A 48,576-nucleotide genomic window follows, 5' to 3' on the forward strand; every position below is an offset into this window, starting at 1 on the left:
GCGTTGCTGAACTTATGCAGGCAATCCTTGCGGCGGTTCGCAATTTTGGCGTGAATCGCCCGCACACGGGCCTTCTTGCCGGCGCGCTGGGCCGTGCCCAGGGCGCTCTCCAGATCCCGGTAGAACCTGCCGCTTTCAAGGCGATCACCGTCGCTGCAGGTGGCCGTGGTTTTCAGTCCGAGGTCGATACCCACCGCGTCCTGGCCTGGCGATAACTGGCGGTCGACCTCGACCACGACGTTGAAATACCAGCGTCCACGGCTGTCTTCGTTGAAGCTGCCGGATCTGAATTTAAAGCCCGCCAGGCCGTAGCTGTCCCAGACCTTGAAGTGCTGTTTGTTGAAGACGACCTGGCCGTTTTTCCAGACAGCAGCGCCGACCTTGAAGGGCACCCAGCCCAGGCTGCGCCGGGCGCCGCCCGAGCAGCGCCAGCGGAGCTGGCGCTTTTTGAACTGCTTGCGCCGTGTGACATATTCGTCGGCAACAGCCTGCACCGATTGGCTGTGCAGTCCCAGGTCTTTGCCGGCCCCGTTGGTGTACTTGTGAATGTCGAACGCCGACAGAAAACGACCACGCTCACGAATCGAGCGACGGCTCAACTCGTTTACGTAGTTCCACACAAAATTCACAGCACGAGAAGCTTCACGCAACTGCGCTGCATGCTTGTCTCGCACTCGAATCTTGAGGGTTTTGGTCGCTTTCATTTCAGTCATGAAACACAGGATGGGGCGGTTTTATGGATGTTAACCCCTATGACCGCTTCGCGGTGGCGCTTTCATCCCCCACCTGAAGGAAGGGGCTTTTCGCGCCAGCTTGGTAAACCCTGGCAACTCGCAGCTAACGCAAGTTGGTTTTCGCCAGCTCCAGCACCTCGCTGCCCCGCCCGCTCAGCACCGCCTTGAGCATGTACAGGCTAAAGCCCTTGGCCTGGGCCAGCTTGATCTTCGGCGGGATTGCCAGTTCCTGTTTGGCCACCACCACGTCGAGCAGCACCGGCCCAGGGTGATCGAAGGCCCGGCGCAAGGCGGCCGGCAGCTCGCTGGCGTTTTCTACGCGAATGCCGAGAATGCCCGCGCCCAGCGCGATGCCGGCGTAGTGCATCTCGCTGAAGTCGGTGCCAAACGGCACATACCCGCCGGCCTTCATCTCCATGTCAACGAAGCCCAGCGAACTGTTGTTGAACACGATCATCTTGATCGGCAGGTTCAACTGGCGCACGGTCAACAGGTCGCCGAGCAGCATCGACAATCCGCCATCGCCACACAGTGCCACTACCTGCCGCTCAGGAAACTCGACCTGGGCACCCAGCGCCTGGGGCATGGCGTTGGCCATCGAGCCGTGGCTGAACGAGCCGAGCAAACCGCGCTGGCCGTTCATGTGCAGGTAACGCGCCGCCCACAGGGTCGGGGTGCCGACATCGACGCTGAACACCGCATCGGGGTCGGCCAGTTGATCGACCATCCGGGTCAGGTACTGCGGGTGAATCGGCTCGCCCGCCGGGCTTGGGGTCGCCAGTTCATCCAGTTCGGCACGGGATTTGGCGTAGTGTTTGAGTGCCTTGTCGAGAAACCGTCGGTCACTGTGCGGCTTGAGGCGCGGCAACAGCGCATCGAGGGTCTCGCGGACGCCGCCCACCAGGCCGAGGTCCACCGGCACCCGGCGGCCGATCTGGGTCGGGTCCAGGTCGATTTGCACCACCTTGGCCTTTGGCGGATAAAAGTTGCGATAGGGAAAGCTGCTGCCGAGGATCACCAGCGTGTCGCAGCCCAGCATGGCGTGGTAACCGGAGCTGAAGCCGATTAGCCCGGTCATGCCCACGTCATAGGGGTTGTCGTATTCGATATGCTGCTTGCCGCGCAGCGCATGGACAATCGGCGCATTGAGCCGCTCGGCCAGCGCCAGCACCTGTTCATGGGCACCGGCACAACCGGCGCCGCACAGCAGAGTGACCGCCTTGCTGGCATCGAGACGATCAGCCAGGGCTTGCAGGCCGGCTTCGCCCGGCACGACATTGGCCTCGATAGGTTCGACCTTGCTCAACGGCGCTTCGGGGGCGTCCTGCAAGGCGATATCACCGGGCACCACGATCACCGCCACGCCCTTCTGGCTGACTGCCGCGCGCATGGCGCGTTCCAGCACCCGGGGGAACTGCTCGGCGCTGCTGACCAGTTCGACGAAGTGGCTGCACTCGCGAAACAGTTCTTGCGGGTGGGTTTCCTGGAAGTAGTCCAGGCCGATTTCCGAGGACGGGATATGCGCAGCTATCGCCAGCACCGGCACCCGGCTGCGATGGCAATCGTACAGGCCGTTGATCAGGTGCAGATTGCCCGGCCCGCAACTGCCGGCGCACACCGCCAAGCGGCCACTGGCCGCAGCCTGGGCACCGGCAGCAAAGGCTGCGGATTCTTCATGACGGGTGTGGCGCCAGTGGATTTTGCCCAACCGCCGCAGGCTGTCGGACAGGCCGTTGAGGCTGTCGCCGGAAACGCCCCAGATATCGGTGACACCGGAAGCGGCGAGACTGAGCGCAAGATGGTCGGCAATGGTCTTGGACATGCAGGGTTCCTTATCGAAACTGAAAGCTCGAAGCTGAAGGTCTGCTGTGGTCGACCGCTGCCCTGCACTGGCAGTTCAGAAAAACTGCCACACTCATTTCAGACTGCCGCAGGCTCGCTGCACGCTTCTCGCGCTTCAAGGATGCGCGGCAGGTTGAGCTCGATCCAGCTGGCCAGGCCATCGACCTGTGCGGCGACCTCCTCGCCCATCGGCGTCAAACGGTACTCGACATGGGGCGGCACCACCGGCAGCGAGCGGCGCTCGACGAAGCCGTCGTGCTCCAGATTCTGCAGGGTCTGCGACAGCATTTTTTCACTGACCCCGCCGATCTTGCGGCGCAATTCGCTGAAGCGGTGCATACCGCCACGCAACACCACCAACACCAGCACGCCCCAGCGGCTGCAGACATGAGTCAGCACCGAGCGTGACGGGCATTCGCTGGCCATCAATTCACCAGGGCGGGTAAAAACGGACTGGCTGAAGACCGAGGGAACAGCCGGAATATCTGACATGACACTAACCTTTTAGTACGTACTTACTAAAAGTTAGCACAAGGTTTAGGCTCGGTTCATCTTCAATCAGACGCAAGGAAATCATCATGATCGTCGTCACCGGTGCTACTGGCCAACTTGGCCGCCTGGTTATCGAACAACTGCTGGAAAAAATCCCTGCCGCACAGATTGTCGCTGCCGTACGCAGCCCGGAAAAAGCCAGCGACCTGAAGGCGCTGGGCGTGCAGGTGCGGCAGGCCGACTACAACCAGCCGGCTACCCTGGACAGCGCCCTGGCCGGGGCCGAAAAGGTACTGCTGGTATCATCCAGCGAAGTGGGTCAGCGTACCGCTCAGCATCGTGCCGTTATCGACGCCGCCCAGCGTGCCGGGGTCAAATTGCTTGCCTACACCAGCCTGTTGCGTGCCGACAGCACACCGCTGGCGCTGGGCACCGAGCATCACCAAACCGAAGCCTACCTGCGCAGCAGCGGCGTGCCGTTCGTGGTGCTGCGCAATGGCTGGTACACCGAGAACTACGTCTCCGCCATCGACAGTGCACTGCAGTTGGGCACCCTGTATGGCGCCGCCGGCGAAGGCCGGATCAGCTCGGCCAGCCGCGCCGACTATGCCGCTGCGGCGGTGGCGGTGTTGCTGGCCGCCAATGACCAGGCCGGCAAGGTCTATGAGCTGGCGGGCGACAGTAGCTACACGCTGGCCGAGTTTGCTGCCAAGGCTGCCGAGCTGGCCGGTCAGCCACTGCCCTACGTCAACCTGTCGCCAGCCGACTATCAGGCCGCGCTGCTCAAGGCCGGTCTGCCGCTGATCTATGCCGATCTGCTGTCTGACTCCGACAACGGTGCCGCGCAAGGCGGACTGTTCGAAGAGGGCAAGCAGTTGAGCCAGTTGATCGGGCGGCCGACCACTGCGTGGCAGCAAACCCTAGCGGATGGGCTCCTCTAAAAACTACCTGCGTTGTCATCGCTGCGTTGAAAACAGGCTCAGAATGCTCATTTACAACCCGTAAACTCCGCTTCCTCGCCTGTTTTCGCCTTGCGCTGACTGCCTCGCCTACGTTTTTAGAGGTACCCATATGCCTTGAAATAAGGCACGGGAAAATTCGCTGAATGATTTGCTCGCCGCTCTGTCCCATTAATCAGGCATGGCATACAGCCGCCACTTTGCTGATTGAATAGGGAGAGACGCATGAAAAGCACCTCATTGATCGCGGCCCTGGCCTTGGCCGGTGCCCTGTGCGGCACCAGCCTGGCGGTCAACGCACAACAACCCCAGCCGCAAACCGAAGCCAAGGGCGGTGTCCTGCATCCGTCACCGATCAAGGTAGGCGAAAAAGCGCCCGGTGATTCGGACCGCCCTGCCGCCGCCATCGACTGGAAGGCCAAAGGCCTGCCCGAGCCAGACAAGGAAAGCCAGTGGGTTCAGGTAGAAGACAAGTACCTGCGAGTGCAGATCACTAACAACCGGATCATGGAAATCGTCGACGTCAAAAAACGCTGAGGCCATGCGGGGGCGTGGCAGCCACGCCCCCGCATACGGCTCAGGCCAGTTGCTTGAGCAATACCTTGGCGACCTCTTCGGAACTGGCCGGGTTCTGCCCGGTAATCAGCTTGCCATCCTCGACCACATAAGGTGCCCAGTTCGGGCCTTTCTGGTACACGCCACCCAGGCGAATGAATTCATCCTCGATCAAAAACGGCACCACGTCGGTGAGCTGTACGTCAGCCTCTTCGCCGTTGGTGAAGCCGGTCACCCGACGGCCCTTGATCAATGGCTGGCCATCGGCAGTCTTGACGTGACGCAGCACACCCGGCGCATGGCAAACAAAGCCGACGGGCTTGCCGGCGCGCTCGAAGGCTTCGATCAGGGCAATCGAGTCTTTTGATTCGGCCAGGTCCCACAGCGGACCATGGCCGCCTGGGTAGAACACCGTATCGAAGTCGTCAGCCTTGACGCTATCAAGGCGCACGGTGTTGGCCAGCGCCTGTTGCGCGGCCGGGTCGGCATTGAACCGGTGGGTCAGTTCGGTCTGAAAATCAGCCTCTGCGCTTTTCGGGTCCAGCGGCGGCTGGCCGCCGGCCGGCGATGCCAGCACCACTTCGGCACCTGCGTCCTTGAAGGTGTAGTAAGGCGCGGCGAACTCCTCCAGCCAGAAACCGGTTTTGTTGCCTGTGTTGCCCAGTTGATTGTGAGAGGTCAGAACCATCAGGATTTTCATAGCATTCTCCATGTGAATAGGTATTCAGGCCTTGAGCAGGGCCACAAGTTCGTTATGTTTTTCACCATACGGCGCGCGCAGTCGAAGGTTCGAGGCGCCATCGGTGCTCTGCACCACCACCGCCTTGGCATGGGTAAAGCGCCGGAAACCATGCACCCCATGGTAGGCGCCCATTCCTGAAGCCCCGACCCCGCCGAACGGCAGTGTGTCGATGGCCGCATGGGTCATCACATCGTTGATCACTAGGGCGCCGGACGTGGTCCGCTGATTGAATTGAGCCTGGCGTGCCGGATCAGCACCGAAGTAGTAAGCCGCCAGTGGCCGGGGTTGAGCGTTGATGTAGCCGATGGCCTCATTGAGATCCTGAACCGCTTTGATTGGCAGCAACGGACCAAAGATTTCTTCCTGCATGATGGCCATGTCATCGGTGGCACCCAGCACCAGATGCGGCGCGATCTTGCGCGTGTCAGGGTCGTAGGCGAGCTCGCCATGGGGCGCCAGGCTCACCACCGTCGCGCCTTTGCTGACGGCGTCGTCCAACAGGCCAACCAGCCGCTGATAATGCCGCGGGCTGATGATCGCGGTGTAGTCCGGGTTGTCCTGCAGCGTGGCAAAGCTGCTGGCCATGAAGCCCTTGGCCGCGTCGACAAACGCCTGGGCTGCGGCTTCGGGCATCAAGACATAATCCGGCGACAGGCAGATCTGCCCGGCATTGAAGGTTTTGATGGTCAGCGTGCGCTGCACCGCTTGGGCAATGTCGGCATCGCTGTCGATCACCACCGGTGATTTGCCGCCCAGTTCCAGGGTGACCGGCACCAGATTCTCGGCCGCAGCGCGCATTACATGGCGACCGACGCTGGTACTACCGGTAAAGACCAGGTGATCGAAAGGCAGGGCACTGAAGGCCTGGCCGACACTGGCATCGCCGAGCACCACGGCCAGCTCGTTGGGGTCAAAGTAACGGGCGATCAGTTCGGCCAGTAACTGCGAGGTGGCCGGGGTCAGCTCCGAAGGCTTGAGCATGGCGGTATTGCCGGCAGCAAAGATACCGGCCAGCGGACCGAAGGCCAGATTGATCGGGAAATTCCACGGGCTGATCACCCCCACCACGCCCAGCGCCTGCTGCTCAATCCAGGCCTGCATGCCCGCTGCGGGAGTCGCGACGACCTCAGGCTGCATCCACTGCTCCAGTTGCTCGGCAGACTCTTCAAGCATCTTCACCGTGGTCAGCATGTCGACCACCAGCGATTGATAGTGGCTGCGATGACCGAAGTCTTCGCTCAATGCCTGACTCAGTGCCTGATGATTTTCACGAATCAGTCGCGCACTGCGCTGCAAACGATCCCGACGCAATTGGGCGCTTGCCGGCCCGGCCCGCAAGTGCGCCTGTTGCATGGCGCGCAGACGGCATTGCAGTTCGGCGGCGGTGGGTTGATCACACATGTCGGATCCCTCCGTAAGGGGTCAATTACTGTTGCCAACAGGTTACGGAGGCTGGCCTGAACGCGCTAACAAGGCTATTTTGCGACAGGCATAAATATATTTATGGGGTTTGGCGTGTCACTGGTTCGCTTACGTACTTTTATCGAGGTCTACCGCCAGGGTTCGATCAGCGGCGCAGCGCGGGCGCTCAACCTGACCCAGCCGGCGGTCTCGCAGCACATCGCCGGGCTGGAAGTCGCGGTCGGCCGACAGTTGTTCGAGCGGCTGAACAATGGCGTCCAGCCGACCAGCGCCGCTGATGACCTGGCCGCCGATGTCGGTGACCGGCTCGATGCCGCCGAGGCCGCGTTATCGGCGGCGCGGGCACGCTCGCAGGACGTTTCGGGGGTGCTGCAGATCATCGGCCATGCCGATTTTCTCGCCGAGGTGATCGTCGATCAGTTGCCGCCGTTGCTGCAGGCCGGCATCCGGGTGCACCTGCATACCGGCAGCGCTGACCTGATCACCCAGATGCTGCTCGAAGGTCACTGCGATCTGGGTATCTCGGCTTTTGGCGCTACCGACAAGCGCCTGAAAAGCGAGCTTATTCTGACCACCGACGTGCTGGCGGTGGCAGCGCCCAGCGTCGTACAGCGCCTGAACGCCGCCAGGCAACTGGCGGCGGCGCTGCTTGACCAACCGCTGCTGGCCTACAACCTGGAATTGCCGCTGATCAACCACTGGCTGGAGCGCAACCGCCTGCAACTGCCGACGCTGCGACCGGCGATGGTCGGCCAGGACCTGCGCACCCTGCGCAATGTGCTGGTCAAGGGGATGGGCTGGAGCGTCTTGCCGCAGTACCTGTGCCAGCACCAGATCGCCAGCGGCGAACTGATGGAGATTGCCGCCCCGCAGGGCCGCACGCAACTCAATTACTACCTGCTATGGACACCCAGTGCACTGCGCCAGCCACGGGTCGCCCATGCGCGGCAAGCGTTGTTGTGGCGGTTGCGCAACGACCCGGGCCAGTCTTGAAGCGCCCAATGGCATGGTATCGCGGCGCCAATCAGGCTACCCTGCCCGCTCTGGATAATCGGGTGGGTGGAGCACTGGACATGGACTGCGCAATCAAGCCTCAGCACACCGCCAGGCCCTTGTTCTGGCGCCACGCCGACCTGCCGTTCATCGAAGCCCGCTCGGTGGCCGATGGTCGTCAGGTGTGTTACGCCCCGCACTCCCATGAGGTGTTTTCCATCGGTGCGATCACCGCCGGTTGCAGTACCTACCTGCTGGAAAAATCCACCCTGCGCATCGCCACCGGGACCGTGGTGCTGATGAATCCCGGCCAGGTGCATGCCTGCAACCCCATCGATGACCAGCCCTGGTCGTACATCATGCTGTATGTCGACCCACAGTGGCTGGCCGCTATCTCGCATGACACTGCCACCGGCTTTGCGCCGCTGGCCCCGTCGCACAGCCATGACCCTCAGCTGTTTGCAGGTTTGCTGGGGTTGTACGCCACGTTGCTGGATAGCGACGCTTCGCTGCTGCACAAGCAATGCACGGCGGTGGCGTTTTTTGGCCTGATGCAGGATCTGCTCGGCGGTGCACGGCCGCTGGCGGGCAAGCCGGCACCACGGGTCGAACAGGCGGCTGACTACATCAACGCCCATTTCAAAGACGCCGTGCGCCTGGACGATATCTGTCGCGCTGTGGGGCTGTCGCCGTCTTACCTGATCCGCGCCTTTGAACAGCGCTACCACATGACCCCGCACGCCTACCTGCTCAACCGGCGCATTCAGCATGCGCACAGCCAGTTGCGCAGTGGCCGGTTGATCGCCGATGTGGCGTGTGAAACCGGCTTTGCCGACCAGGCGCACCTGCAGCGCGAATTCAAGAAACACCTGGCCGCGACGCCTGGGCAGTATCGGTTGCAGGAGCAAAGCTTGTGCGGCTAAGCCTTCGCGGCTAAAGCCCCTCCTACGGCATTACCTCCTACGGGACCAATAGATACACCGCACAGCCCACCAGCAGCGCGGCCATGGTTCGGTTGAACAGCCGCATTCTGGCGGCGCTGCCCAGGTAGTGGCTCAACCGTGCGCCCGCATAGGCCCAGAAGCCCAGCGACAGGTAGCAAATCACCAGGTAAAGCCCGGCAAACTGCCAGATCAGGCTGGCCTGGCCGTCGGCGACGAAGGCGCCCATGCCGGCAATGGACGCCAGCCAGGCCTTGGGGTTGAGCCATTGCATCATCGCTCCGTGCAGCAGGGTCGGCCGGGCCTGGGACTGCTCGACGCTGAATTCACCATTATCAGCAGCCAGTTTCCAGGCCATGTACAACAGAAAGGCGACCCCGCCCCACTGGATCATCCGGGTCAGGAACGGCCAGTGTTGCAGGGTTTCATGCAGGCCGAAGCCGATCAGCACCAGCAACAGGGTAAAGCCCAGGGTTGCCCCCAGCACATGCCGCATGCTGGCCGCAAAACCAAAGCGCACCCCGGCGCTGAGCGCAACGATATTGACCGGCCCAGGGGTAATGGACGATGCCAGCGCAAACGTCGCCATGGAAATCAGGACACTCATGCCTACCTCACACACAATCGAAATGACTGCGCCAAGGTAGTGACAGGTCCGTACAGCTGTATTGAAGGAAATTACCCTCACTCGCGGCCACAGCACAGAAATGCGCCTGCGCTCTTGCTTTTTTGCTGTTTAACTCTACAAATGCCAGTTATAAGGCAGCCCTTAGCCATTATCTTCATTTTTATCGAGTTCAGCCCATGTACAAAGCCATCGCTTGCGTCGTTGCCTTCAGTTTTTGCACAACCGCGCTGGCCGCCTGCCCCGCGCCGACGCCTACCGATACCGCACGCTGGATCTACACTCAGCACGCTGATTTCTACGTCAAGGGCAAGGGCGGGCCGCAGTACCTGTCGGCAACGTTACTGGAGTGGCTGAAGAAGGATTGGGCCTGCCAGGGCGGCGGGGATGTCTGCGCCATCACCGCCAACCCGTGGACTGACGCTCAGGACGGCGAAGTGCAACAGCCGGTCACCTGGAAGCAGGTGTCCAACAGTGACGGCCAGGTGGTCGTCGAGATGAGCTATTTGCTGGGTTACAAGAATGCCCCCGGACAGCAAGGTGTCGAACAGACCACCCGGCTGCTGATGGCGAAGAACCCGACCTCGCAGTGCTGGGTTCTGGACAACCTGCAGGGGCCGGGTGACCGTCCCCTGCTGGAGGCGCTGCAAGAGTTCCCGTACGACGGCGACTGATCAGGCTGACGCCTCAAGCCTGCGCCCACTCCACATTGGTAATCCCAAAATGTTCGGCGTAGGGTTTGGACACTCGCGCCACCTTCTCCAGACGGTACTTGGGAATGCGTGCCAGGCCTGCATCGACGCTTGCGTAATGCCAGGCCTCGGCATTGTCCATGTGCACAGATCGGATGTAGAAGCTTTTAAATGCACCGTTCAACAGGTAGTCGATCCGGTAGTGTTTTTCCTGAGCCATTAACGGCATTGCCTCCCTTGTCTGAATAATCCCCGTGCCCGGTGCGCAACGCTTTGCCTTGACACTGCAATAGCCTGGCAATAATCGGACACTGCGAATAAAGGGACACACACACCAAAGGAAAGATTCCGTGTTTTTTCCCAACGGTCGTATGGCGAGCCGTCTGTTCAGCGAATCCCCAGCCTTCTGGCCAGCCGACTGAGGTTGGCGCGGTCAACGTCCAGCTCGCGTGCCACCTGCGCCCATTTGCCGTCATGGCGCTGCAAAGCCTGCTCGATCAGCCGACGCTGGAAGCCGTCCACCGACGCTTTGAGTCCTGCCTGGGCAGGCAACAGTGGCTCGTCGTCCGGCACCTGGAGCAAATTGGCAGCGGCCAGCTCACTGTCGAGTCCGAGCATCGAGGCCTCGATGGTCAACACCCTGGGCCGCTCGGCATGTGCCGAGATCGCTTTGAGCACCGCCCGGCTGATCAGGTGCTCCAGCTCCCGGACATTGCCGGGCCAGTGCCAGGCCACCAGCAACTGCTGGGCATCGGTGTTCAGGCGCAGACTGCGCAGGCCCATGCGCACGCGGTTTTCTTCGAGAAAATAACCGGCCAGCAACAGCACGTCACGGCCGCGCTCACGCAGTGGCGGCACGTTCAGCGGGTAGACGCTCAAGCGGTGATAAAGGTCCGCCCGAAAATGCCCCAGGCGTACCTCTTGGGCCAGATCGCGGTTGGTCGCGGCGATGATGCGCACATCCACATGATGTTCCTGATCCGACCCCAGACGCTGCAATTGGCCACTCTGCAGCACCCGCAACAGCTTGGACTGCACCGGTAACGGCAATTCGCCGACCTCATCGAGAAACAGCGTGCCGCCATCGGCCAGTTCAAACTTGCCGCTGCGGCCGTTGAGTGCGCCGGAAAATGCACCTTTGACATGGCCGAACAGCTCACTCTCCACCAGGGTTTCCGGCAGTGCAGCGCAGTTGATGCTGATCAGCGGCTTGTGCGCCCTGGGTGAATGCAGATGGATCGACTCGGCGACCAATTCCTTGCCGACCCCGGTTTCACCGGTAATCAGCACCGTCAGCGGACTGTTGGCCACCAGCTGGATTTCCTGCCCCATGCGCTTGTGCGCCGGGCTTTGGCCAACCAGCTCGCGGGGCGCATGGCCGCCGGCAACGTGTTTGTAGACTTCAAGCAGTTGCCGCTGGTCCTCGAAGCCGCGCACCAGTTGCTTGATGCGCTCACTGGCCATGACCGTGGCCGCAGCCAGGCTGGCAAAGCCTTGCAAGGTGTCGAGATCGACACTGCCGAAGCTGGCCGGGTCCAGTGAATCAAGGGTAATCAGCCCCCACGGCGCGCCCTGGATAATCAATGGGCAGCCGAGGCAGTCGTGGACTTCCAGATGCCCATGACCATCAAGCAGGCCGTCGTAGGGATCGGGCAGTTCACAGTCCGAAGCAAAGCGCACTGGCTTGCCGCTGTACAAGAGGATTTCCAGCCGCGGATGCTCACTGACCCGAAAACGCCGCCCCAGGGTGTCCGGACTCAAACCATCCACCGCCAGCGGGACCAGCATGTCGTCTTCAAGCTTGAGCAAAGCCACCGCATCGCAGGGCAACAACTGACGCAGCGAATGCAGCAGGCGCCGATAACGTTCTTCGTCAGGCAGCTCACGCGACAAGTCGGCTACCAGCGGCAACAGCGAACGCAGAAAAGGATGAGGCATCAAGGCTCCACAGGCAGGCGGGCAGGTTGCGGTCATTATGACCGCAACCTGCCGCCTGATGAACCCTGGTTTTGTTACGGCGCCGGATTCGGCTGTTTGACGTGGATCGCCTCAATGCCGGCGATCACTTCGTCGGACAACACCAGATCAATGCTCGCCAGGTTGCTGGTCAGTTGTTCCAGGGTGGTTGCGCCGATGATGTTGCTGGTCACGAACGGCCGGCTGGTGACATAAGCCAGGGCCATCTGCGCAGGGTCCAGGCCATGTTCACGGGCCAGCGCCACGTACTGGGCGGTGGCACTGACCGCTTGCGGGTTGTTGTAGCGCTGGAAGCGATCGAACAGGGTCAGGCGGCCATCGGCCGGACGGGCGCCATTGAGGTATTTGCCGGCCAGTACCCCGAACGCCAGCGGCGAATAGGCCAGCAGGCCGATCTGCTCGCGAATGGCGATTTCGGCCAGCCCCACTTCAAAGGTTCGGTTGAGCAGGCTGTAGGGGTTCTGGATCGACACGGCGCGGGTCTGACCACGGGTCTGGGCCAGATTCAGGAAGCGCTGGGTGCCCCACGGGGTCTCGTTGGACAGGCCGACATGGCGCACCTTGCCCGCTTTGACCAGCTCATCGAGCACGTCCAGGGTTTCTTCAATGGCGGTGGACTGATCGTCAGCATCATGCTGGTAGCCCAACACGCCGAAGAAATTGGTTTTGCGGTCCGGCCAGTGCAACTGGTACAGGTCCAGGTAATCGGTGTTCAGGCGCTTGAGGCTGCCTTCCAGAGCGGCAGTGATGTTGCGCCGGTCCAGGCGCGGATTGCCGTCGCGGATGTGCTCCATACGGCCCGGCCCGGCCACCTTGCTGGCCAGTACCCAATCCTGACGATCACCGTACTGCTTGAAGTACTCGCCGATGATGCTTTCAGTGCGGGTGTAGGTCTCGCCACGTGGCGGGACCGGGTACATCTCGGCGGTGTCGATGAAGTTGACCGCCGCGTCCTTGGCCAGGCGAATCTGCTCGAAGGCCTGCGCTTGAGTGTTCTGCTCGCCCCAGGTCATGGTGCCCAGGCAGATGGCGCTGACCGAGATATCAGTCTTGCCGAGTGAACGAAATTGCATCGATGACTCCCTTTTATCGAGTGATGAATAGCAGTTCAGGGCACCTCTAAAAACTACCTGCGTTGCCATCGCTTACGTTTTTAGAGGTACCCTTCAGTTACGCTGCATGCAGCGCAGGTAGCGTTCATTGACCCGCTTGGCAAACCAGGCGGTGGTCAGTTTACGGGTGATCTTCGGGCTTTGCAGGGTGATACCCGGCAGTATGGCGCGGGGTAGCTGTTTACCGGCTGTCTGCTCGGCCAGTTCGAACACTTGACGGTACACCTTGGTGTCTTCGAAGTCCGGCCCGTCGGCCTTTTTCAACTGGTTGTAAATGGCCGGGTTATTCAGCCCCAGCCGCGGCCCCAGGCTGCGTACCGCACGCTCGGTGGCGCCGGTGGCCAGCGAGTCGTGGATGATCAGGTCGCCATCGAGGGCCAGCTCGATACCGGTCAGGCGGCTGAGCGCGCTTTGAAACGCCGCGTTGCGACTGGCGTACCAGCCGGCATTGAAATCGGCGAAGCGGTACAGCGGCTCGGGGTAGTCAGCCGGATAACCCAGCAGGTGCCTGGTGCCGAAGTACATGCCGCCACGGCGGCTGAAGACTTCGCGGCGAATGCTGCCATCCACGGCATAGGGGTAGCTGCCTGCATGCTGCTCGGCAAAGGCGATGCTGACCTGCATCGGGCCGCCGGTGTGCACTGGATTGAACCGCCCGAACAGGGTCTGGCCCAACGGCACCATGCCGGTGAAATCATCGAAGATCGCGCTCAGTTGCTTCTCGGTGCGCGCAGCCGCCAGGCGCTGTTTATAGGTTTTGCCATCTGGCGAACGAATCCCCAGCGCTGCATCCACCAGGCTGGCGGGCACCCGCAAGCGGGCCGCGCGGCGGTCAATCTCTTCGCGGGCAATGCGCGCCAGCCCCGGCACCGGCGGGTCGGCCTGAAAGGTTGACTCCTGTTCGGTTACCGCCAGTACCGCGCAGATGTTTTCAGGGGTCGCAGCGATGTCCTGGGTGGTCAACGCCGTCTGGATATCAGCAGCCCAGCCCTGGCGGTCGACGACACTGGCCGGCAACAGTGCCTGCACGCGCTCGCGGGCCTGCTCAGGGCTTAACGGTGGCGGCCCTGACGGGCGGCTGGCGCACCCCCCAAGCAGGAGGCTGGCCAGCAGCAGACTCGACAGCAGGGTTGAGTTCACCTTGATCTTGCTCCTTAAATGGGTAAGCGGATCAAGGCGAGGGTTAGAACACCGACCAGTCGATCCGCGCGCTCAATCGTTCCAGCGCCGCCATTCCGACCAGCGAATTGCCGGCCGCGTTCAATTCCGGGGACCATACGCACACCGAAAAACGTCCCGGCACCACAGCGATAATGCCCCCACCTACCCCGCTCTTGCCGGGCAATCCGACCCGATAGGCGAAGTTACCGGCCTCATCGTACAGCCCGCTGGTGGCCATGATCGAATTCAACTGAGTGGTCTGGCGGGCACTGAGAATCTGCTCGCCACTGTGGGTGCAGAACCCTTCGTTGGCCAGAAAACCAAAGGCCTTGGCCAGGTCGACACAGGTCATGCTCAGCGCACAGTGATGAAAATAGCTGCGCAGTACATCTTCGACTTCACCATTGAAGTTGCCGAATGACTTCATCAGCCAGGCCGCCGCCGCATTGCGTGAGCGGTGCTGATACTCGGACTCGGCGACCTTGGCATCGGAGACGATGGTGCGGTTGCCGCACAAGCGGCGCACGAAGTCGCGCATCGACAAGGCAGGCGCGGCAAAACGGCCCTGATTGATATCACAAATCACCAGGGCGCCGGCATTGATAAACGGGTTGCGTGGTTTGCCGCGCTCGAACTCAAGCTGCACCAGCGAGTTGAACGGCTGGCCGGATGGCTCATAACCGACCCGCTCCCAGATCGCCTCGCCCGAGTGACTGATGGCCTGCACCAGGCTGAACACCTTGGAGATGCTCTGCACCGAAAACGGTGTCATCGCATCGCCGGCCTGATAGATCTCGCCGCTGTTGGCGTACACCGCAATACCGAGTTGATCGGGCCGCACCAGCTCCAGTGCCGGGATGTAATTGGCAACCTTGCCCTGACCGATCAGCGGACGGACTTCTTCGAGGATTTCGTTCAACAGCTCTTGCATGCAGGGCGCCCCGTGTTTTTGGGAGCGCACACTACACCAAGGCGCGAAGTTAAAACACCGCTCAATGCTGGTAATCGGTGCCGTGACGATCCAGTTCACGAATCAGCGCTTTCCAGTGTCGCTGCACACCCGGTCCGTTACCGTCCTTGAACACCTTGGCCTGCTCCTCGACCTTGGCCACCACCTGGGGCGGCGGCAGGATCAACTCGTCATTGCCAGCCGATTGCGCGGCGATCTGAATGTTGCAGGCGTACTCCAGCCCCTGAAGTTGCTGAAAGGCGTGTTCGACACTGACCCCGGCGGTCAGCAGGCCGTGGTTACGCAGAATCATCACATCCTTGTCACCCAGGTCGGCGATCAACCGCCCGCGCTCGTCCAACTCCAGTGCCACGCCTTCATAGTCGTGGTAGGCCACACGCCCGGAGAAACCCAATGCATGTTGCGAGATCGGCAACAGGCCGCTCTTTTGCGCCGACACGGCAATGCCGTCGCGGGTGTGAGTGTGCAGCACAGCCTGCAGGTCCGGGCGTGCACCGTGGATCGCACTGTGGATTACATAGCCGGCGTAATTGATGCCCAGCCCGGTAGGGTCGTCGACGATGGTGCCGTCAATGTCGACCTTGACCAGGTTCGACGCGGTGATTTCATCGAATAGCAAGCCGAAGGCGTTGATCAGAAAATGTTCTTCAGGGCCCGGCACCCGCGCCGAGAAATGCGTGTAAATGTGGTCGGTCCAGCGCTTGAGTGCCGCGAGGCGGTAGGCAGCGGCCAGTTTGACCCGCACTTCCCACTCTTCGGCAGACACCCGCTCGCGCACGCTGCTTTCAGACGACGCGGAAGGTGGCTGAACCGGCAGGGCACTGACATTGCTCATGGTGAAACTCCTGAAATGGCTGCGTGAAGCACGTGCCACCCAGACTATGCGTATAACGCGATCTTTAAAAAGCACATTTTCTTCTAAGCTAATCATTAAAAAATAGAATATTAAAAATAATCTTTATGCTTAGATTCGCAGCGATACCGACCCCTTGCCAGGCGGAGGCCCTGATCCTGAGCTGCCTGGAGCCATTGATGAGCACACCCTTGCACCCCTCTGCCGACCTTGAACTGCAAACCGACGTGCTGATTATCGGCGGCGGCCTGGCCGGCACCTGGGCGGGCGTCGCGGCAGCACGCGAAGGTGCACGGGTGGTGTTGGTCGACAAGGGCTACTGCGGTACCAGCGGTGTAACGGCCACCGCTGGCCCCGGCCACTGGTGGGTGGCGCCGGATGCCGGGTTGCGTCAAGCGGCCATCGACAAGCGCCTGGCCACCGCGTTTGGCCTGGCTGATCCGCACTGGATGGCCCGCGCCATCGACACCACCTGGACCAGCCTGCCGGGCCTGCAGGGTTACTACCACTTCCCCACCGACGCCCAAGGCGTGACCCATTACCGAGGCCTGCGCGGCCCGGAATACATGCGCGGCATGCGCCGCCTGGCGCTGGATAGCGGCGTCACGGTCCTCGACCACAGCCCGGCCCTGGAACTGCTGCGCGATGCCCACGGCACCCTGTCCGGCGCGCGCGGCTGGCGGCGCCAGGCCGGCGGTCACTGGCAGGTGCAGGCGCCAGCGGTGGTACTGGCCAGCGGCGGCTGCGCGTTTCTGTCCAGCCTGCTGGGCAGTCACAACAATACCGGCGATGGCTACCTGATGGGCGCCGAAGCCGGTGCCGAACTGTCAGGCATGGAGTTCTCCAACTATTACTGCATCGCAGCGGCGGGCAGCAGCATGACCCGTTCGATGGTCTACAGCTTCGGCCAGTACTATGACGCCCATGACCGGGAACTGCCGATCAGCCAGGGACCGGGTTTTACCGAACAACTGGCCCGTGCGTTACTCAACGGCCCGGTGTACTGCCGCCTGCATCGGGTGCCACACGACATCCGCCAACAGTTGCCGACCATCCAGCCCAACCTGATGCTGCCCTTCGACCGTCGCGGCATCGACCCGTACCGCCAGCGCTTTGCGGTGACCCTGCATCCGGAAGGCACCATCCGTGGCGTGGGCGGTTTGCGCCTGATCAACGAGGATTGCCAGACCAGCGTGGCGGGCCTGTACGCCGCCGGAGACGCCGCCAGCCGTGAGCCGATTGCCGGGGCGACCTCCGGCGGCGGTGCGCAGAACTCGGCCTGGGCGCTGTCGACCGGACAATGGGCCGGCCGCGCCGCCGCCCGGCACGCCTTGCAGAAGGGCCGCACTGGCGGTGCGCTGCTGGGCTTTGCCGGCCTGGGCCTGAATGCGACCGTTCAGGACAGCCAGGCCGTGATCCGCGGTATTCAGGACGAAGTTCATCCGCTGGACAAGAACCTGTTTCGTAGCGGCGCACAGATTCAACGCTCCTTGCAGGCACTGGACAACGTCTGGGACCAGCTCCGCCATGCGACTGCCAGCCCGCTCGGCAACCCGCTGCGCGCCCGTGAGCTGGCCGCCATGGCGGCCACCGCACGCTGGTGCTACCGGGCCGCCGAACAACGCCAGGAAAGCCGTGGCATGCACCAGCGCAGCGATTGCCCTGCCCAACTGGCGCGCTTCGACGCGCACTTGCGCATCGGCGGCCTGGACCACAACTGGCATCGCTTCGATGCCCTGCAACCCCAGCCTGCGACACCGCACTGCGCGCAAGGAGCCCCGCATGATTGAACTGATCTTCAAAGACCTGTGCGACGGCTGCGGCACCTGCGTGCAGGTGTGCCCGACCAACGCCTTGACCCTGGACGCCGACGGCCTGCCAGCGATTGGCGACCAGTCGGCCTGCCAGACCTGCTTCATGTGTGAGTTGTACTGCACCCGCGATGCGCTGTACGTCGATCCCGATTGCAGCCAGCCACAAGTTCTGGACGCCGGGCAGATTCGCCACAGCGGCCTGCTCGGGCAGTACCGCCGTGATTCAGGCTGGCACGAATGGGCCGAAGACCCGCGCTACCAGAACCAGCACTGGCGCATGGACGCAATCTTCGCCCAGGCGCGCGCGACCCATGGCGGGCGGGATAAAGCCTGATGGCGAGAATGTTCAATTAGACTGGTGGGAGCAGCCGGCCGGCACTCCGGTTGCTGTGGTCCGGCCTCCCGGCGAAGACGGCGGTACATTCGCAGCAGATTTAGTGCTTTTACTGGCCTCTTCGCGAGCTAGCTCGCTCCCACAAAGGCATGCAGTGCTTATCTGAACAGTATTGGCTTTAGCTGCGACACCTCAGACGCGGTCGAAACGAGTGTTTCAATGCCCGTTATGGTCCCACAGCCAGTCCCAGATCCCCGGCAGGTGCACGCCCCGTCCATCATCAGGTACGGTGCGGGCGGTGGCGGCGCGCAGTAATTGGGCCTGGTCGTCGTAGAACGGCTTGGCCGCCAGCGGCAAGCCATCGGCCCTGGCGCTGTCGATCAGGATCTGCAAGTACTCATGGATATGCCGCGCCGTATAACGGTTGACGTCATGGAAAGTGACCACCACCGGAGTCGCGCCATCGACCGTGGGCAACTCGCCCCTGGCGATCCGCTCGCGCACTTGCGAGACTTGCAGCAGCAGGTTTGCGCGGCGGCGCGGGCTCATGTTGAAGCCGTAGATCTTGCCATCGTTGGCACTCAGGTCGGTGAGCAGCACTCGCAGCCCCTTCGCCCGGTAAGCCGCGAATGTACGATGGTCATAGTTCCAGAACGGCGGGCGCAGCAACGTGGCCTGCTGACCACTTTGCTCAGCGATGATCCGCAGCCCGTCGCGTAACGACTGCTCCAGTTGCTCAGGGCTCAACGAGCGGTGGTTGGTGTGTCGTGGCGTAGCACTGTGAAAACCGAGAATATGCAGCTCACGGCCTTCACGGCGCAGCAGTTCCCGGCCCGTGTCGCTGCCACCGCCACCGATTGCCCCGGTCTGGACAAAAAACACGGCCTTGATCCCGGGCATCACCGGGTTATCAGCCAGATCATCCAGGATTCGTGCGGTCGGGTTCCACCAGCCCGAGCCGCTGGGACCGTCATCGAAGGTCAGCACAAAGCGCACTGGCGCCTGCTGGCTCAACTGGGTGCGGGTCTGTTCGGTAAGCGGCACGGGCGGGCCGATGCAGCCCGCCAACAGGCAGACGGCCGACAGGCACAGGGCGTTCAAAACATTCATGAAGGGTCCGCGACAACCCCGCTCAAGACGGCTGAGCGGATGGCCGCACACACTAGCGACCCGGCCCCGCTAAAGCCAGTGTTTCATGCCCTGCCCGGACAGCTCGCGGCACCGTTGTTGAGGTTCTGCTTGACCACCTGATACTCCATGCTGGCTTTACCGTTGGTCCATTCCAGAGTCATGACCAATAGCGAGTCAAAGTCGGTACCCGTCCAGTCGTCGATCAGGTTCATCTTCTTGCCGGAGGCCTCTTCGGCGACCTTGTTGACCAGCTCCGGCAGATAACCGTGGGACCAGGCGGTATAAATCGTCGCGTCGTGGTATTTGACGTCCATCAGTTCATGAGCGAGGTCGCTGGTGTCATTGGCGCCAAAATCGATATTCACCGGCAGGCCCAGTTTGATAGCACTCGGGCCGATGGTCATCAACGGGCGCACGTAACTGTAGGAATGATCGCCCTCGCCCTCTTCCACATGCCGGCCAGGGTCAGCCGCAAAGATGAAATCGGCCTTGCCGAACTCATTGGGCAACAGCTCGGCCAGGTCCAGGGCGCGGTTCAGACCCTGGCAGTTCAGTTGCCCCAGGCCCATGGCAGGTTTTTCGGCGTGGCGCAGAAATACCAGGGTCTGGGTGCCATTCTTGGGTTCGGCCAGCACGCCGTCGCCGATGGAAAACCAGAAAATTGCCGAGGCCGTCAGAACGGCTGGCAGCGCCAGCCAGCGGCGCTGTCGCACGTTGGTCAGCAATGAGTTGAAACGGGTCATATTCTCTGAATCCGATACAGGTTAGTCGGGTGCAATCTGTCCAGTCACTGCGGCAAATTTGCCAGACCTGGCGGGTTCACGAGTCCGTTCGAAGGCCGGTGCGCGATCCCTCGCACAGCCTGTTACCAAGGCTAATCGGGAGATGTTGCACAATGAAGAATGAGCGGGGGCATGGGCAACATTGCCCCCGGACAGACTCGATAAGCCTCTATGGGAGTCGGAAAATGCCGTTGTGTTGCACAACGGACGAAAAAAACCAGCCCCAGTTGTCAGTAAATATGACTACCCATGCTGAATGCGGGCCGCTTACTTGAGGTTTTTGATCCGGTCCCAGATCTGATTGCGCAGCGCGTCAATCTCCGGATTGACCGGCTCGAGAACAAACATCCGGCTGATGGTCTCATCGTCGGGGTACACCGTCTTGTCAGACCATACCTCACGCACGATCAACGCATCGGCTTTCTCGTTGCCGTTGGCGTAATGCATCTGGTTGGTGATCGCGGCAATCACCTCCGGGCGCAACAGGTAGTTCATGTACGCGTAGGCCGCCTTTTCATTGGGCGCATCCACCGGCATGGCGACCATGTCGAACCACATCGGCGCCCCTTCCATAGGCACCGAATAGAGAATGTCCTTGTGCCCGGCCTTTTCCGCGATGTCCTGAGCCTGATCGATGTCGCCGGAGAAACCCACTGCCACACAGATTTTTCCAGCCGCGAGGTCGCGAATGTAATTGTTGAGATGAAAGTAGCGCACATAAGGTCGCACGCTGGTCAGCAAAGCCTCGGCCTTGGCGTAATCTGCCGGCACATCGCTGTGCGGCGGCAGGTTCAGGTAGTTCAGGGCAATCGGCAGCATTTCCGGCGCGTTGTCGATGATCGCCACGCCGCACTGGGCGACCTTCTTGAGGTACTCGGGCTTGAACAGCAGATCCCAGGAGTTCACCGGCGGATTCTCGCCCAGCACCGCAACGATCTGCTCACGATCATAGCCGATGCCGGTGCTGCCCCACAGGTAAGGGAAGCCGTGAGTGTTGCCCGGATCGTTGACCCGCAGAGCCTTGAGCAGCACCGGGTTGAGGTTCTTCCAGTTGGGCAACTGGCTGAGGTCGAGCTTCTTGAGCGCACCGGCGTTGATCTGCTGGGCCATGAAATGCACCGAGGGGAACACTACGTCGTACCCCGAGCCCTTGGCCAGCAACTTGCCGTTGAGTTCTTCGTTGCTTTCGAAGGTGGTGTAAATGGGCTTGATGCCGGTGCTGGCCTGGAAGTTCTTGAGGGTATCGTCGGCGATGTAGTCGGTCCAGTTGTGGACATTAACCGTCCCGGCTGCATGCGAGGCCGAGGCCGCCATCAGCAATCCCAGCATGGTGTACTTGAACATGGCGCACCCCTTCGACGTCATGCTGTCAGCTTGCCTTCTATCGACCTGCACAGCAACGAAAAAAGTACCGCCGCACAGAGCATCAACGCGGCCAGCGAACGGCGCAAACCGGACCGACGGTACGCAAGCCCACCCAAGCATGATTCACGTCAAAAAAATCGAACTTTTTGTAACCTCGGGATAAATATTTCGGCTTGTTTCATATGGCAGTGCTATCTTCATTATTCACCAAGACAAGCCTGACAATTGTGCCGGAAAATTCCGACAGCACCTCGGATAAGTGCTTGCTCAGCCACGTCTTGCCCTGCCACTCGCTGCATCGATGATGCGCGCATGATACAGGTGGGTCCCATGAACAAGGTCACGTTCCCCAACGCCTGCCAGCTCATGCGCTGGCATTTCCATCCGGTCGGTTTTGAAGCCACCATGGACGCGCCCAGCAGTATGATCGCCCGCCTGTTCGATCGCGCCAGCGGCCAGACCTTCGTGGCCATTGCCGGCCTGCCTTGCGCCACGGTCATGAACGCCCGTGACGTGGAAATCATCATCGAAGCCATCGAAGCAGAAATGGAGCTGTTCAGCCTGCCGGTCATGACCTCGCAGCTATCTTGAGCAACCGCCGGGCCTGATCACACTTTGCCCAGCCGCTGGTCGTCGAAGTACGCCTGGTCGGCGGCCACCCGGTCCGAGGCTTTCGGGCCGTTGCCTTGGTCCTGGCTATCGATAAACCAGTAGCACTGGCGTACCGCACGGGTAATCGCCACATACGCCAGCCGCAGCACCTCGTCCTGCTGGGCCTTGTCGTACGCCTGCGGTTCGCCCTTATCACCCAGTCCGGCAATCCGGTACAGCTGGTTTTTGGCCGGCGACTGGGTCAGGTGCTGGCAATCACCGAGCAAAAACACGGCATCAGCCTGCAAGCCCTTGGCACTGTGGTAAGTCAGGGTTTTGATCTGCCGCGTTTGCGCGGCATCGGCCTGCAGCAATGCCAGCAGTTGCTCCGACATCCGCTGACGCTCGCTGCCCTTGCGGTACAGCAGCAGGATGCTGTCGCCCTGCTGCTGGTGAGCCTGAACCCGTTCGAACAGAACCTGGTCATCGCGCTCGAGCACGACCACCGGCCACAGTGTTTGCTGGTTACCGCTGGCCTTGGCCTTTTTGCCGGCAATCGCCGGCGCGGCGCGGACGATGTGTTCGGCGGCATCAATGATGTGCTGATGGCTGCGGTAGTTTTCGCTGAGCATTACCCGAGTGCTGGCCGGCGATGAAAACTCCTCGTTGAACGCCATGAAGTAATGCGGTGAACTGCCGCGCCAGCCGTAGATCGACTGCCAGTCATCGCCGACACACAGCAGCGAGGCATGATGGGCCCGGCGCCCCACATGCATGGCCGGGCCACGCCGACGGATTTCACGCAAACTGGCACGCAGCCAGGAGACGATCTGCGGCGACACATCCTGGAACTCGTCGATCATCAGGTGCGACAGCGGGCGCAGCGCTTCGTCGTCCAGTTGCGCAAGATTCTCCGGCGCAGTTTCGCCGAACAGCGCGAACATTCGGTTGTAAGTCATCACCGGCGGGGTCTGGTCCAGCAACTGCGACTCGAAGCGTTTCCAGAACAGGCTCAGGGCCTCGAAGAAAAACCGGTCCGGGTCATGACTGGCAAAACTCATCTGCGCCACTGCCGCCGACACGTCAAGCCCGAGGTTTTCGATGAAACCGGCGACCAGCACAAAACAGTCGAGCAGCGGTGCGCTGGCCAGCTCACCCTTGACCTTGTACTCAAACCCCGGCCCGGCCAACGCGCTGCCAGTGAGGTTGTGCAATAACTGGCTGCCCGCCTGATAACTCTCGAGCCAGATCACCGGTTTGCTGCAAAACGCCTGAAACAGCGTGCGCTTGATCACTCCCTCGGCCCACAGCGGCAGCTTGGCACCGGGGCGTTTGAAGTCGCGATCTTCGCGCTCATCGCAACCGAGTATCACCCAGGCGTCCAGCTCGGCGGCGTAACCATGCACGTGAAAGGCATGGCCGTTGACCTGCAGGCTCTCGCGCTGCGGTGTGATCCCCGCAATCGGCCAGGCGCCGGCACGCCGCCATTGTGTCTCGACAGTGTCGCACCAGTCCTTGTCACGCTTGGCCGACAGCTCGGTCACTGCGGCGCGCTTCTGCACATCCGGGTGGTCACGGTCGATCTCTTTCAGTTGCCGGGCCTGGCGACACAACGGCGCGATGACCTCACGAAAGCGCGGCTCAGCGGCGTAGAGGTCGCGATAGCACAGGTTCAGTTGCTCGCGCTGGGCATCGTTGATGCGCAGATCAAACGGGTTGCTATCGATCTCTTCAACGCCAGAACTCTGGCTGCCCAGCGTCTCGAAGGCTTGCAGATGCTCGAAGCCTGGCAGGCTGCGCACCAGCGGCAGGATGCGTGAATGAAAGGTGCGGACCAGCTCGCGCGCCTGACGGGCAGTCAGCGCATGGCCCCAGAGCGCCATGACGTCGATCAGCCGCGTCATGAAGTCCTTGCGTGACTCACGGGTGAAGGTCACCACGGTCATGCTGTCCAGCTCAAAACCCAGGTAGTGGGTGAGCAGCACAATGCGCAGCACCAGTGAGGTCGACTTGCCTGCCCCGGCGCCGGCGATCACGCAAGTCGCCGGGGTATCGCTGAGGATCATCTTCCACTGGGCGGCACTGGGCTGGGCGTGGCTCGGCAGCTTTTGCGCCACGTCGGCCTTGATGCGCTTGATCAGCTCGGCGCTCAGCGGTAAGCGCCAATCTTCAAACAGGTGATCCTCGACCTGCGGGCCGCGATGCGCTTCAGGCCGGGTATCGCGGATCAACAGCATGCGCCGGCCCTTCTCGATCCCGTCCAGATGCCCCTCGGCGTAGCCTTCATTGACCCCTTCGCCGTGCCCGGCCAGGTAACCGTCGGTATGCCCCTGCGCCCAGGACGCCTGGTGTTGCGCACCCAGACCGTTCAGGCCACGGCCCAGGGCACGGGCCAAGACACGCTTGAGCCAGGGCAACCGCTCACAGGCTTGCAGGTCGATATCCAGTTGCGGGGGCATTGCAGAAGGCAGGTGGTCAGACACGCGGTTTTCCGTGGGGTGGCTAAAATGCCGCCTATGGTGGCTAAAAACACGCGCAAGCTCCAGCCTTGGCTGTGTGCCACTACTCAGTACGTTATGTGTCGCTCCTGAGATGGCAGGCTCAACGGTCCGGCGTCAGACTCGGCTCATCGAAGCATAGGAACCGACGCCATGCATGACTCTGAAATCCTGACCCACGCAGCAGCGCTCACATTCGCCATCAGCCGGCTGCTGACCGGCTATCAGGGCGAGCGGCATGCCGAGCAGATCAAGGCCAGCGGCCAGCTCACGGCCGATGCGCAACTGAGCCTGGCGCGCCGGCCTGTGCCTGAGCAGGAAGACCCTGGGGTCATTGAGCATTGGCTGGCCACCAGCCTGGCGCTGGCCAGGCACAACCCGGCAGTTGACCATCCGTTGCTGGACGCCCTGCAAGCGCTGCTGGCGCATGCCCGCTGGATCAAACGCAGCGCGGCGCATGGCGAAGACCCCGCGTTTGTCGAACGCCATCGTCATGCGCTGCTGCTGGGCAACGGCAGCCCGGTGGCGTGCCCGACCCTGACCCTGGGCCTGGCCGTCATGGCGCCCGAAACCCGCTACCCCTTTCATCAGCATCCGCCGCAGGAGTTCTACATCGTGCTGTCTGAAGGGCAATGGTATCGCCAGGGCGATGGCTGGTGGCAGCCCGGAATGGGCGGGATGCTATGGAATGCCCCGTCGGTGGTGCATTCGATGCAGTCGGAAGACGCACCGTTGCTGGCCTTGTGGGGGTTGATGCACTGAATGAATGTCTGGCGGGCGGCCCGGTATGGGCCGCACCGCCCGAACGTCACCTCATCGTACAGCGATGGCCTCGTCGACCAAGGCCTGGGCTTCGCCGACCAGACGCTGCAGGTGATCGTTACCGATGAAGCTTTCGGCGTAGATTTTGTAGATGTCTTCAGTGCCCGACGGGCGTGCCGCAAACCAGCCGTTGGCGGTCATGACCTTGAGGCCGCCGATGGCCTGGTTGTTGCCCGGCGCATGGCTGAGGACCTGCTGGATCGGCTCGCCGGCCAGCTCGGTCGACTTGACCTGCTCGGGTGCCAGCTTGCCCAGCGCGGCTTTTTGCTGCGGATTGGCCTTGGCGTCGACGCGGGTCGAGAACGGCTCACCCAGTTCGGCGGTGAGCGCCGCGTAACGCTGGCTCGGGTCCAGGCCGCTGCGGGCGGTCATTTCGGCGGCCAGCAAGGCCGGAATCAGACCATCCTTGTCGGTGCTCCAGACGCTGCCGTCACGGCGCAGGAACGACGCGCCGGCGCTCTCTTCGCCGCCAAAGCCCAGGCTGCCGTTGAACAGGCCGTCAGCGAAATACTTGAAGCCCACCGGCACTTCGTACAGTTGGCGGCCCAGACGTGCCGTCACCCGGTCGATCAGGCCGCTGCTGACCACCGTCTTGCCCACGGCGGCATCCGCGCGCCATTGCGGACGGTTCTGGTACAGGTAGTCGATGGCCACGGCCAGATAGCTGTTGGGGGTCATCAGGCCGCCCGTCGGGGTCACGATGCCGTGGCGGTCGTGGTCCGGGTCGCAGGCGAACGCGATCTGATAACGGTCCTTGAGGCCGATCAGGCTCTGCATCGCGTGGCTGGACGACGGGTCCATACGAATCTGGCCGTCCCAGTCGACGCTCATGAAACGGAAGGTCGCGTCCACATGCGGGTTGACCACGTCCAGATCAAGTTGGTAATGCTCGGCAATCGCCTGCCAGTAACGCACGCCAGCGCCGCCCAACGGGTCAACGCCCAGCTTCAGACCGGCATCGCGGATGGCTTGCAGGTCGATAACGCTGCTCAGGTCCGCCACATAGGTGTTGACGTAGTCATGGCGATGGGTCGTGTCGGCGCGCAGTGCCTGCTCATGGCTGATGCGCGACACCCCCACCACCCGCTCGGCGAGCAGTTCGTTGGCCTTGTTTTCGATCCACTTGGTCACGTCGCTGTCGGCCGGTCCGCCATTGGGCGGGTTGTACTTGAAGCCGCCGCTCTGCGGCGGGTTGTGCGACGGGGTGATGACGATGCCGTCAGCCAGGCCGCTGCTGCGCCCGCGGTTGTAGCAAAGAATCGCGTGGGACACCGCTGGCGTCGGGGTGTATTCGTCGTTGTGCGAGATCATCACCTGCACGCCGTTGGCGGCCAGCACTTCCAGCGCCGTGGCAGCGGCCGGGGTCGACAGTGCGTGGGTGTCAGCGCCAAGGAACAGCGGGCCGTCAATGCCCTTGCTCTGCCGGTACAGGCAGATCGCCTGGCTGATGGCCAGAACGTGCCATTCGTTGAAGCTCAGTTCAAAGGAGCTGCCGCGGTGCCCGGAGGTGCCGAAGGCCACGCGCTGGGTGGCTACCGAGGCATCTGGCTGGCCGGTGTAATAGGCCGTGACCAGCCGCGGGATATCGACCAGCAGGTGCTCGGGCGCCAGCTTGCCGGCGAGTGGACTGATACTCATGCAACCTCCAAAGGGTAGATATCTGCAATTTTGTAGGAGCGACTAGGGGATGTGTTTCATCTGCGAAGCCTTCCCGGCTAAAGCCGGTCCTACAAGGTGCCGCAGTAACAATAGCAAGCGGCAGTTTACTGGCACTTTGACTGGCTTGCTCGGTTTTGATTCACCAAACCGTTGAGTTAATTGAGCCGCCACCACTCCGGCAGTAACCGTTGCACGCGGGGCTCGGCAAAGCGGTCGTCGATCAGCATCACCACGCCGCGGTCGTCACGGGTGCGGATCACCCGCCCGGCCGCCTGCACAACCTTTTGCAGCCCCGGATACAGGTAGGTGTAATCGTAGCCCGCGCCGAACAAGGCAGCCATGCGCTGTTTGAACTGCTCGTTGACCGGGTTGAGCTGGGCCAGCCCCAAGGTGGCGATAAAGGCGCCAATCAGGCGTGCCCCTGGCAGGTCGATGCCTTCACCGAACGCGCCACCGAGCACGGCAAAACCGATGCCCTGGCTGTGCGGGGTGAAGCGTTGCACAAAAGCCTGGCGCTCGGCCTCGCTCATGCCCTTGGCCTGGCTCCACACCGGCAACTGCGGATGAAGCGTGCGCAGCAGCTCGAGCACCTGTTGCAGATAGTCGAAACTGCTGAAGAACGCCAGGTAATTGCCAGGCCGTGCCCGATACTGCTCGGCCAGCAGCTCGACGATCGGCGCCAGTGATGCCTGGCGATGGTTGTAGCGGGTGGAAATGCGGCTGACGATCTGCACCTGCAACTGGTCGGGGTCGAATGGCGACTCGACGTCGATCCACACCGTCCCGGTCGGCAAACCCAGCAGGTCGCTGTAGAACGACTGCGGCCTGAGGGTTGCAGAAAACATCACTGTGCTGCGCGGCGCCTGCAAGCGCGGGCCAATGAAGCGCGCCGGCACCACGTTACGCAAACTCAGTCGCGAGCGGCTGCGCTGGCGACCAATGTCACGGCGGGTGATATCGAACAGAAAGTGCTCATCGAACAGCTCGGCGATACGTGCAAAGCCAATCAGCTCCAGATAAAGGTTCTGTAACGTAGCGTCGACCGCCAGTTGCGGGTTGTCGTTGAAGTGCTCGCTCAGGGCGGTGATACAACCGGTCAGGCTGGTGAGAAACTTCACCGGGGGTTGCTCATAGGCCTGGTACGCGGCGAGCTGGTCCTTGTTCAAGGCATTCCATTGACGGTTGAGCCGTTGCAGGGCTTTTTTGACCTTGTCCGGCGCGCTCGACGTCACCTCGGCCAGCGTGTGTTGGTCCAGGCTGGCGCTGTACATGCCCCGGCTACGCTCGACCATGTTATGAGCTTCGTCCACCAGCACCGCCACCTGCCAGCCATTGAGCTGGGCCAGACCGAACAGCAGAGCATTGAGGTCGAACCAGTAGTTATAGTCGGCGATCACCGCATCGGCCCAGCGCGCCAGTTCCTGGCTCAGGTAATAGGGACAAACCTGATGCGCCAGCGCCACCGCCCTCACCCCGGCCTGATCCAGCCACGGCTGTTGCAGTGCGTCATGCCGCGCATCAGGCAGCCGGTCATAGAAGCCTTTGGCCAACGGGCAGGCCTCGCCATGGCAGGCTTTGTCCGGGTGCACGCAGGCTTTGTCGCGGGCCACCAGTTCCAGCACCCGCAGCGGTAACTGCGGCGTGTGCCGTTGCAAGGTATTGAGCGCGTCCAGCGCCAACTGCCGGCCGGGGGTCTTGGCGGTGAGGAACAACAGCTTGTCCAGCCCGCGTTTTTCAGTGCCGCAGCCGGGCATCGCCTTGAGCAGCGGGAACAGTGTGCCCAGCGTCTTGCCGATGCCGGTAGGCGCCTGGGCCATCAGGCAGCGGCCAGTGCTCACGGCTTTATAGACCGACTCGGCCAATACCCGCTGCCCGGCGCGAAACTCGGCATGAGGAAAGGTCAGCGCGGTCAGTGCCGCATTGCGGGTGGCCGTATGCCGGAGCTCCTGTTCGGCCCAGGCGATGAACAACTGGCACTGGTGCTCAAAGAACGCCTGCAGCTCTTTGCGCTTCAATACCTGACGGATCGGGGTTTCTTTTTCGCTGACCACGTTGAAGTACACCAGCACCACCGTGACCTGCTGCAGGTCGAGTTGCTGGCACAGCAGCCAGCCGTACACTTTGGCCTGGGCCCAGTGCAATTGCCGGTGGTTATCGGGCATGGCGGCGAGATCACCACGGTAGGTCTTGACCTCTTCGAGCTGACGCAGCACCGGGTCATAGCCATCGGCGCGGCCGCGTACTGTCAGCGCGCCGTAGTCGCCGCTCAGGCTCAGTTCGGTCTGATAGCGATCGCCGCGCCGGGCGGCTACTTTCTGATGGCCGACAATCCCTTCCTGGGCGGTGGGTGATGGTGTGAAGCGCAGGTCCAGGTCTCCGGTCTTGGCGGTGAATTCACACAAGGCACGTACCGCGACGCTGTAGCGGGTGCCGCTGACGGGAACAGGATCTGCTGGGGATACGGCGGAATTCAAGCGCGGCTACCAGAGTGCGGGGCGGTCAGGAGACACTGGATGGCTGCACAGTAACCAGCCGACAGGAGGCTGGCAAATGGAAATGGATCGATGGTTCAGGGAAAGCCCCTCGATCTGATTGTGCATGCCCCCCCAGCATTCCAAAGGCTTCGCAGCTAAAGCTGCTCCTACGGGGCCCTGTGTTTACTGCGCGACAGCGCGGCGCTGGGGCGACGGGTGATCTCCCGGCGAGCTGGCGTCGTAGCTGCTTTTTGAGCACGGCACACGTCCGCTGGAAAACCAGCGTTCAGAAATTCGCCGGCGTGTTGGCGCTGATGATTTCGGCCTCGTCCTGACCGATGTTGCGAAACCGATGGGGCAAGGTGGTCGGGATGTAGTAACCGTCACCGGGGCCGAGGGTGTGGATCTGGCCGTCAATGGTCAGCTCGATGGTGCCGCGGGTTACCAGGCCGCACTCTTCGCCTTCGGCATGCACGATCGGTTCGTCACCGGAGTCTGCGCCGGGCGCGTAGAGTTCGCGCAGCAGGCGCATTTGCCGCTCTGGCAGGGTGGCGCCGATCAACAGCAAACGCAGGCCGTCGCGGCCCAGGTCGGGCTGGTCACCGGCGCGGAACACATAACGCTCGTTGACCTGCCCCGGCGGCTGATCGAAGGTGAAGAACTCCGCCAGGCTCATGGGAATGCCTTCGAGCAGTTTTTTCAGTGAACTGACCGAGGGGCTGACGCGGTTCTGCTCGATCAGCGAGATGGTCGCGTTGGTCACGCCGCTGCGTCTGGCGAGCTCGCGTTGTGACAGTTTGTGGCTTTCGCGAACCAGCTTGAGTCGTGCGCCTGTGTCCATAACCGCCTTTTCTGGAAACAATTGATCAAAGCCGGGTATTAAATCACGAATCCCCGGCTGCACCGCATCCTCATACCAGATTGCTCACCACCCGCAGTGCCAGGCCTTCATAGGCATCCAGATTGATGGTGAACTCGCCCTGCTCGGTCAGGTCGCCTTCGACCCGCTCGTTGATGATGTCCACCACCGGCCCAGGAATGATATCTGCCGGCAGGTGCAGGGTTTCGGTGATCGGCTGGTTGCTGAAGTTCAGCGCCGTGATCTGGGTGCCCTTGGCGGCGGGCAGTTCGTGGACCATGACCAGCAAGCCGGGGTGTTCGACATCGGGAATCAGAATCTGCTTGCTGGCCGCAATGTCGTAGGCGCGGCGCACCGCGAGGATTTTTTTCAGTTGCGAAGCAAACGAGTCTGGCCGTTGCAATTGCTCGGCCAGGCTGCCGTACAAGGTCCGCGCCTTGGGCATCCCGCCCCGCGACTGCTCGGCCTGCGGGTCAAGGTCCACCAGGTCATAGGCGCCACGATGGATCCAGCGGGTATCACCATCGCGCATCAGGTGTTCGACCTGTTCGGCAGCCAGCGGCAGCGCGCCGACCAGGTCCCAGCCTGACAGCGCAAATACCCCGGGCTGCATGGCATTGAACATCACCAGCAGCAGATGGATGTGCTGGATCTGGCGAATATCGTCCTCGCTGATGGTTTCAAGATCCCGAATGCCCAGCGCCGCGGTGATGATGCTCGCCGTGGTGCAGGACACACCGTTGGTGACGAACTTGAGGTTGTACGGCGCATGCTCACCCGCCAGGCGCTCATACATCTCTTCACGGATGTGCTCACGCAGGATGTTGCCCGGAAAGGTCTGGCCCTGATAGTGGTAGGTGTCGTGGGCGTGCAGGGTCCAGAAATGCACCAGCTCCAGAGTCAGCTCATCGTGGTTTTGCAAGGCATGAATCAGCGAGGCCGGGTCGATGCCGAACGCATGCACCTGGCGCAGCATCAGACGCAGGAATTCGGTACTGCCGGTCAGCAAGGCATGCTGGTAGGCCGGGCGGTTGATGAAGTCGTAAGACAGGTCGGCGCCGCCATGGGACATCGCCGCAATGTCATCGACGGTCAGGTTCAGTTCCTGAAAGCTGAAGCCGCCGGCCTTGCGGATCGCGCCGCCGAGCAATTGGTTACCGGTGATCGACAGCGGATGGCTTTCCGACCAGGCCCCGCCTTCAAGCTTGCGCTCTACCCCGAGAAAACCGTTGGCATCCAGCCGCAACACCCGCGCGCCCATCACATCGATGGCGTGCAGCGCATCGCCGATAATCATTTGCTGCGCGGCAAAGCTTGGGTCAAGCCAGTTCAGTGATGGCTGGCCTTCCTTGAAGTAGTGCAGGTACACCCAGCGCCGGGCCTTGCCGTCTACCCCGACCACCACATCAGTGGCGCTCCAGTCGGTTTCCTTGACCCCCGGCTCGAAGAAGATCACCCGTTGTAACTGACCAACGATGTAATGCTTGTCACGTAACAGATCGACGGTTTCCGGCAGTAGGTTGACTGCATCACGGCCCTGAGGCACGTCGGGCAGCAACGGCCAGTCCTCTTCGCGTATTTCGACCATGTGGTAAAGGCCGGGATAATCCTCGTAGGCCATCTCGGCCAGCCGAAAGTCCGCGCCTTTGCCGGTGTGCGACGGAATCACATCATCGACCACCACGGCATTGTGCGCGGCGGCAATACGGCTGAGATTGAGCAATTGCGCTTCATCGCCCAGGTCCGGGTCGATACCGAAGCTGATACGGTCGAAGTTGCCATCGACACTCGGGGTGCGCTCATAACCCTGCAAGCCCCCCGACAACTTCAACGGCCCGTTATGCACGCCCTGAATACCGATCTCCGACAACGCCCGCCACAACGACTCATCGCCCAAGGCTTCAAGCACTGAACCGCCGTCGCGAGTGATCATCGAGGCCGGATAGGCGGTGAACCATACTGAAGCAATCGCCGTGGCGTCGCGTGGCCGGGCCTGGGCAAACGGCCGCTGCCAGAGCCGGCCCTGACCGCCATAGGTCTTGGCCCGTTGGCGTGCCGCATTGAGCATCGATTGGTCGACCAGCCAGTCCACATACTGCTTGTCCGGTTTCGTCATGGCGTCCATTGGTCCGTTCAAAGTGGTATGACCAGGGCCGTCGGCCCCATGAAATCTTGCCTACTGTGTATGAGCCCTGTCGGCAGTATTCGTTGCATCGGGTTTGTCAGACCGCGTCTGCCGTCTGCTTGCCGCGCGCCTGAAACACCGAAGACTTTTTCAACGCGTCGATCACCACTGTCGCCGCGCTGGACAGCAATGAGGTGGGCCGCGCCACCACGCTGATTCGCCGCGTGACCGGTACCGGCAAGGTCAGGTATTCAAGGCCGGGGTTGGGCACCGGCAATAGCGCACTGGGCAAGACGGTCAGGCAGTGGCCCTTGATCACCAGATCCAGCAACGTGTCCAGGCAGCTTAGTTCGCCGCGATGGCTCAGGCGTAACTGCGCGCTGGCCATCTGGCTGTGCAGCCGCTCCTGGCCGGGATGGCGCCAGGCGACGTAGCGCACCGAGCGCGCCAGATCGCTCAAGGGCGGCGCGGTTTTACACAGGTGGCGGGCGATGACCAGCACGTAGTGGTCTGACCAGCGATGGTGTTCGATGTGCTGCTCGTCAAGCACGGTGCTGGGCAGAATCAGGATATCGGCCAGCTCACGCTGCAAGGGGTCAAGGCTGGGATGCGGGTCGTTGCTATGCAACACGCTCAACTGGATATCGGGGTAGTTGCGGGCGAGAAAGTCCAGAGATGCCCCGAGGTTGGTCTCCTGGACATGGGTGCTGTAATGGATGGCTACACGGCCACTGACTCCATTTTTTTTAGCTGCTCCAGAGTCGCCAGCATATTGCTCAGGTTCTGGGTGATGATCTGCCCTTCCGGGGTCAGGGTGCAGCCGGTGCGGCTGCGAATGAACAGGCGTTTCTCGAAGTAGTCTTCGACTTCCTTGATGGCGTAGCTGATGTTCGACTGGCTGCAACCGAGGATAGCGGCGGCTTCCGAGAACGAGCCATGCTGCGCGACGGTTTGAACGATCTTGAAGAAATGGGTTTTCATGGTTCCTGCACTCTGCATGGCAAGGGGACGCAGGCCTGTAATCAGGCAATGGGTAAGGAAGCTGGCTGAGTGACCCGCGCCCCGGACGAAGTCGTGACAACGGCGAGCAGGCCAGAGCGTGCGAGCTTAATCCGCGAGAGTCTGTAGCAGATGGCGCGAGCTTGCCCGGCGGCGCCGGGCAGCAAGTGAGCGTTTCAGTCGTTCTCGGTCCAGTCGAAATCCATCTGCAGCGCAGTACGCTCGGCCAGGGCACGGTTGTGCAGGCGCTCAACCAGGTGCAGGCTCATATCGATACCGGCAGAAATACCGGCCGAGGTAATGAACGCGCCTTCATCGACCCAGCGCAGGGTGCTGAGTACATCGACGGCAGGAAACATTTCCTTGAGGTCAGCGATATCTTCCCAATGGGTGGTAACCTGCCGACCGTTCAGCTTGCCCGTCTGTGCCAACAGAAATGCACCGGTACACACCGACGCCACCAGGCGGCTGGGAATCGCCTGATCGCTGATCCAGTTGATCACGTCTTTCTTGTCCAGCTCAGCGGTGATGACCCCGCCCGGCACGATCAGGCAGTCCATGCCGGGGTGATCATGGATCGAGTAGTCCGGGTCGACCTTCAGCCCTGCCCTGGCACGCACCGGCGCGGTGCTGCGACCGACGGTGAACACGTTGAACAGCGGCTTGTCGTCGCGGCTGTTGCGGCTATGCATGCGGGTCGCGGTGGTAAACACTTCGTAGGGACCGGCAAAGTCCAGGACTTCGACGTCGTCGAACACGTAGATGCCGATATTGAGTGTCATGTGAGGCGGGCTCCCTTGGTAAAAACTGCACAGCAGTGACAGGGGCCAGATTACTGAGTAGCATCAGACGCAACTACTGTCGGTAACGCCAATATCCGGTCACATCGCGCCATGAAGAATCATCTCGTCGTCGCACTCATCTATAACCAGCTGTGCACCTTCGAATTCGGCTGCACGGTTGAGGTTTTCGCCCTCAAGCGCCCGGAGCTGGGCGTAACCTGGTACGAGTTCGCCACCTACGCTGTGGACGAAGGGCCGATCACCGCTGCTGGCGGTATCACCATCACGCCGACGGCGGGCGATGTGTTGCTGGAAAATGCCGACACCATCATCGTGCCCGGCTGGCGCGGGGTTGAGTCCGAAGTGCCACAAAAGCTCATCGACCAGTTACAGGCCGCCCATGCGCGCGGCGCGCGGATCTGCTCGATCTGTACCGGCGCCTTCGTGCTGGCCGCTGCAGGCTTGCTCAACGGCCACCGGGTCACCACCCACTGGCGTTTTACCGACCTGCTGGCCAGCATGTACCCGGAACTGACCATCCAGCCCAACGAGCTGTATGTCGACGAAGAAAGCATCGTCACCGCCGCCGGTTCTGCGGCCGGCCTGGACATGATGCTGCACCTGGTGCGCAAGGACCACGGCGCCAAGGTCGCCAACATGGTCGCCCAGCGCATGGTCATCCCGCCACACCGCGAGGGTGGCCAGTCACAGTACGCCACCCGGCAACTGGTCAGCACCAGCGACGCGCCAATCTCCAACCTGATGGACTGGATCCGCAGCGACCTGCAACGCCCCATCACCATCAAAGACATGGCCGACAAAGCCGCGGTCAGCACCCGCACCCTGCACCGCAGCTTCATGGACTGCACCGGCCTGACCCCGTATGACTGGCTGTTGGGCGAGCGCGTGGCGTATGCCAAGGAACTGCTGGAATCGTCGCGGGTGCGGCTCAGTGAAGTGGTGGAAAAGACCGGGTTTGGATCGGAAGAGTCGTTCAGACGGCATTTTCGCAACCTGGTCGGGGTCAGCCCGACCAGCTACCGCAAGCAGTTTGCGCGGGCTTGAGGTTTAAACATAAAACTGTTCGGTAGGCCGGTAGGCGGCTCCATGGGGCCCTGCAAGTCGTTCGGTTTGTCTGTGGGCATGCCATAGCCCTCGCTGGGTAACGGAGCACTGGCCGACGACGCTCACCAAATCGGCGTATTAGCCACTACTGGAGTATCACGCGTACTCGGTGGGGGTTGGCTTGCCGACGGGTGCGCGGTCCTTATCCCGTCAGGATTGGTTTCAGCAGCGATACCTTGGCCGGCCCACTTGGCCAGCACTTGCTCTTATCCCTCGTGTTTAGCTAACCTGCGCGCCGCTCGCCGCCAAATCGGTGAGTCGGGTTTGGCGACCCGAAAGGTAATTGGTGAAGCAGCGTTGCGTGACGATTGCGGGTTTTCTCGCGTCTATCGTCCGTGTTATGGCGTCTGTGCGTGGGAGACCTTCGGGTCTGCCGGGTTTACCTTTTACCTCGGTTCGCCAACCCGCGCACAGCCGCCACCCTTACTCGTTTGGCGACGGGTTTCAGGTGGCCTTTACGCTAAAAGGAAACTTGAATATGCATACGTTAGATCCCACGGCCCCGTGCCATGACCATTTCGAAGCCGTCCTCTTCTTCCGCCACCACCGTCTGCTGCGCGCCGTCTACCGCGATGCCCAGGCATGGTTCTGTCTGCCCGATATTTCGCGAATGATGGGCGCCCGGCTGGATGAGCGGGCCACCGTCAAGCTTGATCCCGACCAGCGCCGCATGGGCTGGGTAGAGGCTCATGGCCGTCTGGAAAAGTGCGTACTGGTCAGCGAATCGGGCGTCTATGCCCTGCTGATTCACCACTACATCCCCGAGAACCGTTCCCTGCGCCAATGGCTGGCCCATGAAGTGCTGCCGCAACTGCGCCGCCTGGATGACGGCTCAGGTGACGAACCGTGCCTGAGCCGCCTGAACTGGCTGGGCAGCTCGCTGCTGATGCTGCACTGGCGCGACAAGTCCTGGGTGCGTTGGGAAGATATGCCGCAGGTGCTGCCTCACCTGCCTGTACGCAAGCCCGGCTTATGGAACCGGGTGCTCGGGTCATTGCGGTCTGATGACCGTCGCTAAGCCCAATACTGTTCGGTTACACCCTGCATACCTCTGTGGGAGCTACCTTGGTAGCGAAGAGGCCGGTAATGTTCTTGCATCTATTGCAAATGTGCCGCCCTCTTCGTTGTGGTTCAGCACTCCGATAAACGGAGCGCCGAGCGGCCACTCTCACCGCGTTGGCGGTTCAGCTCGATAGCGTCGCGTCGCCTCCCCAGCCAAATCAAACGCCATACCGAAACAAACCAGCGTTTTACGCTGTGCCCCCAGCTCGCTACGCAGCCATGCTGGAGTTGATCGACAATATGCGTCTTGCTGAAACTGTGAGGTCTCGGCAAGGTGAGCCTGCGGTAACCGTCGAGATTCACGATTTGATTGCTCAAGCCGCCAGTGATGCCGATGGTCGTCTTTGAGTTCAATATCAAAGTCTTCAGTCGAGCAAGCTGGATGCAACAATCCACCAATGCAGCGCTCAAAGCGCCAGACCGCCAGCCAAATCTGCAATATCCACCGCAACATCCCCTGAGCAGGCAGCGCCCGCGCGCATGCGGCGCAGCATCTGCCTGACGACCACCACTTCCCGGGCCACCACCGCTGACTCGTCGTAATGCTCGTCCAGTTCATGGTTCAGCAGGTCGACATTATTTAGCGCAGCATTGGCCGCCGCCTGTAAAAGCTCGGTGTCTGGCTCATGAGCGAACGACAGCAGATACCACAAGGCAATCATCAGGTTCTGGGCATAGGCACCCTCCTGCTGCGCATACTCGTCAGTGTCGGGAATCGCGGCATAGACTTCGCCAATGCCAAGCTCCACGCCCGCCGCACTTCCCGCAACAGCAACGCTGAGTTGACGCACAAACAGGTCCTGCAGGTTGCTTTGATAGCGCTGATCAAAGCTGCGCACCAACCTGAACTGACGGTACAGATAACTGGCTAACAGGCGCCTGGCCTGATCAGCGCTCAGTGCGCGAACCTCTTTATCGATCAGCGGATTTTCGAAAACCGGCTGCCATTGCATTCGCAGTATCCAGTGAGAAATGTATGACTCTGGGCTGGCGGCGCAGAGAGCCTGCGCCTTTGCCACGGGCGATCATGCCACAGACACAGCGCATCCGAGGTTAATCACCTACGCAAACTGGCTGGTATTCCCTCTGTAATCAGGCCGAGTCCTACCAAGTCTCTCCACTTCTCCTACAGCGCTCTGCGGACCTGAGCAGGCACTATCCAGCGCTCGCGCTTCACTGCTTTACCCTTGATGCCGCAGGACGCTCATGACCAGAAAATATGGAACCGCTCGCCAACGTTGCGCCAGTGAGTTCGACAAAAGACCACTGTCCGGAACCAGCCTGTGCCCGTTCAAAGGGCCGAACATTGCTATCGTCCCGGTACGTTACGCTCTGGACCGCTCGCGCTACGATCCGGCGCCCGAAGCCCTCAAGCCGCTGGCCAGAGCCGGTAAATGGGCACGCCTGCCGCCCCTGAAGAGCCGCACCTACACACTGCGCCAACTGTACGATGGTTACGTGTACGTATACGACGAAACCGCCGGGACGCTACACGAATACCTCTACACGGCCAGCGATGCTCACCTTGCGCGTATCACCTGGACCCAAGCCCATCTGGGCCAGGATGAGCGTAGCGGCGCAGCCAACTCCCAGCCCTTCCTGCTTTACCCGCGTAACCACGTGCTACACATTGCCTATGCCCCCTTGCAATGGACCTGGCGTATCTGCGAGCACATGCGCTCGAACGCGGTCGGTCGCAGCCAGTGGATGAAACGCCTGGACCTGGGCAGCTACTGCATCACCCTGAACGAGCCTGACACGTTACCGCTCGCACAGCTTGCCAGTGCGGTAGCCGATATCGACCCTTGCAAGGTGAATGAGGACCTGCGCTTCAGCGACTCGGCACTTCCCAGCTCGCAGCCACCCTTTAACCGGCAAGACGGTAGTAGACCATGGGTGCCACTGGGCGCCGATGTGCATTGGCTGGGCAGTGTCGAGGACAAGGACAGCTCATTGCTGATCGCTCTGGATGCGCCGCTGTCCATACTCGAAGACCTCGGCATGCAATTATTGGCAGACCAGGCGGCTTACCAGAGCTGGCTGAGCCAACATGAACACAAGCTTCGCATGGCCAGCACGGTGAGTCAGCTATGCGGCGTCAGCGATGATCCCGCCAGTCTGCCCGAGTCAGTTCGGGACGATCCGGCCCTGAGGCAACAATACCTGCTCGACGTGGAGGCCTACTTCAGGGAAAGGCTCATCGACCAGGCATCACTGGCCGGCAGTGCTTCGACTTCAAGTTTTAGCCTGGTATCGGAAATCAAATCGGCACGGATGCACCGTGAACTGATCCAGCGTTACGGCAAGGTTCCTGAGGACCAGTTGCAAGCCTGGCAAGACCGAAAAAAGTGGCGCCGCGAGGTCGATCTCAAGGCTGCACGGCAACACATCATGCAGCAGCAGCCAGAACATGACCGGTTATTGCGGCAAGTCCAGAATACCCAGGCAGACATCAAGCAGTGGGCGATCCAGATCGGCCTGGAACCGCTGCGCCTGCACTGCGATACCGGTAATCCAAAGCACCTTTTACTCCTGCAGAACAGCTTTGAAGAGTTGCTGAGCATCCTTACGCAAAGCCAGGGAGCAAACGAATGGCTGGCCGATCAGGAGCAGAACGCCTCAACCTTGTTCGGCACCTTGCGATATGGCTTCTCCCCGGCCCTCAAGGAGGCGCTGCAGGCCGAAGCAGACAAACTGCTCAATGGCTTCAACGACCTGACCAACCTCGCCACCCGCCTCGGCGAGCTCAATACAGTGCTCAACCACCCGGACTTTGCCGATACCGCCTGGATGAAAGCGCTGCAGCAACCGGCCCGCGATACCTTCAACACCCTGCGCGAACTGGCCCGAGGCGCGGGCAAACAGACCGCCGAAGCCATTCTGATGGCTTGGCTGCCCATCGACAGCCAGCGGGCCATGGGTAAACGCAAGGATCTGCCAGCATTGCTGCGCAGCCTGCTGATCGGGCTGGTTCTGGGCAATGCCCCGCAACGGCTGGTGATCGATGCCCGGATAGGAAGCGAGGTCAGGACATGGCATGCCAACTGGAACAGATTAAACGCCAACCTGCGCACCCTGTATTCGCACTGGAACTCCCCGCAGGAACGTGGACAGCGCAAACATCTTTCAAGCCTCTTGCAACAGGAACGTGACCGGTTACGCGCTCACGAACTGAAATTACCGCTGATCATCGACTTTCAAGACAACCAGTACGCACGCCTGCTGCGCGACAAGATCCATGATTTCTTCCACTCCGGCAAAGACATTGCCAAACACTGGAATGCAGAGGCCAGGCGCTGGGTACAACAAACAGGATTGCACGGCTCAGGTATCGCATGGGGCGTGATCATGCTCAATTTCATCAACACCGCCCTGGTCTGGGAGGAAGTCAGCCGGGATGGACAGCTCAACAACAAAGACCTGGTCAAGGTGGGTTACAGCCTGGGCTACACACTGAATCTATTGATGGCGGTATATGTCGAGGCACCGTGGGAGGTTGTCAAGAACGCCAAGCCGGTGATGATTAACCGGAAAAACGTATCGATTCTGGAGCGGTCTGCGGCTTTCTGGAAAGCACAAGGCAATACGCATTGGAGCCATGCAATTAAAGAATTCAGATCACGTTTACTCATCATGGGTGCTCTGGGCATCGCTGCAGCATCTCTTGAGCTATGGGATCTGAACGATGATTACACGAATGCAAAATCAGACGAAGAAAGAGATGCCATTACAAAAAAAGCGAATGGCATTTACATGATGGGCGGCGGTGCAATTGCACATGCCCTTTCGGCAGTAACAATCGCAAGCAGACTTAGAATATCAGCCGCCTTTGTGATGGGCGGCTTATTTTCAGCCTTTATTTTTATAGGCGGCTTTATTTACCTACTTGGAAGCATTGCCCTTAACAAAACCAAACAGGACTCTGTCGGGTATTGGCTGAGAAAATGCACTTGGTCAATAACCCCAAAAGCTCAATACCCCGAAACGCCACAGGGTCATGCAGACGAACAACGTGCTTTTTATGAGATTCAATTGGCGCCTCGGGTACTCGTAAAAAGCACCCACGAAAGGACCTACATGGGCATGGCGGACTCGCATCTTAAGCTTAAGAACGGGGCTTGGGTACAGATTCAGTTTCCGAGTGCTGTACGAGGCACCCTCGTTCTATTTGAAGCCATGAGTAGCGGCAGGCCCCTGCCACTCCTACCAATAAAACCCGGCAAGCATCCTATCAGAGAGACGTTTCAGGAAAATGGTCTATTTTATAATCTTGAACATTGGGACAAAGTTGACAACCATCAACCTGTATTCAAATACCCAATACTCCACTTCCCGTTACTGCCCGCCGATGATGACGTCATCTGGCAAACCTGGGTACCACTAGACGCAGAGGCGGACTTTCTAGAGTTACAGATCTGGTATCCCATTGACGCTTACCACCCATCCCCTGAGGACACTGGATACCTGTATCAAATGGAAATATCACCGCATTCCAATAGCGCCATTGACGGGCTGCTAAAACCTAAAACCTTAATGAAAGATACCTCTCGCTCGACCGCTCTGCCTCTGATCATTGCTCCCTGAAACCAAATATAATCACCCACTGACACACTCGAAAATGAAGCATGACTGATCATATATCAACCTCTGAACCCACATTAAAAGACAATCAACCCCTCACAAGAATGACATGGTCAGACCGTCGTACTGACGCCCCACCGAACGAGAAAGCAAAGTTTGTCTTTACCTATTTTTTGGCGTGGCTAGCTCAATGCAGCTTTATAACCTGGGTTTTTATAGATAATCATGACGACACATTTCATCTATGGATAACCGGACTCATCGTCACTACAATTTTCTCATGTGCATTTGCCTACGAGATGCTTAGAAAAACACAATTCTCATACATCATCCACACCTCACACGGCGAAGAAACAAAGCAATTAAAACACTCTCCCCACACCCGCTTTTTCTTCAAAACCTTTGCAAATTTCGCCATCCTGACATTGATCGGCGCCGCCATCTACTTCATGTCTTTTTTACCCTTCCTCATTTTTTTCATCGTTTCCTTACCGACCCTAATGCGCCTGAAAAACTGGCAGCCACCCCCTGCCGAGCATCACACCAGCGAGCCTTGGTCGCAGTACCACTTGGTCACAGTGGACCGTAAATATTCAATCATCGTCCTGCATGTAGAGAACCCGACGGTGGGCTTCGAGACCCGCTTCCCCAACAAGGCATTGTTCGAGCAATACCTGACTTTTCTGCAAACGGCCCTGCCGCCCACCGCGCAATACACCGAGAAAGTCTGGGAGTGGTGACTGACTCCGGTGACCACGCAGGCCAATGCCCGAAACGCGATAGTCCACACCCTTACTTCGCAAGACAGGCGCTGGCGCGCTCCTTACGCTGAACACACCTTGCAGACGCTCTGCCGCGCGCAAACGTCCATGTGTTCCTCCAGCCAAGAGTCCGCCATGACCAGCCAGACCGCTATTGCTGATTTATCCAGCCCCAACCCGACCCGTGCCGATCGGTCGCGGCAGTTCACTGCTAATGCTGCACTGGCGCGACAAGTCCTGCGTGCATTGGGAAGACATGCCGGAGATTATTCCGGACGTGGCAGCACGCCTGAGCGGATTTTGGAACCGGATGCTGGCTTCGCTGAAGATTGGCACATGCTGACCGGTACAACTAGCCCGCCTCCAGCCGTAAAGATGTTTCGAATGCGGGCTGAGCCATTGAGCAACTGCAATGGTTCACGGTTGAAGCCATTCTTTCAACGTAATGGCTGCCAGCGCGCGTAGTCCATCTGAGCGGATCAGCAAGATCAGTCATTCCAAACTCACCATCAGGTCCGGAACTTCTGTACCAACCCGTCCAGTTCGCTGGATAGCGATGCCAGGCTTTGAGAGTCAATGCGCGCCAATTGCGCCAGCTCAACAATCGTTTGTGCATCGCCATGAATCTGGCTGATATGCCGATTGATGTCTTCAGCCACTTGATGCTGCTCTTCTGCGGCGGTAGCGATCTGGGTATTCATGTCACGGATGACGTCTACTGATTGGCGAATCTGGCCAAAGCTGATACGGGCTTGGCCGATCTTGCTCACCGACTGCTCAGAAACCTCAAGGCTAGAATGCATCTGTTGAGCCACTGAAGCAGTGCGGCGGGCCAGATTGCCCAATAAGCCGTCGATCTCGGCAGTAGAGTCTGCGGTGCGTTTTGCCAAGGCCCTGACCTCGTCAGCAACGACGGCAAAGCCGCGACCCTGCTCACCCGCACGCGCTGCTTCGATGGCCGCGTTAAGGGCAAGCAAATTGGTTTGCTCGGCAATCGAACGAATGGTGTTCAGGATTGACTGGATGTCATTACTGTCTTTCTCCAACTGCGTCATATCCTGCGCAGAACGGGAAATTTCCTGGCTAAGGCGATCCACACTTTCCACCGCATCGTCTATCTGCCGCTGGCCATCGCGTGCCTGCTGCTGACTCGTATCTGCCGACTCAGCAGCCTGGCTGCAAGAGCGCGCGACTTCGTTTGCTGTGGCGACCATTTCATGGAAAGCGGTGGACACCATATCCACCGCTTCACGCTGGCGGCTCGCGGCCTGTGACATATTGCCTGAAACTTGAGTAGCGCTGTGCGAGGCTACAAGGATACTGCTGGCGGCTCTGGATATATGCTGGATCAAGCTGCGGATAGCGTCCAGAAACTGGTTGAACCAGCCAGCCAATTGGGCCGTCTCATCGTTGCCACGCACGGCCAGAGTTACGGTCAAATCGCCTTCGCCTTGAGCAATGCCCTCCAGACCGCTCGACACACCACGGATCGGGCGGACGATGAAACTGGCGAAAGTCGCTCCCAGCCCCGCAAAGACTACCGCCAGCACAGCAGTGATAATACCGATCAGCCAGGTCAGTTCATTGGCTGCTGCCATGACTTCGTCCTGTTTGATCAGGCCGATAAACGTCCAGCCAAGCTTTTCAGCAGGATAGACATTGGCCATATAACGCTCACCATTGATCTCTACCGCAGTCAGACCTTTTGATATCTTGGCCAGCTCATTAAGCCCGCTCCCCAGCTCACCAAGCTTCTTGAAGTTATTCTCAGGCTGCCTGGGATCGACAAGCACGTTGCCGTTATCCTCCACCAGCATCAGGTAACCAGTCTGACCCAGCTTGATCTGTTTGACGATGTTGGTCAGTTGCTTGAGCGTCACATCAATGCTCATTACCCCGCCCGGATTACCCAGACTATTAGGTATGGCGCGTACCGTCGCAATCATCACTGCGTCATCGCCGGCCCAATAATAGGCATCGGTGCGCACTGTTTTGCCCGGGTTTTCCAATGCCGTTTTGTACCAAGGCCGGACACGAGGATCGTAGTGGGTGCCGAGGCTCTGCCCGTCGGGCCAGAACGCGTAACTGCCGTTGGCCAAACCGTAAGAGATATAGGAGTAAGACGGGTGGCTTTTCGCTACGCGATCAAACAGCGCAATGATGCTCTTGCCCGCGTCCGACTCAGGCAGGCTCGCCAGTTCAGGGGTCAAAGAACTTTTGAGGCCAACACCTGCAGTGGCAATCAATGGATCAGAGGAAAGATAATCGATGTTCTGGCTAATACTTTCGAAGAACAACTGCATAGCGTTCTCGATCTGGCCTATTTCGCGCCCACTGTGATCGAAAAAGCTTTGCGTCGCTTCGCTACGCAGATTAACGACGACCACACTTGCCACAACAATAATGGGCAGGCATGCGATGATCGCGAACGCACCCGTCAGCTTTTGCTTGATATTCATGCAGGCCCCAATTTTTTTATTTATGGCAAGTCACAACAATCACTTATAGACCGCCTCTGGCTTATGTCGACCCTGGTGACACCTCGCGCCACGGCAAGACTTTTTATACAGAACCCAGCAATGGATGCGCCTGAGCGTGGCGGAATGTTAATAGCCATGCAAATATCGAAACAGAAACTTTTACTGCGGGCTATTGATAACCCAGGGTTATAGGTCTGCGACATCGTGTTCCCAGAGCAATACGTTATGGCCCGCACTGACTCCCTCACCTCAGCAAAAACCTCCGGCAACCCATAACAGCAGGTCATGATTAGCCTATATAAAATATCGATTTTCACGGTCGGCGACATCACCCTAGGATAGCGAGAAAACATCAACGACTCTTGAAAAATCCGATCGAACCTGACGCGTCCAAGGTGCTTAAAAACAGCGCACTACGATGCTCACCACACTCAGCCCTGCCTCACTTTTTGTTAACGCTCGGTGCGGCGTGTGCCCCCGTAAAATCAAAGCACTTTGTTAAACAACTCAATTCTCTGGAGATTTTATGTCAACCCTCCTACCCACCACGATGCATGCAGTCTTACTCAATGGCCTTGGCGGGATTGAGCAACTGGAATACAGGACAGATGTTCCTGTGCCACAACCTGGCGCCGGAGAGGTACTGATTAATGTGCGCGCCTCCGCTGTGAACAATACAGATATTAATACCCGGATAGGTTGGTATTCCAAATCCATCACCAGCGATACCGGGTCCGGGGGCGCTACCGGCTTCGAAAGTGTGAACGGCGACGATGCCTCATGGTCGGGTTCAGCGCTTGAGTTTCCGCGAATTCAAGGCGCCGACTGCTGCGGGTATATTGTGGCCGTCGGTCAAGGGATAGCGGCTTCTCGTATAGGCGAGCGTGTTATCGTCAGCAATCTTTTGCGTACCTATGTTGACCACAGGCCTTATGAGTGTTGGACATTTGGCAGCGAGTGTGACGGTGGCTTTGCCCAGTTTGCTGTGGCGCCCTCAAAAGAGACACTCAAGGTGGAATGCGACTGGAGCGACGCCGAGCTCGCCTCGATCCCCTGTTCATATTCAACGGCAGAAAACATGTTGCACCGGGCCAAGGTAGCTAAAGAAACCGTTCTGGTTACCGGGGCTTCAGGAGGGGTGGGGTCAGCGGCCGTTCAATTAGCCAAACGACGCGGCGCAACCGTTATCGCACAATGCTCAGCTGCCAAGGCTTCTGACGTTAAGGCACTGGGGGCTGACCGCATCATTGATCGCAATACTGACTTGATCTCGGCATTAGGCGAGCATGCTGTAGACGTCGTAATAGATGTGGTTGGCGGAAACGAATGGCCAACACTTTTACGTGTTCTGCGACCAGGAGGCCGTTACGCTATTGCCGGAGCCATTGCTGGCCCCATCACCGAGATAGACCTTCGAACCCTGTACTTGAAGGACCTCACGCTTTATGGCTGCACATTTCAAGAGGATGAAGTTTTTACTAATCTCGTGTCATATGTCGAGTCTGGCGAAATACGCCCTGTCGTTGCCAAAACCTATCCGTTAAATGAAATTCATCAGGCGCAACAAGACTTCTTGACCAAGACCCACATCGGCAAGCTGGTTTTAATCATCCCAGAGGTTGAACAATGAAAATCGCAAGTATCCATATTTACACACATGAATTGCCCGTTGTGGATGGCCCCTATACCATGGCCGGCCGAGTGATCTATTCGTTAACAACGACACTGGTCAAAGTTGTATCCGACAATGGACTGATTGGCTGGGGAGAGACCTGCCCGGTCGGCCCGATCTTCGCCGAGTCACATTCGCTGGGCGCCATAGCAGCCCTGACAGAAATGGCGAAAGGGCTCATCGGCACTGAGCTGCTGCCCGTCCCGCTTCACCGTCGCATGGATAAATTACTCAAAGGCCACAGCTATGCAAAAGCAGCTATTGATCTTGCTGCGCATGATCTACTGGGCAAACATTTAAAGCTCAGCGTTTGCGAGCTTCTAGGGGGCGCCCTCACCGATCGCGTACCCTCCTATTCAGTTGTCGGTATCAGCGACCCTGACGAATCGGTTCGCCTGGCAATCGAAAAACGTGATCAGGGTTATCCCCGTTTGCAAATTAAACTCGGAGGCAGGCCCATCGAGGAGGACATCGCTGCTATCAACAAGGTGTGGGAGGCCGTAGGGCGTTCGCGAATCAAGCTCGCTGTCGACGCCAATCGTGGCCTTACTACCCGAGATACGTTAAGGCTCTGTCGTGAGTGCGCGCATGTGCCTTTCATCCTCGAACAGCCATGCGAAAGCATCGAAGACTTCCAGAAAATTCGCTCACAAATCAGCCATGCGATGTACATGGATGAAAGCTGTACCAGCATCAACACGGCAATCACTGTGGCAGGAACCGGTCTGGTCGACGGTTTCGGAATGAAAGTGACTGCGCTGGGTGGTCTGCACCCGATGCGGGCATTCCGTGATATTTGTGCCGCGCGCAACCTGCCTCATACCTGCGACGACGCCTGGGGCGGCGACCTCATAGCTGCCGCTTGCACGCAAATCGGCGCGACCGTCGCTCCTGAGCTGCTGGACGGTGTCTGGATTGCAGCGCCAATGATCGAAGGTAACTTCGACCAGAAAAATGGCATCCGAGTCGAAGATGGTCATATCAAAGTTCCGCAGGGATTCGGTTTGGGCGTTGTGCCAGAGGAGGGTATCTTCGGGGAGCCTGTAGCGTCCTTCTGACATTCTGCTTCTGCACTAACCTGTTACTGACAATAAACACGGGCGTACATGAATACACTGCCACACCTGATTCGCACTCTGCATCGTACAACACCAAGAGGCTGCTTTAGCATAAGAAATACACTCGACACTTTAAATCTGCCGTACTTGAACACAATAACCAGAAGAAGGTATGCCATGAAGTATCAGTCCAGTTTTTCTCGCACGCTCATTCAATGCACCTCAGTACTTGTACTTGCTGCGGCCTCAATATCTGGCCATGCATCTACCGAAAAACCCGGTGAGGGTGTGAAGGTCACCGGTGCATTCCCTACCATTGCCGAAGAACGTTTCCGCGGCGAGATTGCCATCGCCGGGCTCAAAGAACTTGGCTACAACGTTCAGGAACCCAAGGAAACCGAGTACGCCACGATGATATTAGCAGTGGCCTATGGAGACGCCGATTTCACCGTACAGATGGTAGAGAATCTTCACGCCAGCTTTTACAAGAAAGCGGGTGGTGATGAGAACATGGTAAAAGCCGGTATTTTCATGGAGGGGATCCTGCAAGGCTACATGATCGACAAGAAAACCGCAGACGCTTACAACATAAAATCGGTCAACGATCTTAAAAAGCCAGACATTGCCAAACTGTTCGACACCGATGGCGATGGCAAAGCCGATTTAACCGGCTGCAACCCCGGCTGGGGCTGTGAGCTGATCATTGCTCACCATATGAAGGCGTATGACCTGAAAAAAACGGTCAATGTCAATCAGGGTTCCTACTTTGCATTGATGGCTGACACGATCGCCCGCTACAACGCTGGCAAGCCTGTCCTTTATTACACATGGGTGCCGCAGTGGATCTCCAACGTACTCGTGGAAGGCAAGGACGTGGTCTGGCTCGAGGTCCCGAAAACCGACTTGCCAAATGGAACGCAAGGGAATACCTGGTACGAAGGCAGGAATCTGGGATTCATCATTGATAATGCCTACTCGACGCTAAACCGTAAATTTGCCGAGAGAAACCCTGCGGCGCTGGCGTTCTTCAAACGCGTGCACATCAACGCTGCAGATGAAAGCGCGCAAAACATGAAAATGCAGCAAGGTGAGAACAAGCCTGCTGATATCCGTCGTCATGCCCAAGAGTGGATCGCTGAACATCGCAGTGAATTTGATCAATGGTTGCAAGCCGCAAGAGACGCGGCCAAAAAGTAAGACCTGATCTGAAATCATTGACATGACATCAGCTACGAAAGACGCCACGGCGTAGCTGATGTCGTTAAGCAAACGGCCAAACACGCCATGCGCGCGATTCGAGCGAGTGAACCGTTAATTAACGTCACCTACAAAACATTGATCACACGCCTCCATCACGATCTACCCGCCAACACATGGTCGTTGAATGCGCGAAGTTTAGGCAACACCTGTTGCCGACTCGGATAGTAGAGCGCTAATCCGGGAAAGTTTGTTGAGAAACTGTTGTGCAGGTAGTCGCGGCGGGCATTGCCGATGCGCGAGTGAATGCGCTGGACGCGGGCTTTCGCCTTCTT

General features: G+C 59.8%; 42 protein-coding genes and 2 pseudogenes. 17 read left to right on the top strand and 27 right to left on the bottom strand.

The features are described 5' to 3' along the window. The 3 genes from NRB16_RS26730 to NRB16_RS26740 all read right to left on the bottom strand — a co-directional run. A partial coding sequence (locus NRB16_RS26730) for a transposase (protein WP_257106426.1) occupies window positions 1-704 on the bottom strand: 704 nt, incomplete at its 3' end. A gap of 133 nt (window positions 705-837) precedes the next feature. Further along, window positions 838-2,556: a ubiquinone-dependent pyruvate dehydrogenase gene (poxB, locus tag NRB16_RS26735; protein WP_253142981.1), complete on the bottom strand. Its 1,719-nt coding sequence runs from the start codon at window positions 2,554-2,556 to the stop codon at window positions 838-840. Between the two features lie 98 nt (window positions 2,557-2,654). Next, on the bottom strand, window positions 2,655-3,068 hold the full coding sequence (locus tag NRB16_RS26740) for a helix-turn-helix domain-containing protein (protein ID WP_253112906.1): 414 nt from the start codon (window positions 3,066-3,068) through the stop codon (window positions 2,655-2,657). An 86-nt stretch (window positions 3,069-3,154) separates the two neighbouring features. Between NRB16_RS26740 and NRB16_RS26745 the strand changes: the two genes are divergently transcribed. Continuing rightward, a complete protein-coding gene (locus NRB16_RS26745; protein ID WP_253142982.1) occupies window positions 3,155-4,009 on the top strand; it encodes an SDR family oxidoreductase in 855 nt (284 codons plus the stop codon). 243 nt (window positions 4,010-4,252) lie between these two features. Then, window positions 4,253-4,564 (top strand): RcnB family protein, encoded by a 312-nt coding sequence (locus NRB16_RS26750; RefSeq protein ID WP_045490798.1) that lies wholly within the window; start codon window positions 4,253-4,255, stop codon window positions 4,562-4,564. Window positions 4,565-4,604: 40 nt separating this feature from the next. Here the strand turns inward: NRB16_RS26750 and NRB16_RS26755 are convergent, their stop codons facing one another. Continuing rightward, window positions 4,605-5,282, bottom strand: a complete 678-nt coding sequence (locus NRB16_RS26755; protein ID WP_257107349.1) for a type 1 glutamine amidotransferase domain-containing protein — start codon at window positions 5,280-5,282, stop codon at window positions 4,605-4,607. Window positions 5,283-5,306: 24 nt separating this feature from the next. Next, window positions 5,307-6,725 carry a coniferyl aldehyde dehydrogenase gene (locus NRB16_RS26760; RefSeq protein ID WP_045490795.1) on the bottom strand — a complete coding sequence of 473 codons (1,419 nt, stop codon included), beginning with the start codon at window positions 6,723-6,725 and terminating at the stop codon, window positions 5,307-5,309. Window positions 6,726-6,839: 114 nt separating this feature from the next. Here NRB16_RS26760 and NRB16_RS26765 point away from each other — a divergent pair, with 114 nt between their 5' ends. Both NRB16_RS26765 and NRB16_RS26770 read left to right on the top strand, forming a co-directional pair. Further along, window positions 6,840-7,739: a LysR family transcriptional regulator gene (locus NRB16_RS26765; protein ID WP_045494716.1), complete on the top strand. Its 900-nt coding sequence runs from the start codon at window positions 6,840-6,842 to the stop codon at window positions 7,737-7,739. Window positions 7,740-7,819: 80 nt separating this feature from the next. Beyond that, window positions 7,820-8,662: an AraC family transcriptional regulator gene (locus tag NRB16_RS26770; protein WP_045490793.1), complete on the top strand. Its 843-nt coding sequence runs from the start codon at window positions 7,820-7,822 to the stop codon at window positions 8,660-8,662. A 37-nt stretch (window positions 8,663-8,699) separates the two neighbouring features. Here the strand turns inward: NRB16_RS26770 and NRB16_RS26775 are convergent, their stop codons facing one another. Continuing rightward, window positions 8,700-9,287: a LysE family translocator gene (locus tag NRB16_RS26775; protein WP_257107350.1), complete on the bottom strand. Its 588-nt coding sequence runs from the start codon at window positions 9,285-9,287 to the stop codon at window positions 8,700-8,702. Between the two features lie 197 nt (window positions 9,288-9,484). On the opposite strand from NRB16_RS26775, the gene NRB16_RS26780 reads away from it, so the two are divergent. Then, the gene (locus tag NRB16_RS26780) at window positions 9,485-9,979 is read left to right on the top strand and encodes a hypothetical protein (RefSeq protein ID WP_045490789.1); all 495 of its coding nucleotides are present in this window, start codon (window positions 9,485-9,487) and stop codon (window positions 9,977-9,979) included. Between the two features lie 13 nt (window positions 9,980-9,992). On the opposite strand, the gene NRB16_RS26785 is transcribed toward NRB16_RS26780, so the two are convergent. The 6 genes from NRB16_RS26785 to NRB16_RS26810 all read right to left on the bottom strand — a co-directional run bounded on the left by NRB16_RS26785 (window position 9,993) and on the right by NRB16_RS26810 (window position 16,052). Then, entirely contained in the window at window positions 9,993-10,217 is a 225-nt protein-coding gene (locus NRB16_RS26785; protein ID WP_045490787.1) for a DUF6555 family protein, read from the bottom strand. A 167-nt stretch (window positions 10,218-10,384) separates the two neighbouring features. Continuing rightward, a complete protein-coding gene (gene norR / locus NRB16_RS26790; RefSeq protein ID WP_257107351.1) occupies window positions 10,385-11,935 on the bottom strand; it encodes a nitric oxide reductase transcriptional regulator NorR in 1,551 nt (516 codons plus the stop codon). Between the two features lie 74 nt (window positions 11,936-12,009). Further along, window positions 12,010-13,047 carry an NADP(H)-dependent aldo-keto reductase gene (locus tag NRB16_RS26795; RefSeq protein WP_045490783.1) on the bottom strand — a complete coding sequence of 346 codons (1,038 nt, stop codon included), beginning with the start codon at window positions 13,045-13,047 and terminating at the stop codon, window positions 12,010-12,012. A gap of 93 nt (window positions 13,048-13,140) precedes the next feature. Beyond that, on the bottom strand, window positions 13,141-14,226 hold the full coding sequence (locus NRB16_RS26800) for a DUF1615 domain-containing protein (protein ID WP_373568513.1): 1,086 nt from the start codon (window positions 14,224-14,226) through the stop codon (window positions 13,141-13,143). A 43-nt stretch (window positions 14,227-14,269) separates the two neighbouring features. Beyond that, the gene (glsB, locus tag NRB16_RS26805) at window positions 14,270-15,178 is read right to left on the bottom strand and encodes a glutaminase B (protein ID WP_045490779.1); all 909 of its coding nucleotides are present in this window, start codon (window positions 15,176-15,178) and stop codon (window positions 14,270-14,272) included. Between the two features lie 61 nt (window positions 15,179-15,239). Next, window positions 15,240-16,052 (bottom strand): class II aldolase/adducin family protein, encoded by an 813-nt coding sequence (locus NRB16_RS26810; protein ID WP_045490777.1) that lies wholly within the window; start codon window positions 16,050-16,052, stop codon window positions 15,240-15,242. Window positions 16,053-16,249: 197 nt separating this feature from the next. Between NRB16_RS26810 and NRB16_RS26815 the strand changes: the two genes are divergently transcribed. Beyond that, entirely contained in the window at window positions 16,250-17,860 is a 1,611-nt protein-coding gene (locus NRB16_RS26815) for an FAD-binding protein (protein ID WP_257107352.1), read from the top strand. After that, window positions 17,853-18,218, top strand: a complete 366-nt coding sequence (locus tag NRB16_RS26820) for a ferredoxin family protein (protein WP_253112937.1) — start codon at window positions 17,853-17,855, stop codon at window positions 18,216-18,218. Before NRB16_RS26815 ends, NRB16_RS26820 begins: the two co-directional genes overlap by 8 nt. A 216-nt stretch (window positions 18,219-18,434) precedes the next feature. Here the strand turns inward: NRB16_RS26820 and NRB16_RS26825 are convergent, their stop codons facing one another. The 3 genes from NRB16_RS26825 to NRB16_RS26835 all read right to left on the bottom strand — a co-directional run bounded on the left by NRB16_RS26825 (window position 18,435) and on the right by NRB16_RS26835 (window position 21,475). Then, complete coding sequence (locus NRB16_RS26825; RefSeq protein ID WP_045490771.1) at window positions 18,435-19,328, bottom strand: polysaccharide deacetylase family protein; 894 nt, start codon at window positions 19,326-19,328, stop codon at window positions 18,435-18,437. An 83-nt stretch (window positions 19,329-19,411) separates the two neighbouring features. After that, window positions 19,412-20,092 (bottom strand): hypothetical protein, encoded by a 681-nt coding sequence (locus tag NRB16_RS26830; RefSeq protein ID WP_045490770.1) that lies wholly within the window; start codon window positions 20,090-20,092, stop codon window positions 19,412-19,414. A 306-nt stretch (window positions 20,093-20,398) separates the two neighbouring features. Further along, window positions 20,399-21,475 carry a polyamine ABC transporter substrate-binding protein gene (locus NRB16_RS26835; RefSeq protein WP_045490768.1) on the bottom strand — a complete coding sequence of 359 codons (1,077 nt, stop codon included), beginning with the start codon at window positions 21,473-21,475 and terminating at the stop codon, window positions 20,399-20,401. Window positions 21,476-21,808: 333 nt separating this feature from the next. Here NRB16_RS26835 and NRB16_RS26840 point away from each other — a divergent pair, with 333 nt between their 5' ends. Then, a complete protein-coding gene (locus tag NRB16_RS26840; protein WP_084710063.1) occupies window positions 21,809-22,087 on the top strand; it encodes a DUF1652 domain-containing protein in 279 nt (92 codons plus the stop codon). 17 nt (window positions 22,088-22,104) lie between these two features. Here the strand turns inward: NRB16_RS26840 and NRB16_RS26845 are convergent, their stop codons facing one another. Then, entirely contained in the window at window positions 22,105-24,570 is a 2,466-nt protein-coding gene (locus tag NRB16_RS26845) for a UvrD-helicase domain-containing protein (protein ID WP_257107353.1), read from the bottom strand. 168 nt (window positions 24,571-24,738) lie between these two features. On the opposite strand from NRB16_RS26845, the gene NRB16_RS26850 reads away from it, so the two are divergent. Continuing rightward, entirely contained in the window at window positions 24,739-25,347 is a 609-nt protein-coding gene (locus NRB16_RS26850; protein ID WP_045490762.1) for a dimethylsulfonioproprionate lyase family protein, read from the top strand. A gap of 51 nt (window positions 25,348-25,398) precedes the next feature. On the opposite strand, the gene pgm is transcribed toward NRB16_RS26850, so the two are convergent. The 7 genes from pgm to NRB16_RS26885 all read right to left on the bottom strand — a co-directional run bounded on the left by pgm (window position 25,399) and on the right by NRB16_RS26885 (window position 34,305). Further along, window positions 25,399-27,045 carry a phosphoglucomutase (alpha-D-glucose-1,6-bisphosphate-dependent) gene (gene pgm, locus NRB16_RS26855; protein WP_045490760.1) on the bottom strand — a complete coding sequence of 549 codons (1,647 nt, stop codon included), beginning with the start codon at window positions 27,043-27,045 and terminating at the stop codon, window positions 25,399-25,401. A 176-nt stretch (window positions 27,046-27,221) separates the two neighbouring features. Next, a complete protein-coding gene (locus NRB16_RS26860; RefSeq protein WP_257107354.1) occupies window positions 27,222-29,540 on the bottom strand; it encodes an ATP-dependent DNA helicase in 2,319 nt (772 codons plus the stop codon). A 286-nt stretch (window positions 29,541-29,826) separates the two neighbouring features. Further along, entirely contained in the window at window positions 29,827-30,381 is a 555-nt protein-coding gene (locus tag NRB16_RS26865; RefSeq protein ID WP_045490757.1) for a cupin domain-containing protein, read from the bottom strand. 70 nt (window positions 30,382-30,451) lie between these two features. Further along, window positions 30,452-32,515, bottom strand: a complete 2,064-nt coding sequence (treS, locus tag NRB16_RS26870) for a maltose alpha-D-glucosyltransferase (protein ID WP_253142896.1) — start codon at window positions 32,513-32,515, stop codon at window positions 30,452-30,454. Between the two features lie 106 nt (window positions 32,516-32,621). Then, on the bottom strand, window positions 32,622-33,242 hold the full coding sequence (locus tag NRB16_RS26875; RefSeq protein WP_253142905.1) for a LysR substrate-binding domain-containing protein: 621 nt from the start codon (window positions 33,240-33,242) through the stop codon (window positions 32,622-32,624). A gap of 2 nt (window positions 33,243-33,244) precedes the next feature. Further along, complete coding sequence (locus NRB16_RS26880) at window positions 33,245-33,505, bottom strand: LysR family transcriptional regulator (protein WP_045490755.1); 261 nt, start codon at window positions 33,503-33,505, stop codon at window positions 33,245-33,247. A gap of 194 nt (window positions 33,506-33,699) precedes the next feature. Next, window positions 33,700-34,305 carry a DJ-1/PfpI family protein gene (locus NRB16_RS26885; protein ID WP_253142897.1) on the bottom strand — a complete coding sequence of 202 codons (606 nt, stop codon included), beginning with the start codon at window positions 34,303-34,305 and terminating at the stop codon, window positions 33,700-33,702. Window positions 34,306-34,416: 111 nt separating this feature from the next. On the opposite strand from NRB16_RS26885, the gene ftrA reads away from it, so the two are divergent. Both ftrA and NRB16_RS26895 read left to right on the top strand, forming a co-directional pair. Further along, window positions 34,417-35,370, top strand: coding sequence for a transcriptional regulator FtrA (gene ftrA / locus NRB16_RS26890; RefSeq protein ID WP_045490751.1), 954 nt, complete (start codon window positions 34,417-34,419; stop codon window positions 35,368-35,370). Window positions 35,371-35,908: 538 nt separating this feature from the next. After that, a complete protein-coding gene (locus NRB16_RS26895) occupies window positions 35,909-36,448 on the top strand; it encodes a Bro-N domain-containing protein (protein WP_257107355.1) in 540 nt (179 codons plus the stop codon). 451 nt (window positions 36,449-36,899) lie between these two features. Here NRB16_RS26895 and NRB16_RS26900 read toward each other — a convergent pair whose 3' ends face one another. After that, window positions 36,900-37,445 carry a hypothetical protein gene (locus tag NRB16_RS26900; RefSeq protein WP_257107356.1) on the bottom strand — a complete coding sequence of 182 codons (546 nt, stop codon included), beginning with the start codon at window positions 37,443-37,445 and terminating at the stop codon, window positions 36,900-36,902. A gap of 253 nt (window positions 37,446-37,698) precedes the next feature. Here NRB16_RS26900 and NRB16_RS26905 point away from each other — a divergent pair, with 253 nt between their 5' ends. From NRB16_RS26905 to NRB16_RS26915, 3 genes are all read left to right on the top strand, one after another. Then, window positions 37,699-41,076, top strand: a complete 3,378-nt coding sequence (locus NRB16_RS26905; protein WP_257107357.1) for a toxin VasX — start codon at window positions 37,699-37,701, stop codon at window positions 41,074-41,076. A 41-nt stretch (window positions 41,077-41,117) separates the two neighbouring features. Next, window positions 41,118-41,813 carry a hypothetical protein gene (locus NRB16_RS26910; RefSeq protein ID WP_257107358.1) on the top strand — a complete coding sequence of 232 codons (696 nt, stop codon included), beginning with the start codon at window positions 41,118-41,120 and terminating at the stop codon, window positions 41,811-41,813. Window positions 41,814-41,969: 156 nt separating this feature from the next. After that, the gene (locus tag NRB16_RS26915; protein WP_257107359.1) at window positions 41,970-42,299 is read left to right on the top strand and encodes a hypothetical protein; all 330 of its coding nucleotides are present in this window, start codon (window positions 41,970-41,972) and stop codon (window positions 42,297-42,299) included. Window positions 42,300-42,343: 44 nt separating this feature from the next. On the opposite strand, the gene NRB16_RS29875 is transcribed toward NRB16_RS26915, so the two are convergent. Then, the gene (locus tag NRB16_RS29875) at window positions 42,344-43,111 is read right to left on the bottom strand and encodes a methyl-accepting chemotaxis protein (RefSeq protein WP_373568514.1); all 768 of its coding nucleotides are present in this window, start codon (window positions 43,109-43,111) and stop codon (window positions 42,344-42,346) included. A 90-nt stretch (window positions 43,112-43,201) separates the two neighbouring features. Next, a pseudogene (locus NRB16_RS29880) lies at window positions 43,202-44,293 on the bottom strand (cache domain-containing protein); the annotation flags it as partial. Between the two features lie 547 nt (window positions 44,294-44,840). Between NRB16_RS29880 and NRB16_RS26925 the strand changes: the two are divergent. The 3 genes from NRB16_RS26925 (at window position 44,841) to proX (ending at window position 48,241) form a co-directional block, all read left to right on the top strand. Continuing rightward, window positions 44,841-45,944, top strand: a complete 1,104-nt coding sequence (locus NRB16_RS26925; protein ID WP_253118162.1) for an alcohol dehydrogenase family protein — start codon at window positions 44,841-44,843, stop codon at window positions 45,942-45,944. Beyond that, complete coding sequence (locus tag NRB16_RS26930) at window positions 45,941-47,044, top strand: mandelate racemase/muconate lactonizing enzyme family protein (protein ID WP_253118161.1); 1,104 nt, start codon at window positions 45,941-45,943, stop codon at window positions 47,042-47,044. Before NRB16_RS26925 ends, NRB16_RS26930 begins: the two co-directional genes overlap by 4 nt. 177 nt (window positions 47,045-47,221) lie before the next feature. Then, window positions 47,222-48,241, top strand: a complete 1,020-nt coding sequence (gene proX, locus NRB16_RS26935) for a glycine betaine/L-proline ABC transporter substrate-binding protein ProX (RefSeq protein WP_257107361.1) — start codon at window positions 47,222-47,224, stop codon at window positions 48,239-48,241. 155 nt (window positions 48,242-48,396) lie between these two features. On the opposite strand, the pseudogene NRB16_RS26940 reads toward proX, so the two are convergent. Continuing rightward, a pseudogene (locus tag NRB16_RS26940) lies at window positions 48,397-48,576 on the bottom strand (hypothetical protein); the annotation flags it as partial.

Origin of the sequence: Pseudomonas sp. LJDD11 (genome assembly GCF_024584215.1) — a bacterium.
Classification (GTDB): Bacteria; Pseudomonadota; Gammaproteobacteria; order Pseudomonadales; family Pseudomonadaceae; genus Aquipseudomonas.

Bases quoted from the DNA above. Each gene is read 5' to 3' on its own strand.
- poxB (WP_253142981.1), bottom strand. From the start codon at position 2,556: ATGTCCAAGACCATTGCCGACCATCTTGCGCTCAGTCTCGCCGCTTCC.
- NRB16_RS26740 (WP_253112906.1), bottom strand. From the start codon at position 3,068: ATGTCAGATATTCCGGCTGTTCCCTCGGTCTTCAGCCAGTCCGTTTTT.
- NRB16_RS26745 (WP_253142982.1), top strand. From the start codon at position 3,155: ATGATCGTCGTCACCGGTGCTACTGGCCAACTTGGCCGCCTGGTTATC.
- NRB16_RS26750 (WP_045490798.1), top strand. From the start codon at position 4,253: ATGAAAAGCACCTCATTGATCGCGGCCCTGGCCTTGGCCGGTGCCCTG.
- NRB16_RS26755 (WP_257107349.1), bottom strand. From the start codon at position 5,282: ATGAAAATCCTGATGGTTCTGACCTCTCACAATCAACTGGGCAACACA.
- NRB16_RS26760 (WP_045490795.1), bottom strand. From the start codon at position 6,725: ATGTGTGATCAACCCACCGCCGCCGAACTGCAATGCCGTCTGCGCGCC.
- NRB16_RS26770 (WP_045490793.1), top strand. From the start codon at position 7,820: ATGGACTGCGCAATCAAGCCTCAGCACACCGCCAGGCCCTTGTTCTGG.
- NRB16_RS26775 (WP_257107350.1), bottom strand. From the start codon at position 9,287: ATGAGTGTCCTGATTTCCATGGCGACGTTTGCGCTGGCATCGTCCATT.
- NRB16_RS26780 (WP_045490789.1), top strand. From the start codon at position 9,485: ATGTACAAAGCCATCGCTTGCGTCGTTGCCTTCAGTTTTTGCACAACC.
- NRB16_RS26785 (WP_045490787.1), bottom strand. From the start codon at position 10,217: ATGGCTCAGGAAAAACACTACCGGATCGACTACCTGTTGAACGGTGCA.
- norR (WP_257107351.1), bottom strand. From the start codon at position 11,935: ATGCCTCATCCTTTTCTGCGTTCGCTGTTGCCGCTGGTAGCCGACTTG.
- NRB16_RS26795 (WP_045490783.1), bottom strand. From the start codon at position 13,047: ATGCAATTTCGTTCACTCGGCAAGACTGATATCTCGGTCAGCGCCATC.
- glsB (WP_045490779.1), bottom strand. From the start codon at position 15,178: ATGCAAGAGCTGTTGAACGAAATCCTCGAAGAAGTCCGTCCGCTGATC.
- NRB16_RS26810 (WP_045490777.1), bottom strand. From the start codon at position 16,052: ATGAGCAATGTCAGTGCCCTGCCGGTTCAGCCACCTTCCGCGTCGTCT.
- NRB16_RS26815 (WP_257107352.1), top strand. From the start codon at position 16,250: ATGAGCACACCCTTGCACCCCTCTGCCGACCTTGAACTGCAAACCGAC.
- NRB16_RS26820 (WP_253112937.1), top strand. From the start codon at position 17,853: ATGATTGAACTGATCTTCAAAGACCTGTGCGACGGCTGCGGCACCTGC.
- NRB16_RS26825 (WP_045490771.1), bottom strand. From the start codon at position 19,328: ATGAATGTTTTGAACGCCCTGTGCCTGTCGGCCGTCTGCCTGTTGGCG.
- NRB16_RS26830 (WP_045490770.1), bottom strand. From the start codon at position 20,092: ATGACCCGTTTCAACTCATTGCTGACCAACGTGCGACAGCGCCGCTGG.
- NRB16_RS26835 (WP_045490768.1), bottom strand. From the start codon at position 21,475: ATGTTCAAGTACACCATGCTGGGATTGCTGATGGCGGCCTCGGCCTCG.
- NRB16_RS26840 (WP_084710063.1), top strand. From the start codon at position 21,809: ATGATACAGGTGGGTCCCATGAACAAGGTCACGTTCCCCAACGCCTGC.
- NRB16_RS26850 (WP_045490762.1), top strand. From the start codon at position 24,739: ATGCATGACTCTGAAATCCTGACCCACGCAGCAGCGCTCACATTCGCC.
- pgm (WP_045490760.1), bottom strand. From the start codon at position 27,045: ATGAGTATCAGTCCACTCGCCGGCAAGCTGGCGCCCGAGCACCTGCTG.
- NRB16_RS26865 (WP_045490757.1), bottom strand. From the start codon at position 30,381: ATGGACACAGGCGCACGACTCAAGCTGGTTCGCGAAAGCCACAAACTG.
- treS (WP_253142896.1), bottom strand. From the start codon at position 32,515: ATGACGAAACCGGACAAGCAGTATGTGGACTGGCTGGTCGACCAATCG.
- NRB16_RS26880 (WP_045490755.1), bottom strand. From the start codon at position 33,505: ATGAAAACCCATTTCTTCAAGATCGTTCAAACCGTCGCGCAGCATGGC.
- NRB16_RS26885 (WP_253142897.1), bottom strand. From the start codon at position 34,305: ATGACACTCAATATCGGCATCTACGTGTTCGACGACGTCGAAGTCCTG.
- ftrA (WP_045490751.1), top strand. From the start codon at position 34,417: ATGAAGAATCATCTCGTCGTCGCACTCATCTATAACCAGCTGTGCACC.
- NRB16_RS26895 (WP_257107355.1), top strand. From the start codon at position 35,909: ATGCATACGTTAGATCCCACGGCCCCGTGCCATGACCATTTCGAAGCC.
- NRB16_RS26900 (WP_257107356.1), bottom strand. From the start codon at position 37,445: ATGCAATGGCAGCCGGTTTTCGAAAATCCGCTGATCGATAAAGAGGTT.
- NRB16_RS26905 (WP_257107357.1), top strand. From the start codon at position 37,699: ATGACCAGAAAATATGGAACCGCTCGCCAACGTTGCGCCAGTGAGTTC.
- NRB16_RS26910 (WP_257107358.1), top strand. From the start codon at position 41,118: ATGACTGATCATATATCAACCTCTGAACCCACATTAAAAGACAATCAA.
- NRB16_RS26915 (WP_257107359.1), top strand. From the start codon at position 41,970: ATGACCAGCCAGACCGCTATTGCTGATTTATCCAGCCCCAACCCGACC.
- NRB16_RS29875 (WP_373568514.1), bottom strand. From the start codon at position 43,111: ATGTCACAGGCCGCGAGCCGCCAGCGTGAAGCGGTGGATATGGTGTCC.
- NRB16_RS26925 (WP_253118162.1), top strand. From the start codon at position 44,841: ATGTCAACCCTCCTACCCACCACGATGCATGCAGTCTTACTCAATGGC.
- NRB16_RS26930 (WP_253118161.1), top strand. From the start codon at position 45,941: ATGAAAATCGCAAGTATCCATATTTACACACATGAATTGCCCGTTGTG.
- proX (WP_257107361.1), top strand. From the start codon at position 47,222: ATGAAGTATCAGTCCAGTTTTTCTCGCACGCTCATTCAATGCACCTCA.